Source organism: Pseudomonas oplopanacis, assembly GCF_057128725.1.
On record NZ_JBSKHV010000008.1, the window covers coordinates 1 to 57,671 of the forward strand.

48 protein-coding genes and 4 pseudogenes (1 of these 52 running past the window's edge) are annotated in these 57,671 nt (G+C 53.7%); 20 read left to right on the forward strand and 32 right to left on the reverse strand.

Annotated features, from left to right (window positions below; translation table 11 throughout):
- Positions 1–226: 226 nt before the first annotated feature.
- Entirely contained in the window at positions 227–694 is a 468-nt protein-coding gene (locus tag ACWKV5_RS16810) for a hypothetical protein (RefSeq protein ID WP_483842184.1), read from the reverse strand.
- 489 nt (positions 695–1,183) lie between these two features.
- On the opposite strand from ACWKV5_RS16810, the gene ACWKV5_RS16815 reads away from it, so the two are divergent.
- The gene (locus tag ACWKV5_RS16815) at positions 1,184–1,948 is read left to right on the forward strand and encodes a substrate-binding periplasmic protein (protein ID WP_483842185.1); all 765 of its coding nucleotides are present in this window, start codon (positions 1,184–1,186) and stop codon (positions 1,946–1,948) included.
- 206 nt (positions 1,949–2,154) lie between these two features.
- On the opposite strand, the gene ACWKV5_RS16820 is transcribed toward ACWKV5_RS16815, so the two are convergent.
- Positions 2,155–3,714, reverse strand: coding sequence for a sensor domain-containing diguanylate cyclase (locus tag ACWKV5_RS16820; RefSeq protein WP_483842432.1), 1,560 nt, complete (start codon positions 3,712–3,714; stop codon positions 2,155–2,157).
- 263 nt (positions 3,715–3,977) lie between these two features.
- On the opposite strand from ACWKV5_RS16820, the pseudogene ACWKV5_RS16825 reads away from it, so the two are divergent.
- Positions 3,978–4,186 (forward strand): annotated as a pseudogene (locus ACWKV5_RS16825) (hypothetical protein).
- A gap of 132 nt (positions 4,187–4,318) precedes the next feature.
- On the opposite strand, the gene ACWKV5_RS16830 reads toward ACWKV5_RS16825, so the two are convergent.
- The 4 genes and pseudogenes from ACWKV5_RS16830 to ACWKV5_RS16845 all read right to left on the reverse strand — a co-directional run.
- A complete protein-coding gene (locus ACWKV5_RS16830; protein ID WP_483842186.1) occupies positions 4,319–5,701 on the reverse strand; it encodes an LLM class flavin-dependent oxidoreductase in 1,383 nt (460 codons plus the stop codon).
- Positions 5,702–5,735: 34 nt separating this feature from the next.
- A complete protein-coding gene (locus ACWKV5_RS16835) occupies positions 5,736–6,581 on the reverse strand; it encodes an amino acid ABC transporter permease (protein WP_483842187.1) in 846 nt (281 codons plus the stop codon).
- Positions 6,578–7,282 (reverse strand): ABC transporter substrate-binding protein, encoded by a 705-nt coding sequence (locus ACWKV5_RS16840; protein ID WP_483842433.1) that lies wholly within the window; start codon positions 7,280–7,282, stop codon positions 6,578–6,580. The genes ACWKV5_RS16835 and ACWKV5_RS16840 overlap by 4 nt, the downstream gene beginning before the upstream one ends.
- 352 nt (positions 7,283–7,634) lie before the next feature.
- Positions 7,635–7,697: pseudogene (locus ACWKV5_RS16845) on the reverse strand (transcriptional regulator); the annotation flags it as partial.
- Between the two features lie 414 nt (positions 7,698–8,111).
- Here ACWKV5_RS16845 and ACWKV5_RS16850 point away from each other — a divergent pair.
- Both ACWKV5_RS16850 and ACWKV5_RS16855 read left to right on the forward strand, forming a co-directional pair.
- Complete coding sequence (locus ACWKV5_RS16850; RefSeq protein WP_483842188.1) at positions 8,112–8,351, forward strand: hypothetical protein; 240 nt, start codon at positions 8,112–8,114, stop codon at positions 8,349–8,351.
- 21 nt (positions 8,352–8,372) lie between these two features.
- Positions 8,373–8,789 carry a hypothetical protein gene (locus ACWKV5_RS16855; RefSeq protein ID WP_483842189.1) on the forward strand — a complete coding sequence of 139 codons (417 nt, stop codon included), beginning with the start codon at positions 8,373–8,375 and terminating at the stop codon, positions 8,787–8,789.
- 162 nt (positions 8,790–8,951) lie between these two features.
- Here ACWKV5_RS16855 and ACWKV5_RS16860 read toward each other — a convergent pair whose 3' ends face one another.
- Positions 8,952–10,301: an MFS transporter gene (locus tag ACWKV5_RS16860; RefSeq protein ID WP_483842190.1), complete on the reverse strand. Its 1,350-nt coding sequence runs from the start codon at positions 10,299–10,301 to the stop codon at positions 8,952–8,954.
- 186 nt (positions 10,302–10,487) lie between these two features.
- Positions 10,488–11,639 carry a LacI family DNA-binding transcriptional regulator gene (locus ACWKV5_RS16865; protein WP_483842191.1) on the reverse strand — a complete coding sequence of 384 codons (1,152 nt, stop codon included), beginning with the start codon at positions 11,637–11,639 and terminating at the stop codon, positions 10,488–10,490.
- Between the two features lie 167 nt (positions 11,640–11,806).
- Between ACWKV5_RS16865 and ACWKV5_RS16870 the strand changes: the two genes are divergently transcribed.
- The 3 genes from ACWKV5_RS16870 to ACWKV5_RS16880 are packed head-to-tail and all read left to right on the forward strand — an operon-like array spanning position 11,807 to position 16,438.
- On the forward strand, positions 11,807–13,591 hold the full coding sequence (locus ACWKV5_RS16870; protein WP_483842192.1) for an IlvD/Edd family dehydratase: 1,785 nt from the start codon (positions 11,807–11,809) through the stop codon (positions 13,589–13,591).
- Positions 13,592–13,619: 28 nt separating this feature from the next.
- On the forward strand, positions 13,620–14,837 hold the full coding sequence (locus tag ACWKV5_RS16875; protein WP_483842193.1) for a fumarylacetoacetate hydrolase family protein: 1,218 nt from the start codon (positions 13,620–13,622) through the stop codon (positions 14,835–14,837).
- A gap of 17 nt (positions 14,838–14,854) precedes the next feature.
- Positions 14,855–16,438: an aldehyde dehydrogenase (NADP(+)) gene (locus tag ACWKV5_RS16880; protein WP_483842194.1), complete on the forward strand. Its 1,584-nt coding sequence runs from the start codon at positions 14,855–14,857 to the stop codon at positions 16,436–16,438.
- A gap of 210 nt (positions 16,439–16,648) precedes the next feature.
- Here the strand turns inward: ACWKV5_RS16880 and ACWKV5_RS16885 are convergent, their stop codons facing one another.
- Positions 16,649–17,425: an SDR family NAD(P)-dependent oxidoreductase gene (locus ACWKV5_RS16885; protein ID WP_483842434.1), complete on the reverse strand. Its 777-nt coding sequence runs from the start codon at positions 17,423–17,425 to the stop codon at positions 16,649–16,651.
- A gap of 243 nt (positions 17,426–17,668) precedes the next feature.
- On the opposite strand from ACWKV5_RS16885, the pseudogene ACWKV5_RS16890 reads away from it, so the two are divergent.
- A pseudogene (locus ACWKV5_RS16890) lies at positions 17,669–17,878 on the forward strand (hypothetical protein).
- A gap of 57 nt (positions 17,879–17,935) precedes the next feature.
- Here ACWKV5_RS16890 and ACWKV5_RS16895 read toward each other — a convergent pair.
- From ACWKV5_RS16895 to ACWKV5_RS16920, 6 genes are all read right to left on the reverse strand, one after another.
- Positions 17,936–18,904, reverse strand: coding sequence for an XdhC family protein (locus tag ACWKV5_RS16895; RefSeq protein WP_483842195.1), 969 nt, complete (start codon positions 18,902–18,904; stop codon positions 17,936–17,938).
- Positions 18,905–18,978: 74 nt separating this feature from the next.
- Positions 18,979–20,091 (reverse strand): alkene reductase, encoded by a 1,113-nt coding sequence (locus tag ACWKV5_RS16900; protein WP_483842196.1) that lies wholly within the window; start codon positions 20,089–20,091, stop codon positions 18,979–18,981.
- 30 nt (positions 20,092–20,121) lie between these two features.
- Positions 20,122–21,306, reverse strand: a complete 1,185-nt coding sequence (locus ACWKV5_RS16905; protein ID WP_483842197.1) for an FAD binding domain-containing protein — start codon at positions 21,304–21,306, stop codon at positions 20,122–20,124.
- Between the two features lie 160 nt (positions 21,307–21,466).
- Positions 21,467–23,695, reverse strand: a complete 2,229-nt coding sequence (locus ACWKV5_RS16910) for a xanthine dehydrogenase family protein molybdopterin-binding subunit (protein ID WP_483842198.1) — start codon at positions 23,693–23,695, stop codon at positions 21,467–21,469.
- A complete protein-coding gene (locus ACWKV5_RS16915) occupies positions 23,685–24,161 on the reverse strand; it encodes a (2Fe-2S)-binding protein (protein WP_483842199.1) in 477 nt (158 codons plus the stop codon). The genes ACWKV5_RS16910 and ACWKV5_RS16915 overlap by 11 nt, the downstream gene beginning before the upstream one ends.
- A complete protein-coding gene (locus ACWKV5_RS16920; protein ID WP_483842200.1) occupies positions 24,158–25,429 on the reverse strand; it encodes a c-type cytochrome in 1,272 nt (423 codons plus the stop codon). Before ACWKV5_RS16920 ends, ACWKV5_RS16915 begins: the two co-directional genes overlap by 4 nt.
- A gap of 240 nt (positions 25,430–25,669) precedes the next feature.
- Here ACWKV5_RS16920 and ACWKV5_RS16925 point away from each other — a divergent pair, with 240 nt between their 5' ends.
- From ACWKV5_RS16925 to ACWKV5_RS16945, 5 genes are all read left to right on the forward strand, one after another.
- Positions 25,670–26,887 (forward strand): MFS transporter, encoded by a 1,218-nt coding sequence (locus tag ACWKV5_RS16925; RefSeq protein WP_483842201.1) that lies wholly within the window; start codon positions 25,670–25,672, stop codon positions 26,885–26,887.
- A 115-nt stretch (positions 26,888–27,002) separates the two neighbouring features.
- Complete coding sequence (locus ACWKV5_RS16930) at positions 27,003–27,902, forward strand: LysR family transcriptional regulator (RefSeq protein ID WP_483842202.1); 900 nt, start codon at positions 27,003–27,005, stop codon at positions 27,900–27,902.
- A gap of 104 nt (positions 27,903–28,006) precedes the next feature.
- Positions 28,007–28,633 (forward strand): DsbA family oxidoreductase, encoded by a 627-nt coding sequence (locus ACWKV5_RS16935; RefSeq protein ID WP_483842203.1) that lies wholly within the window; start codon positions 28,007–28,009, stop codon positions 28,631–28,633.
- Positions 28,634–28,794: 161 nt separating this feature from the next.
- Entirely contained in the window at positions 28,795–29,448 is a 654-nt protein-coding gene (locus tag ACWKV5_RS16940; protein ID WP_483842204.1) for a hydrolase, read from the forward strand.
- Between the two features lie 286 nt (positions 29,449–29,734).
- Positions 29,735–30,565, forward strand: coding sequence for an alpha/beta fold hydrolase (locus ACWKV5_RS16945; RefSeq protein WP_483842435.1), 831 nt, complete (start codon positions 29,735–29,737; stop codon positions 30,563–30,565).
- 274 nt (positions 30,566–30,839) lie between these two features.
- Here ACWKV5_RS16945 and ACWKV5_RS16950 read toward each other — a convergent pair whose 3' ends face one another.
- From ACWKV5_RS16950 to ACWKV5_RS17000, 11 genes and pseudogenes are all read right to left on the reverse strand, one after another.
- Positions 30,840–31,370, reverse strand: a complete 531-nt coding sequence (locus tag ACWKV5_RS16950) for a helix-turn-helix domain-containing protein (RefSeq protein ID WP_483842205.1) — start codon at positions 31,368–31,370, stop codon at positions 30,840–30,842.
- 777 nt (positions 31,371–32,147) lie between these two features.
- Positions 32,148–33,050, reverse strand: coding sequence for a LysR family transcriptional regulator (locus ACWKV5_RS16955; protein WP_483842206.1), 903 nt, complete (start codon positions 33,048–33,050; stop codon positions 32,148–32,150).
- Positions 33,051–33,570: 520 nt separating this feature from the next.
- A pseudogene (locus ACWKV5_RS16960) lies at positions 33,571–33,693 on the reverse strand (DNA binding protein); the annotation flags it as partial.
- Positions 33,694–33,764: 71 nt separating this feature from the next.
- On the reverse strand, positions 33,765–35,150 hold the full coding sequence (locus tag ACWKV5_RS16965) for a GntP family permease (RefSeq protein ID WP_483842207.1): 1,386 nt from the start codon (positions 35,148–35,150) through the stop codon (positions 33,765–33,767).
- Between the two features lie 295 nt (positions 35,151–35,445).
- Positions 35,446–36,291 carry an amidohydrolase family protein gene (locus tag ACWKV5_RS16970; RefSeq protein WP_483842208.1) on the reverse strand — a complete coding sequence of 282 codons (846 nt, stop codon included), beginning with the start codon at positions 36,289–36,291 and terminating at the stop codon, positions 35,446–35,448.
- A 28-nt stretch (positions 36,292–36,319) separates the two neighbouring features.
- On the reverse strand, positions 36,320–37,609 hold the full coding sequence (locus ACWKV5_RS16975; RefSeq protein WP_483842209.1) for an MFS transporter: 1,290 nt from the start codon (positions 37,607–37,609) through the stop codon (positions 36,320–36,322).
- Positions 37,610–37,744: 135 nt separating this feature from the next.
- The gene (locus tag ACWKV5_RS16980) at positions 37,745–38,476 is read right to left on the reverse strand and encodes a GntR family transcriptional regulator (RefSeq protein ID WP_483842210.1); all 732 of its coding nucleotides are present in this window, start codon (positions 38,474–38,476) and stop codon (positions 37,745–37,747) included.
- Between the two features lie 269 nt (positions 38,477–38,745).
- Positions 38,746–39,111 carry a histone-like nucleoid-structuring protein, MvaT/MvaU family gene (locus ACWKV5_RS16985; protein WP_483842211.1) on the reverse strand — a complete coding sequence of 122 codons (366 nt, stop codon included), beginning with the start codon at positions 39,109–39,111 and terminating at the stop codon, positions 38,746–38,748.
- 69 nt (positions 39,112–39,180) lie between these two features.
- Positions 39,181–40,470, reverse strand: coding sequence for a hypothetical protein (locus ACWKV5_RS16990; protein ID WP_483842212.1), 1,290 nt, complete (start codon positions 40,468–40,470; stop codon positions 39,181–39,183).
- A gap of 621 nt (positions 40,471–41,091) precedes the next feature.
- Entirely contained in the window at positions 41,092–47,724 is a 6,633-nt protein-coding gene (locus tag ACWKV5_RS16995) for an anti-phage protein ProA (protein ID WP_483842213.1), read from the reverse strand.
- 168 nt (positions 47,725–47,892) lie between these two features.
- Positions 47,893–48,897 carry a hypothetical protein gene (locus ACWKV5_RS17000; RefSeq protein ID WP_483842214.1) on the reverse strand — a complete coding sequence of 335 codons (1,005 nt, stop codon included), beginning with the start codon at positions 48,895–48,897 and terminating at the stop codon, positions 47,893–47,895.
- 245 nt (positions 48,898–49,142) lie between these two features.
- On the opposite strand from ACWKV5_RS17000, the gene ACWKV5_RS17005 reads away from it, so the two are divergent.
- Together ACWKV5_RS17005 and ACWKV5_RS17010 are read left to right on the forward strand one after the other, a co-directional pair.
- Positions 49,143–49,280 (forward strand): DUF4062 domain-containing protein, encoded by a 138-nt coding sequence (locus tag ACWKV5_RS17005; RefSeq protein WP_483842215.1) that lies wholly within the window; start codon positions 49,143–49,145, stop codon positions 49,278–49,280.
- 121 nt (positions 49,281–49,401) lie between these two features.
- Positions 49,402–50,100, forward strand: a complete 699-nt coding sequence (locus ACWKV5_RS17010) for a M15 family metallopeptidase (RefSeq protein WP_483842216.1) — start codon at positions 49,402–49,404, stop codon at positions 50,098–50,100.
- 159 nt (positions 50,101–50,259) lie between these two features.
- Here the strand turns inward: ACWKV5_RS17010 and umuC are convergent, their stop codons facing one another.
- Entirely contained in the window at positions 50,260–51,540 is a 1,281-nt protein-coding gene (gene umuC, locus ACWKV5_RS17015) for a translesion error-prone DNA polymerase V subunit UmuC (protein WP_483842436.1), read from the reverse strand.
- A complete protein-coding gene (locus tag ACWKV5_RS17020) occupies positions 51,527–51,961 on the reverse strand; it encodes a LexA family protein (protein WP_483842217.1) in 435 nt (144 codons plus the stop codon). The genes umuC and ACWKV5_RS17020 overlap by 14 nt, the downstream gene beginning before the upstream one ends.
- Before the next feature lie 405 nt (positions 51,962–52,366).
- On the opposite strand from ACWKV5_RS17020, the gene ACWKV5_RS17025 reads away from it, so the two are divergent.
- The 5 genes from ACWKV5_RS17025 to ACWKV5_RS17045 all read left to right on the forward strand — a co-directional run bounded on the left by ACWKV5_RS17025 (position 52,367) and on the right by ACWKV5_RS17045 (position 54,225).
- Complete coding sequence (locus tag ACWKV5_RS17025) at positions 52,367–52,774, forward strand: hypothetical protein (protein ID WP_483842218.1); 408 nt, start codon at positions 52,367–52,369, stop codon at positions 52,772–52,774.
- The gene (locus ACWKV5_RS17030; RefSeq protein WP_483842219.1) at positions 52,771–52,989 is read left to right on the forward strand and encodes a TA system antitoxin ParD family protein; all 219 of its coding nucleotides are present in this window, start codon (positions 52,771–52,773) and stop codon (positions 52,987–52,989) included. Before ACWKV5_RS17025 ends, ACWKV5_RS17030 begins: the two co-directional genes overlap by 4 nt.
- Before the next feature lie 56 nt (positions 52,990–53,045).
- Positions 53,046–53,429 carry a type II RES/Xre toxin-antitoxin system antitoxin gene (parS, locus tag ACWKV5_RS17035; protein WP_483842437.1) on the forward strand — a complete coding sequence of 128 codons (384 nt, stop codon included), beginning with the start codon at positions 53,046–53,048 and terminating at the stop codon, positions 53,427–53,429.
- Positions 53,430–53,470: 41 nt separating this feature from the next.
- Positions 53,471–53,632, forward strand: a complete 162-nt coding sequence (locus ACWKV5_RS17040) for a type II toxin-antitoxin system CcdA family antitoxin (RefSeq protein ID WP_483842220.1) — start codon at positions 53,471–53,473, stop codon at positions 53,630–53,632.
- Positions 53,633–53,925: 293 nt separating this feature from the next.
- Positions 53,926–54,225, forward strand: coding sequence for a hypothetical protein (locus ACWKV5_RS17045; RefSeq protein ID WP_483842221.1), 300 nt, complete (start codon positions 53,926–53,928; stop codon positions 54,223–54,225).
- A gap of 168 nt (positions 54,226–54,393) precedes the next feature.
- Here ACWKV5_RS17045 and ACWKV5_RS17050 read toward each other — a convergent pair whose 3' ends face one another.
- The 4 genes from ACWKV5_RS17050 to ACWKV5_RS17065 form a co-directional block, all read right to left on the reverse strand.
- Complete coding sequence (locus tag ACWKV5_RS17050) at positions 54,394–55,503, reverse strand: hypothetical protein (RefSeq protein ID WP_483842222.1); 1,110 nt, start codon at positions 55,501–55,503, stop codon at positions 54,394–54,396.
- On the reverse strand, positions 55,475–55,744 hold the full coding sequence (locus ACWKV5_RS17055; RefSeq protein WP_483842223.1) for a hypothetical protein: 270 nt from the start codon (positions 55,742–55,744) through the stop codon (positions 55,475–55,477). The genes ACWKV5_RS17050 and ACWKV5_RS17055 overlap by 29 nt, the downstream gene beginning before the upstream one ends.
- A gap of 109 nt (positions 55,745–55,853) precedes the next feature.
- Positions 55,854–57,524 carry a hypothetical protein gene (locus tag ACWKV5_RS17060; RefSeq protein WP_483842224.1) on the reverse strand — a complete coding sequence of 557 codons (1,671 nt, stop codon included), beginning with the start codon at positions 57,522–57,524 and terminating at the stop codon, positions 55,854–55,856.
- 10 nt (positions 57,525–57,534) lie between these two features.
- Positions 57,535–57,671 carry the 3' end of a hypothetical protein gene (locus ACWKV5_RS17065; RefSeq protein WP_483842225.1) on the reverse strand. Its footprint extends 832 nt past the window's final position, so 137 of the gene's 969 nt are visible here — the last part of the coding sequence; its start codon lies beyond the right edge, outside the window; its stop codon occupies positions 57,535–57,537.

A 57,671-nucleotide genomic window follows, 5' to 3' on the forward strand; every position in this document is an offset into this window, starting at 1 on the left:
CTGAGCTAAATGGATAGAAGCGGATTACGCCTGAATGATAGCGTTCTGCAATTGATCTTATCTGATGCCTGGAGCCAAGGGCGAGTAGCCAAATCTAAAGTGGCAAGCATGTAAGTGTCGACGGCTATGGCTGTAGCTTTAAAAAATAGGCAGAGTCGTCCGTATTTGGGTCGATTTCGGTCAGTCGCGACAGGCCGAAATCGCCCAGATGCGGACGCTCGTTCAGTTAATTCCAAACACCCATCGATAGTGCGCCGCAGTACATAGCGGTGGTACAAACGATAACTTGGGCAATCATGAAACCGAAGCCGGCACCCAGAAACGCAAAGCCCGCGACAATCCATGGCAAGCTCGTATTTACACGGAACCTCAACAACCAAGCCGAAGCACTTGTGCCGACGACCATCCCCGGGACAGAAAATAAATGACCCAACCCAACGAGACCGCCATCACGACCCGAGCTGGATACGATCGCCATGTAGACCAGAAGAGTGACAACCGCTGCGGCTGTTGTTCCAGTTAGAAACAGGGCCCGAGAACGTAGAATCAAGCCTGGAAGCAACATTACCACTGGCACTCCAATGAGATACCAGAAGCCTAAGTAAAGCGTGTTGCCACCACTGGATGCGTAAACGAGGACGAGAGTGATCAAAACCATTGAACAGATTAGATCATCCCTAAATCCCATTTTCATTCCCTTGCCTCGCTTTCAGCGTCGTTATTGTTGAAATAGATTAGCTGACGGCGAGGTCTTCGTTCAGTTGCCCGCTATGGGTCGATGATGCCTGTCGCCACCGGCAGCACTGGGTCGGATAACAGCCCTTCTGGCCGGCAAAAATTAGCCAAAAGCTGCCCGCCTGCATGGGTATTCCCCCGTCCGCCAACAGATAGCGCCGTACAAGTGATTGACGTGCAGCTACGCTGGAAGCATCCGTTCTAATTCGCTGGCTACAACGCCGCCATCGTCCAAGGCTATTATCGCGAAGAAAGTCTGGAGGTGCGCAGACAAGAAAGGCGGCCCCGGCATCACACCGGTCGAAGAGGTACTCTCCGGGCGCGCGCCCATTACACTGAAGCCAACAGCGAATCATCGGTCACGAGGGCAGGAAATAATCGAATGGGAACGTTTCGAACACATTTTCAGTTGCCTGATAGTCTTCAGTAATTCCCAGAAGAGATTCTTATGACGACAGAAGGCTACTTCTCTGCTTCGGTTTGCGTGTGCATACTTTTTTGCATGACGCTGCGCGCTAGCGCCGAGAATTTGGTGATCTATGGCGACAATAGCTACCCGCCGATTATTTACCTGGAACACGATCAGCCCGCTGGAATCCTCCCGGCGATCTTCGCCAGACTGGAAAAAGATACCGGCGATACCTATGAGCTGCGCTTACTGCCATGGAAGCGAGCGTTGAAAAATGCCCAAAATAGCGTCGGTGGTATTACTAATATTTCGCGAAACAAGTCGCGCGAAACGTTTTACGATTTCTCACAACCGATTTACGACGACGACATCAGTTTGGTGGTTTTGAAAGGCCACGAGTTTCACTTCAGTACGATCAAAGACTTGCAGGACAAGAAGCTCGGCGGTCTGTCCGGTGCCAGCTACGGTGAAGACGTTGATCAGGCCATCAGTAACGGCGAGCTGAATGTGGAACGTGATCACGGTGAGCAATCGAGGCTGCTAAAGCTACTGGCCAGCCGTATAGATGTGGCGATTATTGGCAATGGCATTGCCGGGCTTGAATTAATACTGGCCTCTGACCCTAGGCTAGAAGCCAATCGAAGCCAATTTGTGCTGCTACCCAAACCGCTGATACGCGACCCTCTATATTTGGCTTTTAGCAAAGCTATGAATTTGCAGCCGGCACTGGAACGCTTCAATAGGGCACTAGAGGCGTTAAAGCACACAGGTGAATATCAGCAATTGATTGCTAAAAAGCCTTAGAAAACCTCAGAAAAAATAACGTGCGATGCAAGTGTAAGTACGCTCTCAGCGGTTGCGTAAGTCATTGAGGCTCTTGGAACAATCTCCTACGATGTCAGCCTCTGGCATAGATTTTTTACCCATACAACAATTCCTGCCGAATGCAATCAGGGGTTCAACTGGGGCAATCTTGCAGGGTTATCGAACAACCAGGTGATCATATAAATCTAAGGTTCAGGATATTCAGTGATCGCAACTCCTTTGCGCCCTAGCTGTTTGACACCGTACATAGCTTGATCCGCTGCCTTTAGCAATGCGTCGAGACTCTGTCCATGCAACGGGCAAATTGATACACCGATACTGCATGATAGTGAAAGCTCCCCCGCACTGGTCGCCACTATCCCTGAAATGGATTCGAGCACCCTCGCCGCTCTGGCTTCGGCATTTTCTGGGTTGGCTAAATCCTTAATCAGAATCACGAATTCATCTCCTCCGTATCGTGCGACGGTATCAGTCGAGCGAGTGGCCTTAAGCATGCGACTAGCAACCGCTCGAAGAACCTGATCACCAACCTCATGGCCGTGTCTGTCATTTATCTGTTTGAAATGATCCAAGTCGATTAAAAGCACCGCAAACTGTTCCGCCTTCTCTTTCCAATCGGAGAAGGCGTGCTCAAAACGCTCAGCAAATAGATAGCGGTTTGGCAGCTCGGTGAGTACGTCATGGGTCGCAAGATAGGCAGATCGTTGGTGCTCCACCTCAGCTCTTTCTATCGCCTTAAAGTGCCGAATAAGCACACCAGGGATAAGAATGAGAGCCGCTGCGAGAACCGCAAGGATGAACATTGCTTGCGCAGTCAGAACGTCTCCTAAACGCAACTGACGCTCAAACAGCAATGTCATCGGTTGCGAAGTACTTCTGATTTCGACCCGATCAGTCAAGCGCGGCAATAATAGCCGATCAAGAAATCCGGCATTGTCGGCCTCCGTAGAGAACACGTTACTTTCAGACCCTGCACCGGCTTTCATGACTGCGCTGATATGAACCAAGGGATCTATGTTCGCATCATTCACTGCATCAAGTAGCGAGCCGGTCTTTATCAAAAGCAAAGACACCATGGTGCTTCCGAAAAAATTGGGTCGATTATTCTCCCTAGGATTTTCGGGCCGACTCACGGACTGCATGAGAATGTAAGCGCTGCCACCTTCGTACATAGAGAAGACAGGTGTTACGACTGGCTTCGGATTATTGTGGGTGCGGGCCAGTGCGTAAGACAGATGCCCAACGGTCTCTAACCTAACGCCATAGATCGAACTGGATTCGGGAAGCGGTGGATACATGAACAACACGGGCCACGTCTCACTGAGATAGGCCTGATGCTGGGCAGGTTGCTGTGTGAGGCTTGGGAAGTCTTTGAGTTCAAAATTAGGCCGCCAGGTTCGGCGCATCAAAGTCTCAAATGCAGCCTGCTCTACGATGGGAACCGCCCTCGCCGCCTCAAGCATGTAGATGTGGGGGTACGCCGATAAAACGGCTGACGCGTAACGGGCTGCTGCTTCCGTGTCGCTTTGATCGACGGCTTGAAGAAATGCAGAGAAACCCGATAGTACCGCTTCGTTGGTATCAAGCTGATTTCGCACGATGCCAGAAATGTTCTGAACGTACTCCGAGAAGCGCGTTTCTCGGCGTTGAGTTTCGGACTTAAGAAGTAACAAGGCCGAAAAACCAACCAAGCCGATAGCCAAGATGATGAAACCCAATAAAGATCTGCGCCGCTTAGTCAACATCATCCTGATATCCCATGCGCAGCGTATGCGGGGTGCTTCATCCAGCCTAATAAGGCTGCGCTTGCGAAGCGTCGCAGTGTACTCGTGCTCCACTACAGCACGCAGTATCTAACGTCGATTCTAGGGCATATTGCCATTATCCAGAAAGCTGAATCTCGTTCGCACGTAACTTCTTACAAATATCTGCTGGGATAATTTCTATATCACTATCCGATCCCCAGCTTTCTTCCTACTACGCTGAATGCTTTCTCGGAGGAATCACGATGCCAAACTCAGACCTGCTGCCTTCCTACTGTTCAAGATCAATGAAAACCAGCTCGCCTTAGAGGCCGCCATCATGGAACTCACGCTGTGGGTTGAGCAACGCGGCTCAGCAGAAGTCGCTGGGAATGTGCGCGGTGCTTTGGACACCATCAGCAAGAATGAAGAATTCATCAATATGACGCTCGCGGTGCTCATGGCGGCCAAGTGACTGCTATCGAGAGCTGCCCTTCATGACAGGCAGCTATTCGTACACGCCGGGGCCAACTCGCGCCGACCATATACGCATGGCGAGTTGAGCCGCCTCCTCTTGCGCCAACTCAACGAGACAGGCACCTTTACCCTACAAATTTTTATCAAAACGGAACGAGGCTCCATAAGCGGAATCCGGCAAATGGTTAGCGCCATCGGCCCGTAGCCGCGAACGGAACGTACCGCTCTGAGGCTGGGTACGATATAAGCCACGTTTTTGTAATTCAGGAATGACCAACTCAACGAAGTCTTCGAGGCTGCCTGGGCTAATCAGCGGGTTGAGCATATAGCCGCTGGTGCCGGAAATACGGGCGTGCTCCTCAATCCGATCGGCCACTTGTTGCGGTGTCCCCACCAGAATCAGGTCACTGCCCCTGGTGACGTTGGCAAAGCGCTGTTTGACATCGCCGGCGGTCAAAGGCTTGCCACTGCCATCGGGGCGCATCACATAGGAGGTCATGCCTTCGGTGTGAGTCGACAACGCGTCGCCGTCCGCGTAGCGGCTGATGTCGATACCGGTATCGCCGGCATAACTCACCAGTTGCGCCTGCAAGTGATAGTTGCTTTGCAGTTCATCATATTTCCGTTGGGCTTCGATCTCGGTCTTAGCTGTGACGATCCGAAGTACTGTCAGTGATTTAACATCCTCAGCGTGACGACCCCGTGCCCTGGCCTGCGTCCATATATCTTCCAATCCTTGGCGAATCTCCAGGGGGTTGGACTTGGCGATGAAAATCAGTTCGGCGTGCTTCGCCGCAAACTCACGACCACGGCCTGACCAGCCGGCCTGGATCAGCAAGGGTGTGCGTTGCGGTGACGGCGACGTCAAATGCGGCCCGGCCACCCTGTAATGTTCGCCAACATGATTGATCGGTCGCACGCGATCGCCCTTGGCATAGACCTGGCGAGACTTGTCGGCAACTACAGCATCGTTTGCCCAACTGCCTTCCCAAAGTTTGTAAACGACATCGAGAAACTCCTCGGCGCGTTCATAACGATCATCGTGCTTGATCATCTGCTCAAGGCCGAAGTTGCGAGCGGCACTGTTCAGGTAGGAGGTGACGATGTTCCACCCGACCCGGCCCTTGGTCAGGTGATCCAGCGTGCTGAAGCGCCGGGCATGGGTGAAAGGATGCTCATAACTGGTGGTAACAGTGACACCGAAGGCCAGGTTTTCCGTCACGGCGGCCAATGCCGGGATGATCATCAACGGATCGTTGGCAGGTGCTTCCACCGCCCACTTCATGGCCGCGTCGGCATTTCCGCCAAACACATCGTAGAAGCCCAGCACATCACCAAAAAACAACATATCGAGATTAGCCTGATCGGCGATGCGTGCCAGGTTCGACCAATAGCCCAGCGAGTTGATCGACAGTCGCTCATCAGCTGGGTGCGTCCAGAGACTTGGCGCGCCGCCACAGCCAACGCTCGCTTGTTCATACAGCGCAAACAACAGGGGTTTTGGATCGGACATCTTGGTACCTGTACAAATCATTGAATTTGGCGGGTCACCGCTGATTCTTGAAACCTTTGCCGTAGTGGCGTTCAAGACGGTTCTGTATCAACTCCAGTCCAATGGACAGGAGCCAATAGATCACGGCTGCGGTGGTGAGCATTTCGATGTAGCGGTAGGACGAGCGGCCGTACGACTGCGCCAGAAACATCACCTCCCAGACGCCCATCACAGATATCAACGATGAGTCCTTGAGCATTGAAATGAACTGACTGGTTGCCGGGGGAATAATCGTGCGCATGGCTTGCGGCAGGACGATGTGCAGGAACATTGCCGTCGGTCTCAGCCCCAAGGCCATCGCCGCTTCGCGCTGTCCAGGTGCCACAGCCATGATGCCGGCACGGAAAATCTCGCTGAGGTAGGCACCATAATTGAGCGAGAGCGCAATGATCCCGGCGCTAATGGCGCCTGGAACAACACCCAACTGCGGCAACCCCAGGTAGATCAGCAGGATCTGGATCAGCAGCGGAGTACCGCGAAAAAAAGACGCATAGAAACTGGCAATACCGAAAGCCACTGCACTGCGAGACAGGCGAGCCAGCGCCGTCACGAAGCCAAGGAGCAACGAAAGCCAGATCGAGCAGAAGCACAAAAACAGTGTCAGCGCGGCGCCTTGCAAAAAACCGTCAGGCCCCAAATGCAGTCCGACCAAGTTGGGCAATTTCTGCACAATGATCGAGAACTTCAGGTCGAAGCTCATGAAAAACATGACGCACAAGCCGAACAGCGCTGCCCAGGTCAAATACAAGCGAGTGCGAAAACCAAGTAGCTGGCTGAAACGAGGCGTCTCGGTTTCGGAGGCGACAGCTGCCTTGGCCGGGTGTGGATTGAGGGCTGTCATTGGCTGATATCGGCACCGATCCACTTCTGTGAGATCTTGCTTAATGTGCCGTCGGCCTTGAGCTGGGTGACGACCTCAGTGACTTTCGCATTCCATTGCGGATCGCCCTTTTCAATCGCTACCACGTTCGGCTCTGCATACAGTGGGTCGCCAGCAATTTTAAAGCGAGGATCCTGGACGATGCGCTCGCGAGCAGTGATGAGGTTGGTGACCATTGCATCCAGGCGCACGCCCGTGCCCAAGGCCAGATCCTGGAAGGCCACCGTTTCGTTGTCGTATGGCGCGACTTGTACGCTTTCGAATGGATAGCTCAACGGCTTGTCCTCGGCCCCCTCAATCACCAGATCCTTGTTCAAATAGGCTTCATAAGTCGACGCACTGATCACACCGACTTTTTTACCTGACAGATCCTTGCCCGAGACAATGTCCTTATCTTTGGCATTCACCACGATCACGGCCGGTGACTGGTAATACTCCACAGGGAAGTCGAATACTTCGGCCCGTGCCTTGCTCGGGGTCATCGAGCAGACGCAGATGTCATATCGTCCGTTCCAGTGTCCGGCTGCGATGACATCCCAGGACGGTGTTTGCAGCTTCAGCTTCACCCCTAGCCGTTGCGCAACAGCCTTGGCGACATCCACGTCAAAACCGTCCAGCTGGTTCTGTTCATTGAGAAAGGAGAATGGCGGATAGCTTTCCATCAGGACGCCGGTCAGCTCCCCGCTGCTGGTTACGCGATCCAGCGTGGCGCCCGCGAAAGCCGTCGAGCATGTAGCCAGTAACGCAAAGCCAAAAGGTAAAAGCGCCGTAGTTTTCAAAGACAAGTGCTCCAATCAATTCAGAAAATCTGAATAGATTAAAACGCACTATAAAAATGATTTGTACTGCATTTATGGAATAACAGGCTGTGTTCAAGCTATATGGTCTAGCGATTCAAATGCTCGTCGTTTCATACCTCGCGATCTAAGTATGTGATCAAATAAAGATCAGCTCCGAATAAATCCCGGTCAATAAAATGGGCCCTGCAGAGCCCCTTTTGTACTCAAACCAAAATCACTTGGTCAGCCAGGATCCAACGGTCGCGGAGCCATGCAAGGCCTTCCATTCCTTCAGTGTTTCGTGATTGCCGCCGCTGGTTTTGACGACTTCACCAGTGTTCGGTTTTTATTAACCTTCGCCTGACGAGCATTGGGGCTGCCGCTTCAGCCTTAAAGATTCATATAAGAGATGAGGAATTCAGAAGAGTGCTTTCACCGGGGAGACCTCACGAGATGATCTGACTCGGCGCCATCTGGTGATTCAGCAAGCTCAGAGGCCATCTGATCTGAATATGCACCAGGATTGTGTATGTCGTGGAGATACTTGATGAGGCGACATCGTGTCTGCCGACGGTTTGGAACGGCCTAAGAAAAGATCACATACCCCATAAAATATCGAACCTTGGGCTAACCATTCAGTCCGTTATCTCACAAGGCGGTGGAGCTCCTTCTGCCCGCGAAATGCATTATCGGATTGGACGAGAAGTACGTCATGAACGACCAAACAGACGATCTGCCTGAAGCCATTAGACGTCGAGCAGATAGAATCATCCATGATATTGAGCATGCTGGATCGATGATTCTCGCTGTGAAAAATGGAGCGAAAGCTGAGGGTTTCATACTGGGTATTTCATGCTGGACAGGCCTCACACAGGAACGCTGCGACTTGCTTTTAGCGCATTTTGAGGAGGTGCTTGAAAAGAGACTGAGATCGTTCACGTTAGGTCTTTAACACTTCCACGGTCTGACTCTGATGAACAAAAAAACATTGGGGAACGAGATGAGATATTTCATTTTCCTTGTGGCCGTTGCTGCAATGGCAGGCTGCGTGGAGTCGTCTAAATACTCTCTGAATCAAGCTGACTTGGTTCCATCGTCAAGGCTCTACGGCTTCACAAAAAAATCCGATGTCCACTTGGTCGTGGTGCGTGATCAATCCGATAACGCCAGATGCACGATCCGTTTCTCAATCGATGGGAAGCCAGCTGCCGATTTTGAAGCGAGCGAGGTTGCCAATTTTGGACTTACTATGGGCGTGCACTGGCTTTCAGCGCTCCCCGCTCAAGACTGCTCTGACTTATCGATCAAGAACGTCAAAATCGCCGTGAAAACTGGCGACGGTTTGATCATGCGCATTGATCAGGCAGGGTTAAGCTCGGTCGCTATGTGAAAAATCGCGCCCCCCCTCTTCAGTTGTTGATCCTGCTCTCGCAATGGCGCATTGATTTGAGAACGTCACGAGGATTTCCCGTCCTTCCGGATCTTATGCCGATCTACCGGCGAGCCAAGCTCGCCGGCGTGATGGTGCGCACTCAGGCTATTAATAAACGGGTCATGCCTTGTCTGTGGAGAGCATCGTCTTCGGGATCAGCAGAATCAGCACGCAGCTAACGAGCAAGCAACCACCGAGGACATAGGTACCGTTGTTCATATCGCCCGTCAGTGTTTCTGCGGTGGCGGTAATCATGGAGCCGGTGAACCCCGAGAGGTTGCCGATTGCGTTGATCATGCCAATGCCCGCGGCTGCTGCCACACCGGATAACACTGTGCCAGGCAATGTCCAGAAAATCGGCATCAGGCTCAGCAGGCCAGAGGCGGAGACGCTGAGGAAGAAAATGGACACCGGCAGGTTATGGGCAAAGACAGCGCTGCAGATCAACCCGATTCCGCCGATGAACGCTGGAATAGCCGCGTGGAATCGGCGCTCACCGGTTTTATTGGAGTGCCAGGCGTTAAGTGTCATCGCCACAATGGCGGTGGCATAAGGAATCGCCGTCAGCAAACCGATGTGCAGGGTATTGGAGATACCCGTCGCTTTGATGATCGTCGGCATCCAGAACGCCAGTCCGTAAAACCCGGTGTTGAACGTCAGAAGGATCAGCACCAATAACCACACGCGACCATTGAAGATCACATCTCGGATGCTGGACGCCTTTGCCGTGTTATCACGGTCGAGGTTGTTTTTGAGCATGTTTTTTTCTGCAGCTGTCAGCCATTTTGCGTTGTCGATTTTATCGACCAGCAAGGTCACCACCACCACGGCCATGACCAGCGACGGGATGCCCTCGATGATCAGCATCCATTGCCAGCCGGCCATTCCGTGGACACCTTGCATAGCCCCCATCAACCACCCGGAAAGAATCCCGCCCAAGGTGAGGCTGATCGGCATTGCCATCAAAAAGCCCGCCATGACCCGGCTCTGGCGGTGGGTCGGAAACCAATAATTGAGGTAGAGAATCACGCCTGGGAAGAAACCGGCTTCGCATATCCCCAGCAGGAAGCGCAACAGGTAGAACATGGTTTCCGATTCGATATGGAAGAACTTGGCCAGTGGCACGGTAAACGCTACGGCCATGGAGACGATGCTCCAGGTGATCATGATGCGAGCAATCCAAAGACGCGCGCCAAAGCGGTGTAGGAACAGGTTGCTAGGTACTTCGAAGAGGAAATAACCCCAGAAGAAAATACTCGCGCCGAGTGCGTAGACAGTGTTGCTGAATTGCAGATCGTTGAGCATGTCGAGCTTGGCAAAACCGATATTGACCCGATCCAGGTACGCCGCCATGTAGCAAAACAGCAGGATCGGCAGAATACGCAGAACGACCTTACGGTAGGTACGATCCTCGGAGGTAAGCTCCGCCGAGCCCTCTCCTTCGAGAGGACGCTGAGATACTGATTCCATGTGTTGACCTCAAGGCATGTTTGTCATGCCGATTGTTTTTGTTTTGGCTTGCGACCTTGGTTTCCTTGGACTGACCTAGAGCAATCCGTTCGGAGAAAAGGTATCTGCAAGCTGGTCTGTTACCGGTAACATTTTTAATTTAGCAATTAGTTTCGGGGCAACGCAAGCACGCCCGGCTAAAAAGTTTTAGGTGCTTTCACGCGCCAGTATTTTGAATTCGACGACGTCACATTCGCGAGGACGAGGCAGGCCTAGGCGTTGAGCAGCAGCACTGGCTACCAGCAATTGGCCCGCGCGCCAGCCAATGCCATAGGGATCAACCGAAACGGTCGTGATGGTAGGAGTGCAATACCGCGAGACTTCGAAATCACCAAATCCGGCGATAGCAATGTCCCCGGGGACACGTCGACCTTGCCGATGGCACTCCATAATCGCACCGAACGCCGACAAGTCACTCACGCACATCACCGCGTCCGTATCCGGCCACTTTTCCAGCAGGCGCTTCACCGACTCGCCGCCATGACTCATCGTGATCGGCGACTCACCGTATTCCAGCACGCGCGGCTCCCCTGCCCCCAACGCGGCAACGGCCTGAAGGTAACCTTGCTGACGTTGCTGCCCACGGTGGTCAAGAACCGATGCGCCACCGATGTAGCCGATTCGTCGATAGCCTTTCTCGTACAGATGCTCGTACAGCGCAGCAGCGGCTGATGCGTTGCAGAAACCGACCGATTGCTCAATGGGATCGGCTGGAATGTCCCAAGTCTCGACGACGGGTACCTGCGCCTGGCGCAGCAGTTTGCGGGTTTCCTCAAGGTGCGCACTGCCGGTCAACATCACCCCGACCGGGCGATGGCGCAGCAGTGTGCGTACCAGCAAAGCCTCCTGTTCCAAGTGGTAATCCGTGTCACCCAACAGCAGGCACAGGCCTTGTCCGCTGACGGCGTCGTTCAGGCCGCGCACGGTATCGGCAAAGTTTGAGCTAACCAGGGAAGGCACCAGGGCCACGATAAATTCCGAGCGGCCGCTGGACAGGGTTCCGGCAGAGGCATCAGGCAGGTAGCCGAGGCTTTCAATGGCCTCGTGTACCAGCTTTTGAGTGCGTTCTGAAACATCGCGACCGGCCAAGACCCGGGAAACCGTCATCTTCGACACGCCTGCCAGCTTGGCAACGTCGGCCATTCGCGGCGGAGTGGTGATTTTGCCTAAATCCTCGTGACTCATGGACGTCCTGTTTTCCTGAAAAAAGACCGGGCGGTAGGTAAAAAACGCCGCCGTTAACGCTGATTGTTGCTGATTATACATGCGCGCAAATAGGCGTACCGAAGCTCCTTGCATGGATTATCTACGCCCATTCGAACAATGATCCTAGGCCTTTACAAAAAAATTGTTACCGGTAACATCAGATCAGTCGAACGTCGGCAGGTACTTGGCCATTGCTGCTTTGTGGCCTCAGTCGCCCCGTTTAACCTTCCATTGATACCTTCTAACAAGAGTTAAACCCCATGACCGGAACCACTCCTCTGCCCCTGCGAAGTCAACAATGGTTTGACGATCCAAGTCATGCGGACATGACCGCGCTCTATGTCGAACGTTTCATGAACTACGGCATGACGCGAGAGGAGTTGCAATCCGGCCGCCCTATTATCGGAATCGCCCAAACCGGTAGTGACCTCGCCCCGTGCAACCGCCATCACCTCGAACTCTCGCAACGCACCAAAGCAGGTATTCGAGATGCAGGGGGCATTCCCATGGAGTTCCCGGTACACCCGATGGCCGAGCAAACCCGGCGTCCCACTGCCGCGCTGGATCGCAACCTGGCTTACCTGGGGCTGGTCGAAATCCTTCATGGGTACCCGCTGGATGGTGTGGTGCTGACCACCGGTTGCGACAAGACCACCCCCGCCTGCCTCATGGCAGCGGCGACGGTTGATATGCCGGCGATTGTGCTGTCCGGCGGCCCGATGCTCGATGGACACCACAAGGGCAAGTTGATCGGTTCTGGCACGGTGCTGTGGCATGCGCGTAACTTGCTCGCCAGCGGTGAGATCGATTACGAAGGCTTCATGGAGATGACCACGGCTGCCTCCCCTTCGATTGGTCACTGCAATACCATGGGCACCGCGTTGTCGATGAACGCTCTTGCCGAAGCGCTAGGCATGTCCCTGCCCGGCTGCGCGAGCATTCCGGCAGCCTATCGTGAACGCGGCCAGATGGCCTATGCCACTGGCAAACGCATCGTCGACATGGTTCGCCAGGATATTCGTCCATCCCAAATCATGACTCGCGAAGCCTTTGAGAATGCCATTGCCGTTGCGTCGGCTCTAGGCGCCTCCACCAATTGCCCGCCACATCTCATCGCTATCGCGAGACACACCGGAATCGATTTAAGTTTGGAAGACTGGCAGCGCATCGGTGAAGACGTTCCGCTGCTGGTCAACTGCATGCCAGCTGGCAAATATCTCGGTGAAGGTTTTCACCGTGCGGGCGGTGTACCGGCAGTTATGCACGAACTACAGAAAGCCGGACGACTGCATGAAAATTGCGGCACGGTCTCGGGCAAAACCATTGGCGAGATCGTAAGCACTGCGGCGGCGAGCGATTCCGATGTGATCCACGCCTACGAAGATCCGTTGATTCAACGCGCGGGGTTCATCGTGCTGAGCGGGAATTTCTTCGATAGCGCCATCATGAAGATGTCGGTGGTGGGCGAAGCCTTCCGCAAGACCTACCTGTCCGAACCCGGCGCAGAAAACAGTTTCGAAGCCAGAGCCATCGTTTTCGACGGCCCGGAGGACTACCAGGCCCGAATCAACGACCCCGCCCTGGACATCGACGAGCGTTGCATTCTGGTGATCCGAGGCTGCGGCACCGTGGGTTATCCGGGCAGCGCCGAAGTCGTCAACATGGCTCCACCCGCAGCACTGATCAAACGCGGCATCGATTCCCTTCCATGCCTGGGCGATGGGCGCCAAAGCGGGACGTCGGCCAGTCCGTCGATTCTTAACATGTCCCCTGAAGCCGCCGTGGGCGGCGGGATCGGCTTGCTGAAGACCAACGATCGTTTGCGCGTCGACCTCAATGCCCGTCGTGTCGACCTGCTGGTGGATGACAGCGAAATCGCACGTCGCCAGGCGGAGTTCAAGCCCTCCTTCCCGGCCTCGCAAACGCCGTGGCAGGAAATCTACCGGCAGCAGGTTGGCCAACTTTCGACCGGTGGTTGCCTGGAGCCGGCAACCTTGCACCTGCGTGTCATCGCGCGCAGCGGCGATCCACGTCATTCCCACTGATTCAGTCTTTTTGCAAAGGGTATTGTCCATGTCCCAAACATCCGCTGTAACGACATTGTCGGGTTTGAATGTGCTGGCTAACGACCTCGGTCAAGGTACCTGGATCAGTCGTATCTGGATTCCTGGCGCCACCGCAGGGCCTGCCGTTATCCTGCTCAAGGACGGCCAGGTCTATGACATCAGCGCCCGGGTGGCGACTGTTTCGGCCCTGCTTGAACTCGACGATCCCGTGGAGTACCTGCGCGGCTTGCCATTGGAGCAGCCGTTAATCAGTCTGGATGACCTGCTGCTTAATAGTGATGCGACCTTACGCGACGCAACGCAGCCGTGGTTGCTGGCGCCGATCGACCTGCAAGCGGTCAAGGCCGCCGGAGTAACTTTCGCCACCAGCATGCTTGAACGCGTGGTTGAAGAGCAGGCAAAAGGCGACCCCGCCAAGGCCGACAGTATTCGCGCAACCCTGGTGAAAAGTATCGGCACTGACCTCGGAGACATTGTTCCGGGCTCAGCCCAAGCCGCCGCGCTCAAAGAGGTGCTGATCAGCCAAGGCATGTGGTCGCAGTATCTCGAAGTGGGCATTGGCCCGGACGCCGAGATCTTCACTAAAGCTCAGCCACTGTCAGCGGTGGGCTATGGTTCGGACATCGGCATTCACCCCAAGTCCAGCTGGAACAATCCAGAGCCTGAAGTGGTCTTGGCCGTCTCCAGTCGGGGCAAGATTCAGGGCGCTACGCTGGGTAATGATGTCAACCTTCGTGACTTCGAAGGGCGGAGTGCCCTGCTTCTGTCCAAGGCCAAAGACAACAACGCATCGACCGCGCTAGGGCCATTTATCCGGCTGTTCGATGAGACCTTCGGCATCGAGGACGTGCGCTCGGCGGAAGTCGCACTTCGGGTCGAAGGCGAGGATGGTTTCATTATGGATGGTAGCAGTTCCATGAATCAGATCAGCCGCGATCCGCTGGATCTGGTGGCGCAAACGCTCAATGAGAACCATCAATACCCGGACGGCTTCGTGCTGTTTCTCGGCACCCTGTTTGCCCCCAAGCAAGATCGCGATCTACCGGGTGGAGGCTTTACCCACAAAGTGGGTGACATTGTCGCCATCAGCAGCCCCAAGTTCGGCACGCTGGTAAACCGGGTGACGACAAGCGATCGAGCTCCGGCCTGGCAGATGGGATATCGCGCCCTGCTCGACAACTTGCACGGCCGTGGCTTGATTGCCGCCGCGATCAAGCCACGCTAGCCACTACGGAAATTCTTATGAACGCTGACACTGGACACAACTTTATCAATGGCGGACGCAGCGCCATGGGACACACGCGCCTGCAAAGTTTCGACGCCACCACGGGCCAGGAACTGCCGGGCTTCTTTATCGAAGCCACCCACGAGGAAGTGGACGCTGCCGCCCAGGCAGCAGCAACTGCTTACCCGTCTTACCGCACCATGCCTGCAACTCGGCGCGCCGCGTTTCTCGAAGCCATCGCCGATGAACTTGACGCCCTAGGTGATACGTTCATCGCAACGGTCTGCCGCGAAACAGCATTACCGGCTGTACGTATTCAAGGTGAGCGCGCCCGTACCAGCGGCCAAATGAGACTGTTCGCTAAGGTGTTGCGACGCGGTGATTTCTATGGCGCACGCATTGACCGTGCCCTGCCTGAGCGCCAGCCCCTACCCCGCCCCGACCTGCGCCAGTACCACATCGGCATCGGCCCCGTAGCGGTGTTCGGCGCAAGTAATTTCCCTCTGGCCTTCTCCACCGCCGGTGGCGATACCGCTGCTGCGCTCGCGGCGGGCTGCCCGGTTGTGTTCAAAGCGCACCCTGGCCACATGGCTACGGCCGAATGGGTTGCTCTGGCGATCATTCGCGCTGCCGAAAAAACCGATATGCCAAACGGCGTCTTCAACATGATTTACGGCGGTACCGTCGGCGCTTGGCTGGTGCAACACCCCGCCATTAAAGCCGTCGGTTTCACTGGCTCGCTCAAAGGTGGACGAGCGTTATGTGACATGGCGGCAGCACGACCAGAGCCGATTCCGGTGTTCGCAGAGATGTCGAGCGTCAATCCGGTGCTGGTGCTGCCTGAAGCGCTGAAATTTCGCGGTGCTAAAATTGCGGCTGAGCTTAGCGCCTCGGTGGTTCAAGGGGCAGGACAGTTCTGCACCAAACCGGGCATGGTGATCGGAATACGCTCTCCCGAGTACCAGACGTTCCTCGAGGATTTGGCCCAACAGATCAACGCTCATCCTACGCAGACGATGCTCAACGCTGGCGGGTTGTGCCATTACTCCGATGGCTTGATTCGTCTGCATGATCATCCGCAGATCTACCATCGCGCTGGGCATCCTCAAGAGGGTGGTCAGGCTCATCCACAGCTGTTCGAAGCTGACGCCGAGCTCCTGATCAACGGTGAAGAACTGCTTCAGCACGAGGTGTTTGGCCCGGTTATCGTCGTTGTTGTGGTCAATGATTCGCAGCAACTCAATCAGGCATTGCAAGGTTTACAGGGACAACTGACCGCGACCTTGATTGCCGAACCTGAAGACCTTGAAGCGTTCGCCGAGTTGATACCTTTGCTGGAACTGAAGGCCGGTCGTCTGTTGCTCAACGGATACCCAACCGGTGTCGAGGTATGCGACGCGATGGTTCATGGCGGCCCTTACCCGGCCACCTCGGACGCCCGAGGTTCGTCTGTGGGAACGCTCGCGATTAACCGTTTCCTTCGCCCGGTTTGCTTCCAGAACTATCCAGACAGTCTGCTGCCGGAAGCGTTGAAAAACGCCAATCCGCTCGGCATTTTACGTTTGGTAGACGGCGTCAGCACAAACCAGATTTTGGGTTGATGATCTTGGGGGCGGATTGGGTAACTTCAACTATTCCGCCCCGGAAGCAATGGTAACGCAGTGAGAAACAACTCTGCTGCGGCTCGGAGCGTTACCAGCGGCGCTAGTTTGTTTAACAAAAAAATGGGCCCTCTAAGGGCCCTTTTGTATTCAAACCAAAATCACGTGGTCAGCCAGGACTCAACGGTCGCAGAAGGGATTGAAAAAGTCTTAATGACCCTTGTTCTCAATCAGAGAATTGCCACCGTCCACTACAAGCAATTCCCCTGTGATGTAACTCGCTTCAGGAGAAGCTAGGAATGCGACAGCTGCGGCCACTTCTGCTGGCCGGCCCGCTCTTCCAAGAGGTGTAGAGCATGCTGCTCGGATTTCATCAGGAGTGCTCGATCCTGTTGCAATCCAACCGGGCGCGACTGAATTCACCGTGATACCAAATTGAGCAACCTCAAGGGCGAGACTCATGTTCATGCCGACCATTCCGGCTTTTGCTGCACTATAAGCAGCCTCTCCTGGATTACTGGCTCGTGTGCCTGTGGTTGAGCTGATGTTCACTATGCGGCCATATCCTCTAGTCCGCATCCCAGGCAACACCCCTTGAGTTAATAGGAACGCAGTTGTCAGATTTCTAGCGATGGAAAAATTCCAGGTTTCGAGGCTCGTATTCGTGAACTCGGCGAACGGTTCTGGACTCCCTTGCATCGCCATACCGGCATTATTTACAAGAATATCGATGTGGCCCCAAACGGCCTCCGCCCAAGCGACGAACTCTCTAACCTGAGTTTCCTGAGTTAAGTCTACCGGTCGACCCTCTGCTTCGAAGCCGGCGGCGCGTAACTCCGCAACTCGCTCGTAGATGCGTGCGCTGCTTGCCGTGACGATCAGCTTGGCCCCTTGAGCCCCAAGACGATGGGCAATAGCCATACCGATTCCAACCTCACTGCCCGCTCCACTAACAAGCGCCACCTGATCTGCCCAACTTGAATTCATCATCCTTGCCTCTGTTGAAGGTTTGCGAGAAGCGCACGAATGGAGGTGTAGCAGATAGCCGAAAACGCCGGTTGAGGATTTGGTCGCTTGCGTCGATAAACTGCAAATAAAAAGGGCCTTCGAAGAGCCCTTTGTTTGTACTCAGACCGCGATTACTTGGTCAGCCAAGACTCTGAAGCGCAGTAACCCTGTCGGACTGTTTTGGACTTTTACTACGCAGTCCTCTTGCACGGAGGAATAACGATGTCGAATACAGACCTACTCCCTACCCTACTCTTCAAGACCAATTAGAACCAACTCGCTCTCGAAACCGCGATCATGGAGCTGACTTTGTGGGTCGAGCAGCACGGCTCAGCTGACGTTGGAAGGAACGTGCGAGGCGTGCTGGAAACAACCAGCAAGAACGAAGAACTCATCAACATGTCGCTTGCAGTACTCATGACGCCTGAGTGACCTGACAATATGGGTACACGTCTTCACATCACTCACGTAAGGGTGGCAAACGTATTTTTACAACGCGTGACGCTGTACGCCGTTGGACACCCGGAGGATATCGGCCATCACCGCCAGGGCAATTTCTGCCGGTGTCTTGCTGCCTAAGAGCAGGCCGATGGGCGCATGGATCCTTTGAAGGGTCGCTTCATCAATCCCGCCAATCCTCGCCAGGCGTTCAAAACGCTTGCTGCTTGTGCGCTGCGAACCCATGGCGCCAATGTAGAACGCCCGAGTACGTACCGCTTCAAGTAGAGTCAGGTCGTCCATGCGTGGATCATGAGTGAGAGCCACCACTGCTGTTGATGCATGGCATCCGCCGTTGGCAATGTAGACCGCCGGCAGCAACTCATGCACTTCAACGCCCGACAGTGTAAATCCGCTAATCACTTCTTTTCGCGGCTCGCACAGAATCACCTCATAGCCCAGCGCAATGGCAAAGCTTGCGCAAAACTCCGCCACCGGCGAAAGCCCGGCCAGCAGCAAGCGCTGTACCGCGCCAATACGAATTGCCACCTGTTCTGCACCGACTTCGACTCTCGCTGAGTACATACTGCCCGGGTTGATACTTCGGTGCTCGGTGCCCAGCAGAACCCGGCGTGTGATCAAGCCCTCCCCCGCGATCGCAGCCTCAACAGCAACAAGATGCCTATCGGTCTCTTCCGTCGGCGCCAGGTACTCGACAAGCACATCCAGCACGCCACCACATGGCAAGGCCAGAGTGGGTGCCAAACCACCCTCGCCATAGCGAACGATCTGGCTCACCGGCTTGAAAAATTCACCGATGACCCGCTCAATAAAATCATCCTCGACGCACCCGCCAGACAATGACCCCCGATGCTCGCCGGAACCCAGGCAAACCAACATGGCCCCTGGCCCACGCGGCGCCGAACCAAAGGTGGCGAGGACGGTGCAAAGCCAAACTGGTTGGCCTTGAACAATCCAGGCGCGGGCTTTCTGAACGACTTGTAGATCAAGTTGATTCATCACTTCGATCCTTACCAACTTTTCCTTGGTGACCGGCAAGCAGCGTATGCGTTTTCCTGTGGCATGCTGGCAACCTACGGATGAGCGGGATAGTCGATATATCCGTGCGCATCGCCCCCAAAGAAACTGGCAGGATCCGCTGGGTTGAGCGGCAGATCCTCGCGGATACGTCGCGGCAGATCGGGGTTAGCCAAGAAAGGACGACCGAAGGCGATGATATCTGCGCGGCCCTCCGATACTGCCCTGGCGGCGGTGACTGGGTCATAACCACCGGCGAGCATCAGCACACCGTGCCATGCGGTACGCAATTGCTGAATAATGGCGTCCCAGCGGGGATCAAATTGCTCATCTCGTACAGTTCCAACGATGGCCGGCTCAACCAGGTGAAGATAAGCCAGCGACCAGTCGTTAAGCCGGTTAACCAGATAACCAAAGGTGTCTTCAGGCGTGTCGTCACCCATTCCCATGAAGCGCCCCATGGGCGTGAGGCGGACAGCAGTTCGATCTGCTCCGACTTCTGCTGCTACAGCTGCCACGACTTCGAGCAAAAGACGACTGCGATTTTCGATGCTTCCACCGTAAGCGTCATCCCGTTGGTTACTTGCGCTATTGATGAATTGGTCAAGGAGATAACCATTGCCTGCATGGATTTCAACTCCATCCATTCCTGCCTCAATAGCATTACGCGCAGCGCGACGATAGTCGTCTACGATTGCTCTGATGCCATCGATTGTCAGTGCTTGAGGTTCTGGAATCTCTCCCCATACGCCGTTGCCTTGTTCGTCGACAATAAATGTTTTACCAGGAACCGGCATCGTTGTCGGCGCAACTGGAAGCCCGCCATCAGGTTGGAAGCTTGGGTGCGAAACGCGCCCGACATGCCATAGCTGCATAAAAATTTGCCCGCCGGCCTTATGTACTTCATCGGCCACAACATGCCAGCCATCAATCTGTTCTTGGCTATAGATGCCAGGCGTCCAGGCATAGCCTTGCGCTTGGCGAGAGATCTGAGTCGCTTCGGTAATGATCAGAGCAGCGCTGGAGCGCTGACGATAATACTCGGCGTTCATCTGGGTAGGGACGTCGCCAGGCTGGCCCGCTCGAGAGCGTGTGAGTGGTGCCATTGCGATGCGATGCTTGAGCTGCAACGGGCCAACGGCAATTGGTTGGAAAAGTGACTGAGGCATTATCTTTCTCCAGGTTTGAGCGGGCTGGACTCAGCCAGCGTGAATTGTCGAACGGTGAAACATCAAGTGGTCGCCGATGGCTTTGCCCTGGACGAGCAAACGCTGTCCCAAGGCAATCTGTTCGGGTTCCCAGTTCGCTAACGCGCGATCCGTATCCTCTGGGGTTTGGCTCAGGTGCCGGGCGAGTTCGAGTGCGTTGTAGGCTGCCTTGGACGTGCTGGCCGCAGTGTGAGGCCTGGGAATAGCTGCGGCATCGCCGAGTAAAACCACCCGTCCATCAACTAAATGTGGCATCGCCAAATCACGGATGCTTTGGACAAAAGGCTGCTGGGTGGCTCGCACCACATCCCGAAAGGAGGGTGGTAACAGTCTGTCGGCCTCACTCCAAATATGGTCGCGCCACGCAGGTGCGAGGAGCCCCTCTGGTACCGAATACTCACGCCTGTGTCCGGTTGCGTCGGTCATGACATTGCCGATGAGATCCTCTTCGAGAACCCGATACCAAACCCAGTTGTAATAGCGTTGGCCAGGTCGAATATCATTGCTTTCGCCCGGCACCAGGTAACCCAGAATGTGTGAGCCGTGGTTGTTTGCGAAACTGAAGTCACTCGCCAGAATCTGGTGAGATAGTTCGGGCAAACTGCTTTCCGGTAGAAGGCCGCGCCATGCAATATATCCGGCGTAGCTTGGCTCGTATTCTGGCCAAAGCACGTGGCGTACTTGCGAGTTACCGCCGTCAGCTGCGACTAGCAAGCCAGCCTCAACACGCTCGCCATCATCAAAAGATGCCACCACACAGCCGCCCTCGGGCTGAGTAACGCCAATCAGGACTTTTCCCTGGTGGTAGTGCTCATTGCCGAAAGCTTGACGCAATGTTGTGTAAAGCAGCGACCAGGATGTCTGAACTTGCGGAGCGTAGGTTTTGCTTTGGACACGACCGTCCGGATGCAGCACGGTACGGTATTGCGATCGAACGCCCATCTCTAGATTGGCCAATGGAACATTTAGTTGGCGAAACGCATCGACCACCTCTGGCTGCAATACTATGCCGCCGCCTCTGCTGTCGAGGTCGTGGGAAGATCGCTCATAAATGTCGACACTCCAGCCCGCCTGGCGCAAAAGATTACCTGCGAAAAGCCCACCCAATGACCCACCAATTACCATTGCACGGCGCGAAGTCACGGGTAGCTGAGGGACAGTCTTGAATTTGCTCATGGGTGGATCCTCCGTTTCGACCTACTTTAAGGACTCCACGGCAATGTGATAATCAGCGTTCTTCGCTATGCCGTATTGCGTGAGTTGCAACACTGTTCGCGGCGCAGGAAACACTGGCCGCTCTCTCGGAGCGGTCAGGTTCGGTGATCGATTGCTGAGCTTAAAACGATCGTGTCAGAGGGAGTTGCGAAGGCCGATGTCCCGTGGCGTCGGTTACTGCATTTCCAAGGGCGGCAGCCATAGGGCCTTGTACAATCTCCGCAGCCCCCAGAAATGGCTGGCCTGGCTGATCTATCAAATGTACTTCGACATTCGCTGGCAATTGCGAAAACCGCAAAATCGGATAACCGCTCCAGTCATAACTACGTATTCCACCCGCATCAAACTTGATGGCTTCGAATAAAGTCCAACTGGTGGACTGCACTATCCCGCCCTCTATTTGATTACGTAGACCGTCGGGGCTGACGATCTGTCCGACATCCACTGCCGTTACCACCCGATCAACCGCTATGTCGCCAGTTTGAAGATGAACGCGTACCTGCACCGCGATAGCGCAGTACCCCATGATATTTTTGTACCGAGAGAAGGCGAAGCCGACACCTACGCCTGGGTCGTTGGGTCTTGCTGCCCAACCAAAGCTGTCCCGCACTCGCTCTATCACTGCTCGAGCACGAGGATCTTCCAAATGTGCGAGGCGAAAGGCGACTGAGTCCACCCCGGCACGTGTCGCCAACTCATCAATACAGGCTTCAATCGCGAAGACGTTGATGTGTGCACCCAAGGAGCGCATGGCGGACGTGCGAAATGGCATCTGGGTGACAAAGTTCATGTCGATACGGGTCGACGCCACTGTGTACAGAGGTACGGCGTTACGGTCACCGTCCCCTTCCGGCTGCGCGATAGGAACTGATGGGGCTGAGGTGAATGGCTTAGCTAGTAGACGTGCAGGTAACAATCGACCCGCATTGACAATGCGTTCGTTATGCGGGGTCGTCCACAGATCGTATGCCCAATCCTGAAGTCGACCACTATGATCCAGGCTCGCCTGCACCTCAGTGATCATTGCGGAGCTGTAAGGCTCCCAAAGGTTTTCCTGCTCTCGCATCCACTGAACCCGCACGGGACTTCCAGGCATGCGCATGGCAATCAGTGCAGCATCGGCCGCCGCATCATCTGCCCCATTATGGCCATAACAACCCGCCCCCTCGGTATGGATGCACCGAACACGATCCAGCGCTAACCCCAGCATTTCCGCTATACCCGCGCGAAGTGGGTAGACGCCTTGAGTATGAGTCCAGACAGTAAGCAAACCGTCCTTGAGCCAAGCTACTGCGCAGGACGGGCCGATTGAGCCGTGCATGAGATATTGTTTGGTCACCCGTGCCCGGTAACTCGATCCAGCTACCGCAGCTGGGCTGCCGTTGTGACTGATAGGGTAACGCCGCGATGTCAGTTGAGGGAGCAATGCATGGATGTTGCGCATGTCGGGTAACGCATCGCCTTCGCTCCATTTCGCCTGCTCATACCCTGCGCGCATCGCCTTCACTGCTTGCCATTCGTCCTTTGCAACGACGGCTAGAAAGTTGCCGTCACGAACGACCTGCACAACACCCGGGAGGTTCTGCAAGGCGCTGGCATCAAACGACTGCAGCCGGCAACCTGGTCTAGGCGGTCGGATAAGTCGTGCATGGAGCATGCCTGGAAGTCGCATGTCTTGTACGAACGCGGCACCTCCACTGACCTTGGCCGGAATATCCAGGCGAGGCAGCGAATGCCCAATCACACTGAATTTTTCAGCGGGCTTTGTCGAAGTCTTTGGCTCCGCATAGCGATGCAAATCCACTCCGCTGACTGCTTCGAAGTAGGGCATGCGCCGCCCGCTGGGGTCATGAATTATCGCATCGCGCGTCACCAACCGATCAGGCTCAACGCCCCAAATCCTGGATGCAGACTCCACTAGCAGTTGGCGCACTTGGCCAGCGGCGTTGTATAACGCTGTTCCACTGTCAACGATGGTGTGACTACCTGCGGTATACCCTTCATTGGGTGTCAACGCGGTGTCAGCGGTCAGTATGTGGATTGCATTGGGCGCGACTTCCAAACGTTCGGCTGCGATCTGCAACAACGCGGTTTTTACCCCTGTACCCAGCTCGGCCTTGCCGGTGTAAACGGTTATTCCCTGCGCGTCGACGCGGATCCAGGCATCCAGGTAGGGATTGGAGCGCAAACTACCGGGTAGATCTGGAGCCAGAACCTGGGTGCCAAGCGTATCCACCTCAGTATCAGCCAATACATTGCCTACAACCGGCAGCAGCGAGAACGCAACCAGCAAGGAACCGTTGCGCAGGAAGGCGCGCCGCCCAAGATCGACGTTAGCGTTAGTCTTCATGATCTGCTCCAGACGCGGCGACGGCGCGGATGGCGTCGATGATTCGCAGGTGTGTGCCGCAACGGCAGAGGTTCGGCGCCATATGAGTGATAATTGTCTGCCTGTCAGGGTTTCGATTGCGCTCCAGCAGTGCCTGAGCTCGCATCAACATACCGGCTATGCAGTAACCGCATTGTGCGGCTTGCTTCTCAATAAACGCCTTTTGCAGTGCACTGGGTTGATCGGCAGTGCCCAGACCTTCTACGGTACGGACGTCTTTTCCCTGCACGCTTGAGCAAGGTGTTATGCATGAAAATATCGGCTTATCGTCTACGATCACCGTGCAGGCGCCGCACTGGCCTAGCCCACACCCGTACTTTGCCCCATTGAGTTCGAGCTGGTTTCGCAAGGCATAAAGCAGAGGTGTATCGGCGTCGATATCCAGATGATGGAGGGATCCATTGACATTCAAGGTCATGTGGGTCATTTCGCATCCTCACGTAAGTCTTCGATAGTTTCTGAGAGGTCGGCCCAAGGATGATCCGGCTGAGCACTAGCACGCAGATACGTAGCCAGCACAGTGAGTTGGGATGCGTTTAAGGTGGCGGCAAAGGCTGGCATGCCAGGGCCTGAGGTTCCAGGCGGTAGAGCTATGCCATCCAGTACCGTTTTGATGAAATTGCGCGAAGAGGCGGAGCGCATTGCTGAGGTATCCGCAAGATCAGGACGGCTGTCGATCAAACGCATCGGGGCGCCTGAACCATGGCAACCTGCACAGGAAGCCTGGAATAGTTCAGCACCTTCATTTTGCGCAGTCGGATCGACAGTTGTAATGCCTGGAGCAGGCGACCGTGGTTCAACTGGCATGTTTGAACCCAAGCTAAGTAGGTATTCGGCAATGGCTTCCACATCGCTGACAGGTACCTTCGCCAGGCTAAGACTGACCGGCCTCATTGGGCCTGCCGCCGCTCCGTGGCTGGCAGCGACATCACCACGCAGATAGTCCACCAGTTGCTCGCTGTTCCAGGACTTACGCGCATTGGCCAAGCCAATCAGGGACGGGGCCTCCCAGCCATCGACCATGCCCCCTGCAAGTGATTGACCGGACTTTTCAGCGCCCAAAAGGTTGAGTGGCGAATGGCAGCCCGCGCAGTGCCCTGCGCCTTCTACCAGATACCGCCCGCGATTCCATTGGGCAGTTTGCTGGGCCTCCGATTGCTGCTGTTCGCCGTTAAGGAACAGCAGATTCCAGAACGAAACCAGCGGCCGAATGTTCATGGGGAAGTTCATTTGGTTTGACATAGCGGGCGAATCTACTGGTTGCCCGCTCATCAAATAGGCGTAAGCGTCTTTCAGATCGCCTTCGTTCATGCGGCGATAATGTGCGTAGGGAAACGCCGGATAAAGAAAATGCCCGTCGCGGGATATCCCGTGACGCATGGCCCGTTCGAACGCATCCAGAGACCACTCACCGATGCCCGTACGATCGTCGGGTGTAATGTTGGTGCTGTAGAGCGTGCCAAAAGGCGTCACCAGCGGTAGCCCGCCGGCCAAATACGCGCCTCCCGGCCGCGTATGGCAGACGGCACAATCGCCAGTCTCGACAACGAGCGCTCCGCGCTTGATCTGCTCGGATTCCTGTAAAGCGTGTTGTTTTACGGGAGCGAAGGATGGCCGCCACATTAGAGCGACGGCTATAGCGGTGCCACAGACGACGAGCGTAAGTCCTCCTAGCCAGAGACTTTTTTTATTCATGCTTGGTCATCCTTTGCGGCTGCACTAACCACCCCAGCAGCGGTGTGCACGTGATGCAAAGGTTAGGCAGGCATGAAGATGTGGGGTATCGCTTCTCCGCGCAAAAGTGTGTTGCGCCATCTGCTATGTATGCGAGCCATTGCGTTTAGCGCATCGCAGTGTTGCTCCGCAGACTAATTCCTCAGTTGGAAGTAGCAACCTACGCTAGCGACTCAACTCAACCCTTGATGAGGTGTCGCCATGTCCTCTGGCAGCTCCACAACGACCGACCTGAAACAGACCCCAATATCGGCGCCAACCCTGTCCACAGCGATGGTGATTTTGCTCGCTTTCTGTTGTGGCGCCGTTGTCGCAAATCTGTATTACGCCCAGCCAATCGTAGAACTGATAGCGCCTCAAATTAACCTTTCAAGCGAGCATGCCAGCCTGATCGTTTCATTGACTCAGTTCGGATACGCATTGGGACTGTTCTTCTTGGTTCCCCTGGCTGACCTCATGGAAAATCGTCGTTTGGTAGTCGGCTTCACGCTGGCTGCTTCCTTGTGCATGGCCGGTGCAGCCCTGAGTCAAACGCCTTCAATGTTTCTAATCTGTTCGTTGCTGATTGGCCTTACTTCAGTGGCAGTGCAAATCTTGGTTCCGCTGGCGGCGCACATGGCGCCTGAAGAATCCCGAGGCCAAGTGGTTGGCAATATCATGAGCGGTTTGCTGTTGGGGATTCTTCTATCACGCCCGATCGCCAGTACGCTCACCGAGTCATTCGGTTGGCACGGTGTATTTTTCGGTGCATCCGCTCTGATGGCGATCATTGCAGTCCTGATGGGGTTCGCGCTGCCACAGCGTACTCCCGTTCACCGCGCCAGCTACGGAGCGTTAATCAGTTCAATTTTTACCTTGGTGGGTCGCTACGCCGTGCTTCGTGAACGGTCTTTGTATCAAGCCTTGCTTTTTGCCAGTTTCAGCATCTTTTGGACAATCGCGCCTGTCGAACTTATCCGTCATTACCATTTCAGCCAAACACAACTGGCACTGTTTACCCTGGTTGGTGCAGTGGGGGCGATAGCGGCACCAATTGCAGGACGCTTGGCGGATGCCGGGTACTCAAAGCAAGGTACCGCCATCGCTCTGATAGTTGCACCGGCTTCGCTTTTGATTGCAGCGCTACCCTCCTCTGGTTACCTGTGGTTAGTGGTTTGCGCGGTGCTGCTGGACTTTGCTGTTCAGTTGAGCATGGTGCTGGGACAGCGTGAAGTTTATGCGCTTGATCCGCACAGTCGTGCTCGCTTGAATGCGGTTTACATGACCAGTATTTTCCTTGGGGGAGCTTTGGGCTCACTTCTGGCGAGTCCGCTTTACGAACGATTGGGATGGGGTTCGTTTGTTTGCCTGGCAGCGTTGGTACCTGCCGTTGCTGCCGTGCTGTTTTTCACTCGGTTATTCAGTAGTAGAAAAGAGTGACTTATGCCAGCACAAACATCCAAGGCAATAGCGCAAAACGTAGGCAGAATACGACCAAATAGGCATTTGAGCTGAGCTGCTGGATCCAGTCGCTCATAACACCGGGGCCTGGGCCATGGACAAACTGCTTGCGCTAACCATGTTCGTCGAAACTGTGCGCTGCGGTGGATATTCTGCAGCAGCGCGCAAGCTCAGCGTTTCGACCTCATCAGTCACTCGCCAAGTCGCGAGTCTCGAAGCGGAGTTGGGCGTAGCACTGCTCAACCGTACGACCAGGAACACGAATCCCACCGCTGCGGGACAAACATACTTCGATAAAGCTCTATTTATCCTTGATGCCCTCGCCGAGGCTGACACGGCAATTGCCGACCGCAGCTCCGAAGCTCGCGGTCGATTGAGGGTAAGCGTACCGGTCGAGTTTGGTCGCAGAGTCATAGCCCCACACATGGGACGCTTGCTGTCTCAGTATCCCGAGCTTGACGTGAGCCTGTCTCTGAGCGACCAGATGACCGATCTGTTAAAAGAGCGAATCGATTTGTCCGTTCGTTTGGGTTCTACATTAGCCAGCGAAGACATCATCAGTAAACCGCTTGGTCGATTCGAGCGATGGGTAGTAGGAAGCCCTGACTATTTCGCGAGAGCCGGCATTCCCTTGCAACCCCGAGAACTTGTAAATCACGAGTGCCTGCGTTTCGATTACGGGGACATGCATCACGGCTGGGATTTTCGCGGCTCAGAAGACTCCATTCGCATCAATGTTTCTGGGCGTCTTGAAAGCAACAATGCCGATATCCTGCGAGAGGCGGCTTTGAATGGCAGAGGCACTGCGTTGCTGGCGGACTGGCTTGTGGCAGAGGACGTACGCCAAGGGCGCCTGACGCGGGTGCTCGCCAATTACGAAGCCAACCCTAGTGACGCCAATGGCATGATCAACGCGCTCTATTTGCCAAACCATCGAAGATCTAGCCGAGTGAAGGTTTTTATTTCTTTTCTCGAAGAAATTCTGAGCTACTGAAAGCGATAACGAAACAGACGCAATGCAGTGTTGCGTTGAGGATGTGTATTCAGATTGGGTCAACTCACCTAAAGTCTCGCCATTGGACATTTTGGTTGACCAACATGAAAAGCAATTTCATCGCCTTCGCCTTTGATTTCCTCGACCCTTGGTGTTGGATAGGTGAAAAGCGCCTGCGCCAAGCCATGATCAACACTGGGGTAATGCTCCCTATTGACTACCAAGCCTGTAGATCAGCGTATCCGAAAGCTCAGATTGGCATGGACTATCGGACATACCAAGAAAACCGCTTTGGCAGTCACGCAAAAAACCATGAAGAAGCGCTATTCCATGCGGCTGCGGAGTGTGGCATTTCGCTGGACTTAAGCTTGATTACCACGATGCCGAATACAGAATCTGCGCTTCGGCTCATGCAGTGGCAGAAGCATAGAGGCAAATGTGTTGGAACCCTGTTCGAAGGTATTTACCAAGCGCGTTTTTGTGAGGCAAAAGACATAAGCGATCCAGTGTCGCTTCTAGCATTACTCGAGCAAGATCCCGAAGAACGACAGTTGACATTGAATTTCCTCCGTAGCGAAGACGGCATTAGTGAGCTCTTGAAGGCCGAGCGTGAAACGATCGAGTGGTGCGGACGCCTTACACCTACCATAAAGATAGGTGAAACACTTATAAGCGGCGCACAGCCTTCAGAAATACTCGCAACGTTTCTAAAGCAAGCGAAAACTCGATAGTGTTTAAACGTCAGGTATTCCACCTGAGCCAACGCGGTTTTAATATCGGAAAAACAGATGTTTTTCACAGCACAAACTTTCCATATGCGCACAGGACTACAAGCACCACGCGACGATTGAGCATGAGAATGACCGTTCCGAAACGAAGCTGGAGTTGTGTCATGCCAACCGCTAAAGCAGCACCGGGTAAAGGTCTCATCGATCCGTCCAATCACGTTTTGGTACTGATCGATTTTCAGTCCCAAATGTCTTTTGCGACCAAATCAATTGACGCTGTCACCCTGCGCAATAACGCTGCGCTGATTTCGAAGGCAGCGAAGGAATTTAGTGTTCCTGTGATTCTTACTACAGTGGCGGAAAAAAGTTTCTCCGGCCCCATGTTCGAAGAAATCACTTCGACCTTCCCTGATCAGCAACTCATCGATCGAACGAGCATGAATACCTGGGAGGATGAAAGGATCGCTGTCGAGGTCAATAGGATTGGCCGAAGCCGAATTGTGCTTGCGGGTCTATGGACTTCAGTTTGCATAGTTGGGCCTGCGATATCTGCTCTGGAACAAGGGTTCGAGGTATATGTCATCTGTGATGCATGTGGCGACGTTTCAGATGAAGCTCATGAACGCGCCATTATCCGTATGGTGCAGGCAGGTGCGCGACCAATGACTTCTCTTCAGTACCTTCTTGAGTTGCAGCGTGACTGGGCTCGTAGTGATACCTATAACGAGACAGTAAAAACCTCCATAGCCCACGGTGGCGCATATGGCCTAGGTCTGATTTACGCTAAATCAATGTTCAATGCCTCAGAAAGTCACTGATTGGATTTACGCCTCATTTGAAGGAGTGAGGCGTAATCCCGCGAGTCTCACGGACAGAAAAGGCAGTTTCAGCCTTTTCTTGCGTGATAAGGGCGACTCTTATGAGGAAAACACGATGCAGCAAAATTCAGATTACATAGCGTTGACGGATAGCGATAGCTTTGCATTCCCGAGGCGAAACTTTCTCGTGGGTATTGCCGCACTAACCCTGCTGGCGAGTGTGCCCTTGAAAGTGATGGCAGCGACGCATGAGAAAGTTCAACCACCCAAAGCCCGGAGTGATTCCATGACCACAATCAAAACAGCAGACGGCACTGAGATTTTCTACAAAGACTGGGGCCCGAAAGACGCGACGCCCATCATGTTTCACCATGGCTGGCCATTGAGCTCCGATGATTGGGACAATCAGCTCATGTTCTTCTTGGAGAAAGGCTACCGTGTTATTGCCCACGACCGTCGCGGTCACGGTCGCTCAACCCAGACGTGGACAGGGAACGACATGGACACTTACGCCGCAGATGTGATTGCACTGACAGATGCGCTTAATCTGAAAGGTGCAATTCATGTCGGCCATTCAACGGGGGGCGGTGAAGTCGCTCGTTATGTAGCCCGCGCCAAGCCCGAACGAGTCGCAAAGGCTGTGCTAATCAGCGCCGTGCCCCCAATCATGGTCAAATCGGATAAAAATCCTGGTGGCCTAGGTATTGAAGTGTTTGATGGCCTTCGTAAGGCGCTCCTCGAAAACCGTGCGCAGTTCTACATGGACGTTCCTTCGGGGCCGTTCTACGGGTTCAACCGTCCAGGCGCAAAGGTCTCGCAAGGCACCATTGAGAATTGGTGGCGTCAAGGCATGATGGGTGGTGCCAAAGCTCAATACGACTGCATCAAGGTTTTTTCTGAAACGGACTTCACTGAAGATCTAAAAAAGATCCCAATTCCTACTCTCGTAATGCATGGAGACGACGACCAGATAGTGCCATATGACGATTCCGCACCTCTCTCAGTCAAGCTTTTGAAGAATGGCACCCTCAAAAAATATCCTGGTTTTCCACATGGTATGCCGACTACAAACGCAGCAGAGATTAATGCTGATATTTTGGCATTCATTCGCAGCTGAGCGATCTGATCGTAGATATGAAACCCTCTGTATTAACGTTACCGCCTCCGAGCGATGGATCGCCGAAGGTTCCGGCAGTCAAATTCATTCTTGCCGGATCCCGAATTGCTTACCATCGCTCGGAGACTCATGTAGGGCAAACTAATATACCTGTCATCCTGGAGCACAATTCCATAAATTGAATATCATGACCTTCGCTCAATTAACACGTTGGCAGACAGGGTTTAAATTTTAGCCTCTGTCGCCTGCTGGTGTTTATTGGGTCTTCCAGAGGTCATACTGATAAAAGTTTATTTTTACGCCATCTCCCAGGAGTCATACCCACAAACTTACTAAATGTACGAGTGAAATGTGATTGATCCGAAAAGCCACATTCAACCCCTATCTGGGCGAGCGGTAGAAAACCGCCCAGCAACAGTTCTTGTGATTTCTGTATTCTTGAATTTATTAACCACTCTTTAGGCGACAGTCCCGTGCTGTGTTTGAACGCCCTGGAAAAGTGACTTCTAGATAGAAAGCACTCTTTGGCAACTTCTGCAACCGACATAGGCCCTGATAGGTTTGAAGCAATTATTTCTTTTGCTTTTTTCTCTCTCCATATTGCTAGTGTTTTTGATGGCCCTGCATTTGAGGATTCTATGTTGCATAGCGTCAATAGCAATGAGTAGAGTTGCAAACTGTTTTCGATGACGACATGTAAATCAGCTTGTTCTTTAGCCGCAAGAGCTTGGCCTAACAGCTTAAGGAGGTGACATGCTTCAGCATCAAGTACAATTTGACTTCTTTCACTGTTCAGGCTATTCATGACGGCCGCCTCCATCGATTAGTTTAATTTTTGTATTATAAAAACACCTTCTATAAGTTAAAATTTTATTGCAAGACACCAACCTTCAGCTCTAGCGAGCTTTAGAGAAATGCTTTATTTGGTTCCGAACTAAACAGTCCGAATAAACCGTTTTGCTATTGATCGCACCACGGAGGGTCAAGACCCTTGATAGGTGTATCGTCGAAAACTGTATTGGAAATCGGCCGCCGGTCGCAGATACTCAGCAGGTAACGACTCCGACTGGATCGATCGCCATTGGATTCTGAAAAATCAAAATAGCGTGAGCCCGTAGTACGAATTCGCATCCAAACTTCGTCGACGTCGGCGCCCGCGTTAGCCAACTCACCCTTCACGATTGCAACTCACTCTGAGCATACCTCGGGGGATCGGTCATATGTCTTATTACAGCAGCTCTGACTTGCATCTTCTGTCTCCGATGCAGCTGAAAGCAATAATAGGTGTTGGTTACTATGCAGCACTCCTCCCGTGGCATAAATGCATCATTAGGCACAGCTCTTGGGAATTGAATTCACAAAACCGATTTCGACGTGGGAAGCTTCCACAAAACGAGTACTCGCTCCCCATGGCCGCGCTGTCGATCATTCCAGGTCAGAAGTCATGGGTGTTGTTGCAGGGGGTTAATCTGATGACTGCTAGGATGGCCGGACGGCATCGTCATCAATGCGCAAAGAGAAATGGCTATACATCCTTGCTAAAGAGCATTATCGAGCCCTTGGAAAGACTACGGTACCTGGATCACCTCCGATCCATAAATGTTTGCAGGCACGGCACCATAAAATCGAGAAACGTCCGGATACGCTGTGGCACATGTTGCCCGCCCTGATACAGCGCATGGACTTCCTCGGAGTCATGCCCCGCCTGCGCGAGCACTTCGACTAGGCGGCCTGCAGCGATGTCTTCATCAATATGAAAATCAGCTAATCGGGCAATTCCAACTCCTGCAATCGCCATACGTCGAACGGTTTCACCGTTGTTGGCCTGCAGACTACCTTGGACGATTCGGTCGATAATCCTACCATTTTGATGCATAGGCCAGACTGGATTCGATCGCTGAAAATTGAAACTGAGACAGTTGTGCTGGGTGAGTGATTCAATGGTTTCAGGCATTCCGTATTTTGAAAGATACGACGGGGATGCAACCATTTTGCGTTGGGCAACACCAATCCGCCTTGCGCGCAATGTTGAGTCACTCAATGCACCCACCCTGAAAGCAATATCCGTTCGATCAAGGTACAAATCGACGAGGTCATCGGACAAGGACAGGTTAATCTGAATGTTTGGGTGCGCGTCCCAAAATGCAGGCAAATTGGGTTCAATGCCCAGTGTACCGAACGCTACCGATGAATTGATCCGTACAACGCCGCGTGCTTTCTGTGCCCCTTGTGCCAAGGCACGTTCGGTATCATCCAGTTCAGCCAACAACGCGTTACTACGCTCGTAGTAAATGCGCCCTTCATCAGTCAATGACAACTTGCGGGTTGAGCGCTCAAGCAGTCGAATGCCGAGTCGGGTTTCCAATCTAACCATCAGTTTGCTGACCGTTGACGGAGTCATCATCATTTGGCGCGCCGCTTGCGAAAAGCTACCGGCATCGACGACCCGTACAAAGACCTGCATCTCCCCCGCTCGATTATCCATATCTATGCCCTTTCATTGATAAGCAAAAAATATCACAAGCGGCATTCTTCTATACTCTGTGATTATCTGGTTTCCATTCTTTGTACTTATGAATCCATGTCACAAGCGGCCGGGTATTCACCATATTGTTAACTTTCTGGCAAGGGCAATGATGAAAAGGAAAAATTTCATACCTGACTACCCCTCTGCCCTCCTTCCAAGCAGCAAGCACGGCATGCAGCACGCGCCTCATTTGCCTTCGTCCTGTAGTCGGCGCGCAGTCCGGGTAGCAGCCATTTCGTAGCGGGTCGCCCATAGTAAGTTGGACGATATTAATGCTTTCTGGCCCGTTTGACGTGACAGCAGTCCCTAAAAGGGAGAGGGAGGATTAACCCCCAGTTTGATCTTCCCGATAGCCAGGCAAGCAGGAAGGTATGAGGACGAAACGCAGAGGGAGCCGAGGTAAATCGAAGTCCATCACGACCTTGTCGCAACAAAATAAAAAAGGCCCTCTCGGGCCCTTTTTGTACTCAAACCAAGATCACTTGGTCAGCCAAGACTCAACGGTGTCGGAGCCGTACTCAGCTTTCCATTCTTTCAGTTGATTGTGGTTGCCACCTTTGGTTTCGACGACTTCACCAGTGTGAGGGTTTTTATAGACCTTAAACGTAACTCTATCCCCCACCCTCGGCTAACTCGCTCGGGCCGAGTAACTACCTGCGAACAGATCCTGACTCAAATCACCGTGACAGCCGCATTCAACATCAACACCACAATCAAACCGACCACGGCTACGATGGATTGAACCACCGAAATGGTCTTGGTGGCTTCGCCCATGGTCATGCCGAAGGATTCCTTCACCATCCAGAAGCCCGCATGGTTCGCATAGTTGAAGAACAGCGAGCCGCAGCCTATCGACAAGGCAAGCAGAGGCAGGTTGAGGCTGGGATCAGCACCGGCAAGCGGCGCCAGCAAGCCAGCAGCACCAACGATACCTACAGTGGCGGAACCGGTAGATACCGAAAGCAACATCGCGATCAACCAACCCAAGATCAGCGGAGGGAACGCAGACTGTTGAGTCAGGTGCACAATGGCATCGCCCACCTTGGCGCTGGTTAGCAGCTCCTGAAAGGCACCACCGCCGGCGATGATCATGATGATTGAGGCGATTGGCTTGAGGCTCTTGCCCAAGGATTCGCGCAATTGCCCCGCATCGCCGCCCCGCGCGAGTACCAGACTTGCCCCCGCAAACAGCACGCCTAGGAGCATGGCTATCAGGGGATTGCCCAAGAAACTAGCCATTTTCAGGATCGCATTGTCCTTGGGTAATACCATCTCAGCGACGGCATGAATCAGCATCAGGATTGCCGGTAGCAAGGCTGCCAGTACGCCAAGCCATATGCTGGTGCTTGGTTGATCGTCGGCTTTTTCAGCTAGGGTAAACTGATCTAGCAAAACCTGATCGGGCCGAGTGCTCATGCGCGGCGAAATGAATGCGCCATAAAGCGGGCCGCCTAAAATCATTGCAGGAATAGCCGCAATGAAGCCATAGAGCATTGTGGGCCCAACCGAGGTTTTGAGCGCGGCGATGGCCGTCAAGGGGCCAGGGTGCGGCGGTACCATCCCGTGCATGGCTGCAAGTGCCGCAATCACCGGAACACCCACATACACATACGCTGAACCTTTGAAGCGAGCCTGGCTTTCCAGCTTTCGCGCCACGCTGAATATCAGCGGCAGCATGATCACCAAGCCCACCTCGAAAAACATGGGAATGCCAATTACAAAGGCAACCATCATCATGGCCCAAGGAATCATCCGATCCGATGTTCGCTTGAGGATGACCTCGGCGATCTGCTCTGTGACGCCTGCGTCAGCAAGAATTTTGCCTAGCATCGCTCCAAGCGCGATTACGATCCCCACTGCCCCCAGTGTCTTTCCGGCGCCGGTGATCAAGTGGGAGACAATGTTTTCTGGCTCCATACTGGTTGCAAAGCCAACGCCAACGGAAACTACTAGCAAGGCCAGAAGCGGGTGCATTTTGATACGCGACACGATGAGCGCCACCAGCACCAGGACGCTCACCAATGCGGTCAGTAAGAGGTCTATATCTAAAGGAGTCATGAAAGGATCTCGGTTGGGCTGGCGCCCAAACTGCACTCAGATTTGAAAGAGAAGTTTGAAACCGTAACGCCTGTCGGCGCACGCGATAAACCAAACATCGTTTGGGTGCTTTCGACTTCGGCATTGGATGACGTGTTCATGGAATCCACTCTCTTGTAATTGGAATAGCTGCTATTACGCAGAACTTCTCGATGCAGCACGAGAGGTTTGACTGCAACGTCGCACTTCGAACGTTCTGTATGTATTCGTTTAAATGGGTGAGATGAATGGTCATCTGCAAATTCAGGCGTAAATTTCAGCTTTCGCCTTTTGCAAAACCGAATAACCTTCGGGGGGCTTGCACCAGCAACGAATAGCTAACCTGCGTCAAACACTCCAGTGCTTGCAACTGATCAACTACGGTGCTGAAACCGATGCTTTGCTCATGCTGCGTGTGCGGCCAGTCGCTACCCCACACCAACTGGCGAAGGCCGAAACTTTGTTCCAGCAGCGGTAATGCCATGCGAGCGAAATTGATGTTCTGTTGCGGCGTACCTCCTAAACGATAGATTCCCGATACCTTCATCCAGATCGAACCTTTCGATCCCAACTCCAGTAACTCGCCAAACCCGGGTTGATCGACGCCCGAATTCGCATCCGGCCGACCAAAGTGATCAATCACCAACTTCAAACCGAACGGCGTCAGTTGATGGATCAGTCCCGGCAGATCCTTTACCTCCCGATGCAACTCGACATGCCAGTCAAGATCAGCAATGTGGCTGAAAAACTCTCTCCAGGCACTGTTACGGAAATCAGGTAACGCCTTACCCATCAGGTTCAAGCGAACGCCGACCACGCCCAGATGATCCATGTCATTCAACATGGCCCGACTGACGCCTGGCTCCACCACAACCACGCCTCGCAACTGATCCGGCGCTTGCCTCAACGCCGCAAGCAAGTAGCTATTGTCGGTGCCGAGAAAGCTCGGTTGCACCAATACGCCATGACTCAGACCATGAGCGTGCAAGTGCGTCAGATACTGCTCAAGCGTGGCGTCGTAATCAGGGGTATAGCGCCGTGAACCGACCAGATTTAGATCACGGCTAAACACATGAGCATGGGAGTCGATGCCGGTGATCGGCGTAGAACAAGTGTCAGTCATAGCGTTCATCTATAGAAGGTAAAGGGCATCAGGCCCGGGCACTCTCGTTGCCGTTGACCGTTGCTGGCACCGATGCACTCGAAGCTTCGAGGCTGCGTCCACGCGTTTCCGGCAGACAAAGTGCCGCGATCACCGCCACGCCATAGGCAATCCCGGCGTCGATACCAATCGCAGACCCAAGGGACATGGAGTCGCTCATGTGACCGACCAGGAACGGGAACACCGCTGAAAGCACTCGGCCAAAGTTGTAGCAGAAGCCCACACCGGCACCGCGTACATCCGCCGGGTACAGCTCGTTGAACAGTGCGCCAAGGCTCGCGGGAATACCGGCCGCGAAAAAGCCGAGCGGGAACCCCAGGAACAGCATCTGGGTATTGGTCAGCGGCAGGAATACATAGCACTGCACCGTGACGACGCAGCAAAGCGCGAACAGCACGATGTTTTTGCGCCGACCTATACGGTCGATCAAAAAGCCGCTGACTACGCACCCACACCAGAACGCGAAGATGATAACCGCCAGGTAGCCGCCAGAGTTCAGTACGGACAGATTGCGCTCAGTCTTGAGGAACGTTGGCAGCCAGGTCATCACCGCGTGGTAACCACCGTGCGCACCCAGCCCCAACAGACCACCGAACAGCGTTACGCGGATCAAATCGGGGCGGAAGATGCCGGCCAAGGATTTGAAGAAACTTTGCGGGATTGCGTTTTCTTTTTGCCGACGCTGGAAGCTGTCGGGCTCCTCGATATTACGACGCACCCAGATAATCAGGAACGACGGAAGCAGCCCGACCAGGAACATCACGCGCCACGCCATGTCCTGAGGTACAAAGGAGTAAATCAGCGTGAATACTCCCACCGCCAGCCCCCAACCCACGGCCCAGGCGCTTTGCACAGTGCCCATGACCTTGCCGCGATATTGAGGGTTAATGGTCTCAGCCATCAGCACTGCGCCGGCAGCCCATTCGCCACCAATGCCGAAGCCCTGGAGTGCTTTGACGATCAAGAGCTGATTGAATCCCGTCACAAACGCGGAAAGAAAGGTGAAGACCGAGAACCACAAAATCATCCACTGAAGCGTGCGTACCCGGCCATAGCGGTCGGACAACGTCCCCCCTACCCAACCGCCGATGGCCGAAGTGACCAGGGTCACACCGCTGATCAGCCCCGCGTCACCCTTGGTCAGGGCAAAGGCGGCGATCAAAGCCGGAATCGCCAAGCCAAACATTTGTACTTCCAGTGCGTCGAGCGACCATCCGCCGAAGCAGGCCCAAAACGTTTTGCGCTCCCTAGGAGTGACTTGGCGATACCAGCTAAACATGATTCTTATCCTTATAGGTGGAACGTGAGGCAGCCGAGAGCGAACCGCACCGCTACAGGGCCAGTTTTGGCAAACAAAACGATCAAACCAGCGGCGACCGACTCCCCGCTGAACGATCCGCTACGCAGGCATGCGTTAGCGAATATCCACGCTGTATCGGAAGTGCTCCGCGTGCCCGCGAGAGCGGCGCCATTCCAGTGGTGTTCCGGCGTAATCCCGGGCCAGACGCTCAATCACTACCACCGGACTGTTTACTGGTACCTGCAGCAATCGAGCATGCAGGTCATTCACCGATTCAGCGGTCAGCGTTTCTTCGGCCGATGCGACAACCTGTCCGCACAGCTCTTCGTAGATCGGATAAAGCAGCGGCCCTTTGCGACTCAGATCGATCTCCAGAAGCGGCTGAAAGCGGTTGCGGGGCAACCAGATTTCTTCGGCAAGCACTGGCTTAACATTGAGCAGACGCACACGGACAATACGAATTACCGGCGCATCGACGGGCAACCCTAGCGCTTGCGATACGGCCGAGGGTGCGGCAACTGGCTCGATCGAGAGGATGCGGCTCTCCGGTATCTGACGCTCACCGGAAGCAGTTTGGAATCGAAAGAAGCGGAACAAAGAGGATTGAAACTGCGGTCGGCGAATGAAAGTCCCTCGCCCCTGCTGACGCTCCAGGATGCCCTCACTGACCAACGCATCAATCGCTTTGCGCACCGTTCCGGTAGACAGTTGGTACTCCGCTGAAAGCGCAGCTTCCGTAGGAATCGCCTCACCAGGACGCCAACGATTTTTGGCGATCTGCTCAGCTAATTGGTCACGTAGGCGTTGATAAAGCGGCAAGCGGACATCACTGGACAGAGAATTCATCGACTTTATTCACCTTGTTATCTAGTCATCTATATGAATCTTGTGACGAGTATTTCCTCAGACAACTCGCCTGTCAAGGAGGGTCGCGACGCGTTGCTGACGAATGGTGACTCCTTGCCCAGGGATCCCCATGCCAAGCCAATTCTTTGATTCTCAGTAACGGGCTTTCCAAAACCACTCAAAAAGCCGAAGCAGATTTCGCGTTTTAACTGTCTTTACACAGGCAATAAAAAAGGCCCTTTCAGAGCCCTTTTATACTCAATCCGAAATCACTTGCTCAGCCAGGATTCAACCTTGTCTGCACCGTATTTCGCTTTCCATTCTTTCAGGATTTTGTGGTTGCCACCTTTGGTTTCCACGACTTCACCAGATTCAGGATTCTTGTAAATCTTCATTTGGCGAGGCTTGCGGCTGCCCGCTTTAGATTCGGTGGCTGGAGCGCGGCGACTAGCTTGAGGATCAAGCAAATTGACCACGTCTTTCAAGCTGTAACCATACTTGGCAAGGAGCGCGCGGAGTTTGGTCTCGAATTCAATTTCCTGCTTAAGCCCAGCATCACCCTTCAGCGCTTCCAGGGCTTGCAACTGCTCAGCGAGATGTTTTTCGAGTTGACGGAATTCGGCGAGTTTGGACATGGGAAGTCTCTATGTGATTAGTCCCCTAACACTACACCAAAAACAGAGATTTTGAATGAGACAGGTAGCCTAAAACGCTGGAGGCTCCCAGCCATTGAAGCGTTTCAACGCGTCCAAGTCCCCGATCAGTTCTTTCGCTTTAGCTAACCGCTCCATGACGACTTTCCGTTCCTCATTGCCTAACTTATGCGCGGATCTTTCAATATCGTCAAAGAAAGCCTGAATGCTGTTTACCTTTGCCCAAGTCTGGATCACAACCTCGAGCCGGTCGCGGCTATCTTGGACAATCTTGAGTTGACGCTTTTCCTCTTCTTTTCTTCGCCACTCAGCTACCTCCAATTGGTACTTCTGCCTTTCGAGTTCCCTCCTCTCTCGCTCAACTTCGACTTTTTTGGCAAGTTCTGGGGCTTCGGCAATCAAGAGTTTTACGATGTTGGGTATTTTGCTGAACAAATCGCCAGGCTTGTCCTCGCTCCAGTGATGAATCCAATCTGCTCGGTAGTAAGGGGAATAAACTTGGAGACATAGGCGACCGCTGGGCATGTCGGCACTCATTACCCACCCATCATGGTAGGGAGAGCGACGCTGGCTGGCTGGAAGCGAACTCAGCCGAAAGTACTCCTTGTCTACGTGCTTGACCTCTACGTATTCACTGATCTCGTAGATGGTCAAACCAAAAACTATGGTACCGATGTAAACCACGGTAGGACGTTGCGGCTGCCATAATGATGGGTATATGTACCTCGTTGAGGCCTCCTGCCGATGATCAACAGACGCACGACTCATATGTGTGGCGGGATCACTGAGCGCTACAGCGAGGCCTTTTTTCATCAACGCCAAATACAATTGATTGGCAAAGTCGACAGCGTGGGCAATACCGGTGCGACTCACAATCAAATCCGCCATGGCGCGTTTTGTGGGCCGCAAATATCCGTTCTCGCTTTCTCGAACCTTCTTAAAGTGCTCTTCAATACCAAGTAAAAGTGGGTGCCTTCGAGGCAGTGCAGCCGGAGCTACAGCCGCCCTTCGGCTCGTTTTCTGACGTTCTTTAGGAATAGATCGGGAAACCTGAAGAGGCGCTCCATTTCGACTCCATGCAGTCAGATCGCCTAGCCGAGATTCCGGCAACGCTGGACGAACCTTACCTTTTCCCGCTGCGACTTGAGCCCAATACCCCACCGGGGGACGAGGAATATTTAAGCTGGTGAATACTCGAGCCAGATAGCTAGAAGACACCCCATATCGTTCGCCGATTTTGGTCATGGGTGTCGACCAAGCCTGTTCGTAAAGCGATTCTCTTGTCACAACTTCTTCGGACAAGTCATCGGCTGGAATGTGTGCGTCGGGGGTATTTTCCATAGCAGGGAGCTTTGGTCATTTGGTTAGTGTCGACTCGATCATCATAGCCGACGCGTTGTGACGGTTCTGGGCAGTAGCTTGTTCACCAACCGAAAGCCATCTGCATCACGTGTTGATGCGGAAATCCTCTACTTTGAGTCCCCGGGTGGGAGCTGCCGAAGCGATCGAGGTAAAGCAGTACCAAGCATCTGCCGCTTTGCGCAGACACGAGAGCAGACCTCCAACTCTGTCGCCTCCCCCCAGTGAATATCAGCGGAGATCCGAAAAGCCCGCAAACCGAAAAAATCCAACAGACAAGTAATGACGACAATCTGTTAGCCCGTTCACTGGGCTGCATACGGCCGAATGAGTAAGATGAATCATCGATGATTTCAAAAGGTCACCTGCTAGGGAAGCAGGAAGACAACATCGCAAGAGATGATTTTTCTATGAACCTTACAATTACTATCATCAGCATCTTCGCCGCTTGGATGGCGGTCGCCATAGCCATGTTGTGGGGATTGCTGAGAGTTGCGCGTCGGCATCAACCTGTTGCACCAGGCAGAGATGCTTATGGAGATCCACTCGATCGAGAGGCCGCAGAGTCAACACCATTGTGTTAACCCTGGGCTTGCTGAGAGTCTATTTTTCCTGCTCTATTTGGCTCGCTTTTTCGAGTCTCCGCCGGCTGGACGCGGTCAGTTTCTGAAGTCCCAGCTCTCTGGCCATGGCGTGCAGTAATGCCTCCCCTGCTTTACCTTTGGCACGAAGCTCCCGAGCGAGTGATGCCAGCTCATCGCCACAGATCTCATCAACCGGTCGGATACTCGCCTCATCTTCTGGACGCCGACAGACAACGGCAGATGCATCAGTTATCTGGCTCGGCCAGTAGAACTCCCCGACATCATCAATCGTCATACGATGAGTGCTCTGCGCCATCGCCGACACTCTTTCTCGAATCTTCGAACCCGTACGCACCCAACCATGAGCCCTGGCAATTCGCCTAGCAAGAATTACATCGAGAATAGGCCCTTCTTCGCTAATCACGTGCTCGATCAGCGCGCTTAAAACGGCTGAGTAACTCGTCTCAAAAAACGCATCCGGATCCACCCCCAAGACAGCGGAAGCAGGATCGGACTCTCGGTAGTAAACAACCTCCACCGGAGAGTAATGCGATTGGGGGCTGCTCAAAGGCTGAGGTGCCGAAGCAATTGCTGCGTATTGCAGGTTCTGAGGAGCATCTGCCTCGTCATTGGCACTGGTCAGCGGCTCAGTGATTGAACCTGTGACCTCCTCGACCAACTCGATGACCTCCACTACTGCAGTTTCGGCCAGCAAGCGGGCGGCCTCTTCCCGGGCTTCATGATCGGCGCGTTGAGCTCGACTCAACACGAGCAAAGCGGTCAGACGTTCATGGATAAGATCAGCGGTGCCAACGGCGTTAATCCACCAGTCAGTTGACCAGATACGCAGAATTTCCCAGCCAAGCCCACGCAATACATGCTCACGCAGCTTATCTCTATCCCGCGCCGTAGCGCTGCGATGGTAGGTCGCCCCGTCACACTCCACACCAGCCAGGTAGCGACCAGGTGCATCAGGATCGACCACCCCTAAATCGATTCTGAATGCAGATACACCGACTTGAGTATGCACCTGCCATCCACGACTGATCAGTGCTACGGATACCGCCTCTTCGAAAGGACTGTCAAAGCCTCCGACACTTCCAGTGACTGCTTCAGCGAGTGCTCGAGGCCCTCGCTGTGCAAACTCGAGAAAATGCTTCAGGTCACGCACACCAATCGATTGGGTTCGCGATAGATCTATTTGTTCAGGTTGCAAACTAGCGAAGACGCATAGCTCGTGCCGAGCCCTCGTAATTGCCACGTTCAATCGACGCTCGCCACCAGGGCGATTGATAGGGCCAAAATTCATGGACAGAGTACCCGCTGCATCGCGGCCGTAGGTAATCGAGAAGTAGATGATGTCTCGCTCATCGCCTTGAACACTCTCAAGGTTTTTAACAAACAGAGGCTCAAGCTCGGTGTCGGCAAAGTACGCTTCAAGCGAAGGGTCGTTACGACGAGCTTCGTCCAACAAATCCTCGATGAGCTTCTGCTGCTCACCGTTGAACGTCACCACGCCAATGGTCAGCTTGCTTTCCCGGAAACCTGGTGAGCGCAGACGACCAACTACATCAGCGACGATAGCACGTGCTTCAATCAGGTTCGTTCTTGATCCACCTTTGGAATAGACACCCGAAATCTCGTGCAGTTTGACGGCACGGTCGTTTGTCACGGGGGATGGGAACGTCACGAGCTTGGACTCGTAATAGCGTTGGTTCGAGAAAGCAATCAAGCTTTCATGACGACTACGGTAGTGCCAATTCAAATGACGAACCGGAAGGTTCGCGCTGATGCACTCATCCAGAATGCTCTCAAGATCGGCTTCAACATCTTCATCGTCCGCCGTTGATTCTGCGCGATCAAAGAATGACGTTGGAGGTAGCTGTTTGGGGTCACCGACCATCACGACTTGTTTGCCACGCGCCATGGCCCCAACTGCGTCCCACACGGGGATTTGCGAGGCCTCGTCGAAAATGACCAGATCAAATGCACTCGCTCCAGGTGTGAGGTATTGGGCGATGGACAGCGGGCTCATCAGCATGCACGGCGTCAGTTTCGTCAACGCATCCGGAATCTTGGACATCAACTCGCGAAGCGGCAGATGACGAGTCTTCTTACCCATCTCGTACCTAAGCACACCCCACTCCGAGGAACGGGTCACGCTCTCGGGATTAGGAAGATCAGCACAAAGACGTGCCCGCAGCCAATCACGGGTCAATGCAGTGAAGCGATCGTCCAAGGCTCTGAAATCTCGAATTCGCTGCTCATGTTCAACACTCACAAAACCACGAATGACAGGTTCGTTGTCTACGACCGCGTTCAGCCACCACCGAGCGTAGTTGGTTTCAAATGAGTGGCGGACTTCGCCGACTTTGACGAGGTTGCCCTCCATAGCCTGAACCAGACTCGAGAGCCCAGCGCCAACCGCCTCTTCACGCACCTTGCGCCATGCGCACCAGGCACGAACACCGGGTTCAGATCGAACCATGTACTCGCAATGCTGCAGTAGCGCATCCAGAGTAAATTGCTGGATGTCGGCTAGCCCTGATTTTGTAAAACGTCCCGATGTTGCAAGAACATCCACACGCTGACGGAGTAACTCAAAGCACTGACGCAATTCAGCACCTGATTGGCAAACCATGCCCTCGGGTTCAAGCAGTGCATTCGCGTCGCCGAGCAGTACCTGTATTGCACTGCGATATGCAGATACAAGTTCAGGGGTAGTACCTAGCTGAGCGAGTGCAGATGCTAGCTTGCCTTGGAACGCTACCGCCTCCGTGACCTTGTCTACTTTGGTTTTAAGACCAGCCCACAATCCGGAGCTAACCGCACTCAGATCATCGAACTCCAATAGGGCTTTTTCAACGAGATGTCGCTGTTGAACCACGGCCAAATCCGACTGCATGGTCTTGCCGCATCGGCCAACTGCGACTGGGTCGTGATCACCCTCGAGCTCACCCTGCTCGACTACTGAACGACGCGAAGTTTGAAAAGCAATTGCAGCGAACAGCGATTCCGCGTCGGTGTTAAGCCCAGACCATAATCCTTCTGTGAGGTCGCCAAAATGCAGATATGGAGCCAGCTCTTGGTCAAGCAGGACAATAGAGCGCATATGGGCGAGGTCTGATTTCAGCTGCTCACCGCAATGACCTTCAGCGATAACATCGAACCCGACATCACTCCAAGGCTCCTCCGCTGTCACGCACAGCGTTGCCTGGCGCAACTGAATGACAGCCTTAAGATGTAGCGCTACCGAGAGTGAGCCGTCCCAGATTTGAGTGCAGTGTTCACCCAACTCCATCGTGTCGAGCTTCTCGCGCAAGTCACGGATCTGAATCCAGACACGTAGGTCTTTCGCTACTTCGGGTTCTGCACCACCGGAGACGGCTGTTGAGAGAGACTTTGTGACTTTGCGCGTCCCCATCAGTGACTTGGGCCAGAACGACTGCTCTGCGCTTTGCCAATCTCCAAGTAATTCGCGTACATCAAGTGTTTCGATGATGTCGGTGTAAGTCACGGAGAGCTCTTGTTTGAGTTCCGCGATACCGTCGAGCATTTCTACTGCTTGGCTCAGTGTCTCAAACGTCTGCACTGGCCAGGCTGGGCTGAGCTGCGAAAGCAAAGCCCTACGTCTCGCCAAAAGGCTGAGACCTTTCTCAGCAGCATTAACCGTCGTGACAGGCCATACCGGTGAAAGTTGCTGGCAGAGCAAGCGATGCTTTCCTACAAGCTCGCTACCTTCAGACAGTCGTTGCGCAATCATGCGGCCGTCTGGCCGCAACACGAATCGCCAATCATGGCCCGCCGCAAGCGGCAGCGTTGACGACAGAAGTAAAAGACCGTTGCAAACAGAAGGCACAAGAGAGGCGATCGGCAAGCTTGTGGCGGCGCTGAATTTTTCCGCGGCCCGGATAGCGGCTTGCGCGGCAGGGAGTACCTCACGCGCAGCTTGAATCAGCTGTTGTTGCCAGGAAGGTGACCACTCTCCCTGACCAACCAGACTGAGTGGATGATTTGACAACACTCCATATCCAATTGCCTGGGCGTTCACTTCCAGGCGATCAGACAACTCCCGTAGCGCAGCCATATCTTCACGGGCGTGAGCATGGGGTGATGACCAGGACATATCCATTGGTGTAATAGATGCGCCGCCACATACGACACCTATCGCGTGGTAAATGCTGTATCCATTCGTGTAACGCTGGTGCAGTCGCTCAACGTAAGTGTTCAAGCCTTCACGTAACGACTGCAGGCGATCAGCTTCAGCATGCCACGTTGCAGAATCCACGATCCCCTTCGCATCCCAGGCCGACTGCAGTTGAGCCAAGACGTCGGTTTTGCGCGCCTTGCTCGAATGGACTTCCAGGCAAAATTCGCCCAAGCCAACTTCACGCAGGCGTCGGTAAACGACATCCAGCGCAGCGATTTTTTCAGAGACGAAAAGTACACGTCGGCCCTGCGCCACCGATTGCGCAATGAGGTTGGCAATGGTCTGACTTTTACCGGTTCCGGGCGGGCCAATCAGGACGAAGTCTTTTCCTTTCGATGCCGCCATCACAGCAGATAGCTGCGAAGAGTCAGATGGCAGTGGGCAGAACACTTCTCGGGGGTTGAAGTCGATATCCAGGCGTCGATCTTCAGGGAACGTAATTTCGGACGGGAAGGCGTCTCGCGGAGTATCCAACAGGTGCCGCACGACCGGACTTTCGCGAAGCGCTTCGGCATTCTCAGCGAGGTCTTTCCACATCAAGTATTTTGCAAAGGAGAACATGGACAAGACGACGTCTTCCACGACCTCCCAGCCTGCGATGTCTTTGACCGCGCGCCCCACCGCTTTCCAGATAGCATCAATATCCAGTCCCGAATCGTCCCTAGGGAGCTCGGTCTCAAGCGACCCTAGATTCAATTCGAAATCTTGGCGAAGCATTTCGATTAGTGTCGGGTTGAACCTAGGTTCGTCGTCGTGCAGCACCATCGAAAATCCGGAACGTGCACTTTTGCGCTCAAGCGTCACAGGGATCAGGACAAGCGGTGCCCGGTACTTCTGCCCGCCTTTATCTGCTCGTTCCCAGCTGAGAAAACCCAGCGCAAGGTAAAGAGTGTTGGAGCCCCCTTCTTGTAGGGCTGTTCGTGCGCCACGATAGAGTTCGATCAACCGCGCTTCCATTTCAGTGCTGGAAAGCCCGACAAATACTTCATACCGTTTCAAGGCATCCAAGGCATGGAGGCGACGAACATCTTCTCGCTCACGTAATTCGTACAGCGCCTGGTCACGTGGATCAGCCCCATCCATCAGGTCGGGACGTGTCAGCAATTTCAGTCTTTTGCCGCTAGCCAGGATATCTTCCAGCGCCGCAGGATCGGGCGACTCAAGCTTCAGCGACTTTTTCCCGGCCTTGAAGTTGAGCAAGTTATTACGAAGCGACAAGTCCAGTAGCTTGCGCTGCCACCGCCCCAGACGATCTTTCGGATCAAGCAGGCGCTCATCCATCTCGACAGTAACCGCCTCGTCAGGCAGGGCTGGCGCAACACCGACTAATAGCTCCGACCCACCAGCGAGATCATCATCCATCGGCAACTTAGAAACCTGTGCATCAGCACTGGCCAATGGCTTAATTCGCTGCAGGCGCGCTCTGCGCACATCCAGCAGGAGTTCGAAGTTTTCATCCTGCCCTTCTGCTAGCAACTGCTCACCACGATCGGTGGCATACGTAAAAGGTGGAACTGGGTGTTGAGTTGCGAACGTCGTCTCGAACAGCATCAGCTCTTTGAGCTTTAAACGCTTGCGTACAGCTGTGATGTCATCGATCACGGTCGTAGAAAATTCTTCAGCTTTGAGCCATACGCCGGCAAACGCGTGCCCCTTTGTGAACACCAGAACAGGGTTGAGACCCGCCTGCTCGATCGCAGCACAGAAGAACAAAGCGAGATCAAAGCACGTCGCTAAGCCATGTTCCGTAACGTGACTAGGGCTTCGTACTTTTTGCCCAGTTTGCTCAAAGCTGGCCGGAGGGAGCGCGTAATCCAGCTTCATACGTGCCACAGCAGCCCATATGGCCGATGTCAGTTCCCAAGCTCGCTTCGCACCGCCGGCATACCCATCAAGCGCAGAATTTTTATCGCTCTGACGCAACACTTCCGCCGCCTGCTTCAGCAATCGCTCGACAGCAAGGTCATTCGGCTGAACAAACGCTGCGGTCATATCAGGGAGATGGGAAAGGCCACCCCAGTGATTGCGTGGCAAAAGCTCCAATGCCAATTCCAGCTGAGCAACTTCCGATCGACCAGATTCAGCTGACGTGTCTGCCGCAGTCAGCGTATAGGTAAGCGTGGCGTTTTCAGCTTCGGTCAACCGTCCTAGTAGGGCACCATCCAAAGCGAGGTCATGACCAGGGATAGGCATGAACGCGTTCGGAGTTAGAGCATCAATGCGCCAGATCTTGGGCTTGAAGACTTCGGGATAGGCGGTCAACGTCAGTACTAAATCGTTGTACTTGATCGCTGTTTCATTGATGACTCGCAGCTCCCTAATAACAGGGACGGCGTTCTGATAATCCGCGAGGTTTAGTTTAGCGACGACGGTACTTTGGATGCTTACAACTTTGACTGGCTCTACTTCAGGCTCAACCGTGATTTCTGCGGCCTCGTCCATGTGCTTCCCCTATCCTGCTAATGGTGGCGCACATGAACGCGGAGCGAGGTAAGTGGGCTCAACGCGACAATGTAGACGCCAGAAATGACCACCATCTTATAACGGGATCCAAAGGCGAGTCCGCTGTATTCACCTCTGCAAAAGCGGTTCACCAATACCGTCTATCTGTTAGGCGCTCGTGACGAACTGTCGAGCATCCAGAGCTTTAACAGGCTGGAAGCCGGCTGTCTTTTTAAAGGACGTGTTGTGCACAAAATTTTTCATGGAGTCGGAAGGATCTATCGAGTCCATGTTCATTGACTCCAATGTGCGCCGGGACACCGCAACACTCAGGATCGGTAGCTCTTCGATATGTCCGGTCGCCGAATTGAGGACATCGTCGACCGCCGTCACGATCACCAGGTCATCAGGGAGCATCGACAAAAGCTCGCGCCCTACCCTCAAAACGCAGCTGCATACATAGTCTTGCAAAAGCTCGTTGTATTTCCCTGCCGGCATCTTCTTCGTTGAAAGCTTCCCGCTCTGCAGCAAAGATTTGACCTCTGCAGGAATAACTCGACTGCCATGGACGCTAAGGTTCGCTTCCACGAGCCCCGTGTCACCTATCGTAAATTTGATGGAAGTGCCGAGATGGGAGATGTCTGTAAAAGGGTCGACTAGCTTGATCGCTTCAAGCTTCGCTTTGCCTGCACCATCCAGAACGCCCTTCGCGATCGTGAATTCCTGTTGCCAAGAGTCATGCTCGACTCGCCACTTCGCGACAGCGGCTTCATGCTCTTTGCTATCGTGAAGCCGACCCGCCTCAATGGCGATGGACAAGTTCTTACGTTGGCGTGTTTCTAGCTTGAACAGTCGTGCGAAAAAACCAGGTGCGTAGCTTTGCTCTCGAGATTTCGCATTCGCTTCACGCGTACCCGCGAAGGAAGGTTTTGCTGGCTCAGCCCTCTCAACGAATGACTGCCAGTCAATCTCCACTCCACATTCTTTATGTACCGAAAGCAGGACATCGATCTTATTGTCGTAGACCTCGACTTCGTAAGCCGCCTGCTCCAGCGCCTCCATCTTGGCGTATTCTTTCTGGCGAGACTGAAGCTCACGCTGCCTACGCTGGGCATTACGATCAGCTTTACGTGAAGCAGCCTGCATCGAACGCAATGTTCCTTTCCAGCCCATTTCTCACTCCTTCGATTGGTTGGCTGAGCAGAACCAGACATCCGTCAGCTATTAAAGTGATGGCATATTAGCACTGGGATTCGACTTAAGTAGGTGCGGAACCAGATAAATCAGATCCACTAGCAACTTTGCGCGGCGTGCAGATTATGCAGGCGAGCTAGAAAGGTAATTCAATTACCCAAAGGCAAATCGTACCAGCTAAATTAATAGCCCAAAGAAGCGAACAAGCACTGGGGAAGTGTTGGATGAAGGTGTTCATAAGCTCAGTTGTTCGGGGGTTTGAAGATTTCAGATCTGCAGCGAAAAACGTAGTCGGAACGTTGGATCTACACCCGATCATGAGCGAGCACTCGGTGCCCGCCCCTAGGCGTCAGCAGTGCTAATTTCCAACTCGTTGATAGTCTTGGACAGAGCAAGCTTCAGCCTCTACGCTCAGCCTTTGTTTGGGCCCGTTTGACAGCGTGTTCGGTGTCCCACTCTCCACACCAATGAGCGTGCAAACTTATGCTTAACGATCTGGAACTGACAGGCCGATCCAGGACTCATATCGCGCAATATTCCGAACCGCGTTTTGCCGCACAGCCGGAGGCCGCGGCTGCATTTCTGGACATGCGATCCGATGCGCTTCGAGCAGGGATTGATTTACTGCCTTACAGCAGCTTCCGTGACTTTCGCACACAACTGCGCATCTGGAACTCTAAATACAGCGGAGCAAAACCGCTGTTTGATATCAACGGAAAGGCGCGTGATTTCACTCTTCTTTCTGCCTTGGAAGTCATCGGCTGCATACTCAATTGGTCTGCGCTCCCGGGAGGCAGTCGTCACCATTGGGGCACAGAAATTGATGTCATCGACGGTGTAGTGATGCCTCCTGGTTATCTGCCGAAATTACTTCCGGAAGAGGTAACTCCCGATGGACTGTTTTGGCCACTGCACCAGTGGCTGGATCACCACATGGCTGAATACGGCTTCTTCAGGCCTTACCTTCGTGATAACGGGGGAATGTATCCGGAGCCTTGGCACCTTAGCTACGCCCCGCTCTCCATCAAAGCGCTGGATCAGGTAACTGTTGAGCTGCTCACAGATGCCGTTCAAAACGCGGATATCCTTGAGAAAGACCTGGTGCTGGAGAAAATTCCGGATATCTATCGGGGTCACGTCCTTAACGTCTCACTGCCTGAAGAGTCGCGCCTGTGTAACTGAGTGAGCCCCCTCCACCAGTGTTGCAAGCGACTCAGTCGGGCTCGGCTGGCCATAATGGCTTTTGAAAGTGAGAAATTATGACGTGGCAATAATTATGCCTGAGTCATAATTTGGAATAATCCATTGTTGCGGCCTCCCCCCCCGTTGGTGAAACTCGAATCACCTGCAGTACACCGTCCAAAGCTGATCAACCCGAGTCGTAAAGCTCTGACTCATCATCTCCCGGCGCATCCCCCAGTCAGGATTAGTTGGCACGCTCGCCAAGCGAAGTGTTCCCCTACCCCATCGCTCATTGATGGAATCCAGCACGCTCATGACTTTCTCAGTGGCGACTGGCTGGGAAGTTGAAAACAGATCATCGGTGTACTCACCTTTTTGGCAAAGGTTGAGAAGGAGTACCTCAGCCTTGCTGTACTTGAATCCAGGTCGGAATACCCGGCCCAGCGCATCCACCGCAGCTTTTGTCATCAACCGAACGTCGTCTGTTGGATAGGGCAATTCCACCAACACACCGTTGGCGTACTTGGCTTCCTCCGGATTGAACATGCCGGTACGAATGCTGACTCGAATTTTCTTACAAAGCGACTGTTGAGCTCGGAGCTTTTCGGTAGCGCGCTGCATATAGGTGGCCACCGCCTCTTTGATCGGCCCGATATCGGTGAGACGCTTGCCGAACATCCGACTGCAGCAGATCTCTTGCTTAGGTGGATCCGGCTCATCAAGCTCAAGGCACGGTGTGCCGGCTAACTCACGTGCCGTCTTCTCTATCACCACGCTGAATTTTTTGCGGAGTGTCCAGGGATCGGTTTTGGAGAGATCCCAAGCTGTCTTGATACCCATGCCTTCGAGGTGAAGCGTCATCTTGCGTCCAACACCCCACACGTCCGAGACCGAGGACTTCTTCAGCACCCACTCGCGCTTGGTTTGATCTCGAAGATCAACGACGCCTCCGCTCTGTACTTGCCACTTTTTGGCGGCGTGGTTGGCGAGCTTGCTGAGTGTTTTCGTACCAGCAATTCCTACCCCGACCGGGATGCCGGTGCTTTGATACACCTGAGCCCGAATTCGTCGACCGAGTGCCTCGAGATCACCTGGTACACCTGCCAAATCTGCGAAAGCTTCATCGATGCTGTAAACCTCAACGGCGGGTACCAGGGACTCGATCACGCTCATAACACGCTCGCTCATGTCGCCGTACAACGCATAGTTCGACGAGAAGGCAACGATCCCGTGCTGCTTGAGTTTGTACTTTATCTGAAAGTAGGGCTCGCCCATCTTTATGAAAGGCTTGCTGTCCGCGCTGCGGGCAATCACGCAGCCGTCATTGTTCGACAACACCACGATGGGGATCTTGGCCAGGTCAGGTCGGAACACCCGCTCACAGCTCGCGTAGAAACTGTTGCAGTCGATCAGCGCGAAGACGGGTTCAGGCTTTAGAATCATGGGCACGCACACTGAAAGTCACCACGCCCCAGATGATTAACTCATCGCCTTCAAGAATGTAACGCGGCGGATAGCCAGGATTTTCGGACATCAAGATTATGTTTGGCCCACGCTTGCAGAGGCGCTTGCAGACCGGCTCGCAATTCACAGCCGCAATGACGATGTGCCCATGCTCGGCGGTGATTGAGCGATCCACCACTGCCATATCCCCATCAAAGATGCCCGCACCTTCCATGCTGCGCCCTTCAATGCGCACCAGATAGATATGCGGGGCTCGAATGTCGAGCAACTCGTCGATGGAGATGTGTTGTTCAAGGTGATCGGCCGCTGGCGACGGAAACCCGGCCGGGACTTTGAACGAGTAAAAGGGAAGCTGAACTCCCCCCTCTGCTAACGGGCCGATGACGGTGACGCTCATGAGCAATGCCTTAACCTAAGCTGTATATGCATACAGTTAACGACTAAGCATGCTTGTGGTCAATCTCAAGCGAGGAAAATTACGACCGAAGGGATTCACTGGGAGAAAAATCTGCAGGTTGGCCACGAGGCATGGGGATTAAACCCTGTCCGCTTTTCACTAGGCCGCCGGCATTGCAGCAAGTCGCTTCTTCGCATTAGCGACTAGACGTGTGGGCCGGAATTCGAATCAGGAAGGGAGTTTTGCAATACACCTACTAGCATCAGGCGGTTTAATAAGCGCGATAGCCTCAGTCAGTCCTAAATAATCATTGTAGAACTCACCGAGTCGGTAAGTGGGGTAGGATAAATCTAATCTGTCGTGATGCTCAGCATGCTTAAAACAAGACGGTTCAGGGAAAAACTGATGACTGAATTAGAAGCCCGCGAACGCAACCGGCGTTATGCGTTGTGGGAGTTGGTGAGGCTGCATCCTGGATCTGATCAAGCTAAACCGCACCTGGCGATTCTTAAAGACATTGAGCGCCGTGATCGTGAGGAGCCCATTGGCGAGGCTTGGGCGATGTCGATTGACGAGTTGCGAGAACATGTCCCGGAGACCGAGATATTGGGGCGGGAAGGATTTCATTACGTAGTCGTGCTTGACCAAGACATTCCAGAGCCTTGGAAGTCTCGATTTGTAGAGGCCAGCTCCGGTTCTACCCGGCTGAGACAAGGCTCTTATGCACGGGATTGGCGCAAATTTTTACATCTGTGGGAATTTGAAATGAAGCACATCGAAGCTCACCGATCGATAACACAGGATAACTCATGAGAACCACCATCAGGCTCGACAGCGCCTTGGTTGAAAGTGCTCGCAATTATGCTTCTGCCGCACATCGCTCAACCTCGAAGCAGATCGAACACTGGGCGACCATAGGCCGTATTTCTGAGCAGAACCCTGAGCTGCCATACGAATTTATTGTTGGCCTTTTGCGGGCCAGAGCCCAGTGGAAGGCTGGCGACGCGAGCGAGTACAGCTTCGGATGAATGTCATACGAACTAATCAAACCGGCTCGCCAACCATTGTAGATATTTGGGCAGTCATGAAATTGCCGGCACGGAGTACCGCGCTCCACGAGCTCGTCCGCACTGGACTGCCTTTTGAGTTACTCGACCGGATATCAAGCATTCTTCAAGTGGAACCGCAGGTCATCGCTACGGCCATTTGTATATCACCTTCAACCTTGGCACACAGGGCGAAAGCAGGTCGCTTTAACACCGCTGAAAGCGACCGCCTGATTGCGCTGGTAGATGTCATTCAAGAAGCCATTGTCCTGTTCGAAGGCGACGTCAGGGCTGCGACTGGGTGGATGAGATCACCTGTCCGTGGGCTAGGTAAATGTCCTTTAGAGATGTTAGAAACGCGGGTAGAAACTCAGGCCGTCATGGATCTGATTAGCCGTCTGCGACATGGGGTTTTAGCTTAAGCGTTGGCCTGCTGATCGCGACTGAACAAGGGGGCAATACGATGCATACTCAAGAGAAAATTTCATTGGGGCAGGCTCTGGCCTGGGCATTGAGGAAGAATCAGTGCGAGCAATGTCTGGCAGAGATAAGCGAGGCAATAAATGCCTACAACGAATACGTTGATGTACACGGCGTGTTCAGCGACAACATACGGAGCTTCTGATGCCTCGGTTAGCGCGGGTAGGGATAACGAGATTGCGACAGCAGCCATGCAGGAAAATCGAATGCGGAGCAAAATCTGCAGGCTGGTTAAGAGGTCATGAGAACTGAACCTTGACCGCTTTTCGCCGTGCGCTGGCATTGCTGAAAGTCGAAACTTCGCGTAAGCGGCTAGCCGCGCGTGGTGGAATGACCCAATCAGGAATGGGGGGGGTTAGGAGCACACCGACTAGTGACAGTCGATTTAGTAAGCGCATGATAGCCTCCGCTCAGTTATCACTGTCGTGAGACCCTGTCTTGAGCACACCCAACGTACCTAACGATTTCAATGCACTGATCAACGCACCAAAATTTTCGGATGACCCTGCTGGACGCCGTCAGAAGCAGCGGTGGCAGCTAATCGCTGGCGACATCTACAAAAGCACTTCCATTGAAGCGTTGCTCGAAGCCAGGGGCAAAGCTGAAGGCTACATCCATGGCCTGATGGACGCTGGGCATCTTTCGACGAGAGACACTGACCGGGACTATCTGATTCTGTGCATCGTTCAAAGGAGGCGCGAGTTTTTGCAGAAGTTGCTGAGCGAATACGGTTACTGAAACGAAGGTTCGGCGGCGACGCTGAATTGATCAAGTTGCCTAGATGTCACTGACCCAGCCTGTTCCTCGCGAACCTCTGCCTTCGCAGGGGTTGTGCAGATTTGGAGGTGGGTCACACTTGCTTCTGCACGTGGCGTCAATTCCGCGGAGGCGTCAACACGATAGCGATCATGAAACCATCGCCAGAAAAAAAAGAACGATCACTATGACGACAAAAACAATGAGGCTAACGCCAACGAAACTGCCAAAGGACTGGTCTTCACGCCTCATGTTGAGTGTCGACTGAAGCTCAACCAGCCGGGCCTGAACCGCGTCGCAATGGGCCTTGTTGGCTTCATCCATTTGCTCCGACTCTTCCGGGGCATATGCCTGCGTACGACCACCCCATACACCGGCATAACCAACCCAGGAACACATGGTGTACTTGTAGTTGCCTTTGGAAAACGTCTGTTCGATCCGCGTCAATTCGGTGATGCAATTAGCGCCAGCAGCCTGCGCTTGCTGCACCAGCTCGTGCTTGCCGGCGTTGTAGTCGCGGTACCATGGAGAGGTCAGCTGCACCCCGCACAGTAGCGTCTTGTCCTGATACAACGATTCGCCCTGCCTGAGGGTGAGAAACGAATTGCCGATGAAAAATGGAATACGGATCTGAAAATCCAGATTCTCAGCCTTAAGCTGCGCTTGCAGTTCAAATATTTGGGGATGGATCTCATCGCAAAGCAGGTAGAACTCGTCGACCAGCTGATTGTACTCGTCGTCTGACTGTACTTCGACACTGGTACGGTAGGAGGCGATACGACCGGTGATAACCTCGCACACACCCTTAGCGTCCCCGTCCCGAAACATGCGATTTTCGAACTTCACCATGTCAATGGCATTCGCGCCGCACGCTTTCACCCGCTCGATCAAGTGGTTTAATGCTTGATCACGATCCCCCTTGGTTGGCACGGTAAAATCAGAATAAAAACTCAGGTACCGTTCGCTCGCGCCGCTCGGAGGAATAAGGACTTCAACCTCTTGAATCGGGATTGCGTTATCGCCTTTGAGGACGATGAACTCCCCCGCTGTCCAGCCGTACTGCACGTGGCGCTGACTGACCTGCTTTGCTCGCATGCCTTTCGGCCCAGCAACAGGCTCAAAGTGTACAGGGGTGCCAATCTCAAGGGTCTCAAAGCTGACCCCCTCCCCTAGCATTTTGTTGGAGAAGAAATGCGCCACGCCTTTGGCGCAGTGAATGAAACCGTAGTTCTCAGCTTTGGAGATGATTTTTCCGTGCATTGTCAGCTTTCCCGATCCCAGTGGGGATATACGCTTGTTTGGTTTTAAATCCGGAGTCGAGGCCGCAGCGTGCCCGCTCACACAACTTTGCAGCAATTTGCTCAAGGGACTCGCTGAAACCAACGGTCTCAGCGCCCATGCCATCCGGGAACTTGCGTTTATGCTCAAGGTTGTCGACCGCTTGCCACGGATTCACAATGCTTACATCGGAGAAAGGATAAAGCTCTGGATACTGAACCATGCTCTACTCCTGTAAAGCGCTCGATGGCAGATGTGAATTACGGAACAGAGCTGGATATTGCTGTGAAGTTTGAGGCTTAGCTGCTGGGGACGGGGATTTGGATTAGATCCTAGCATTCCAGCGACGACTCGAGGGTGAGTAGCAAGCTGTCATTGCGGCCCATAACCGCTTCCAATTCAACATCCAAATGCCTATGTAGAGCTTTCAATTCGTGACTGCGATTTACGCCTAGAGGATCCAGCCGGTCGATCATGTACACGACAAAGACGCTCGTGATGCCAGTCAACGCGCCAATGATGACCGCAGAAACGACAGAGCCGATAAGCCCTAGCCCTGGGATGGTCAATATGAACTTCTCAATGAATTCCTCCAGTGCAACGCCACCAATGACCACTGCACCGGCGCAGATAACCTTTAACGCTTCATGAGCGCCTTCTCTAAAGGTCATTCCTTTCGGCGGCATCGCAAGTGTTTTGAGTGCACGCAGCAGTGACATGAAACCTTCACGGAACATGCGAATGACCCGCTTACTGGTTGTCATGAGGGTATTCAGAAAAACGGTGATCAGATTCGATAGGACGCCGGCGACGAATCCAGCCCCTCCGGCCGCTAAAGCTTCCGTCCATTTGCTACCCACTCGCGACGCCACACGCTCCATTCGGGAACGCAGTTCTGGCCACCAGCGATCATGGGCAGCACCATTGCGATAGAAATCCTGAAGCTCGTCAAAGGTGGTTGCGAAAAACTCAACTAGCATGAGACCGAACGCTTGCTGGAAGGCCATTTTTCCACCCTCTTTCACGCTGGTATCAATCACGTTTTTTTTGAATTTTTCACTCTTGTAATAGGCGTCGTGCAGCTTCGCTTCGTACTCGGCACGAGCGGCTTTGTCCTTGGCCAGAATCAGCTTTGGATTATCAGCAATGGTTTGCTTCTCCAGACTGAGTTTGAGCTCGTTACGCTCTTTGATAGTCAGTTCTGAAGCAGATTTGGATTGCAGCTCGGCTATCCGCTCTCGCCGAGCAGGGCTTTCTTTCTGCAGGCGCTTAACCAGAACTTCTACCTTCTGGTCGCCTTTTGATTGGTTGAAGCGCTCCTTCGTAGGGTTCAAATTAGAGGCGCTGTTCGCTAGAGGTATGGCTTCAAGGCCTGCGAGATCTCGACCTCGATCCCGGTGAATCTCAGCCGCCGAAATCGTATGATCAAGGTTGCGTTTGTCGAGTTGTTTTGGCCCAAAGGTCTCACCTGTGTAGGTGTCTTTCAGAACCCCCGCTGCCTGATCGGTAGTGTCCGCACTGTTCTTGTCGATGTAGCGCGAGTCACGATCAAATGTTTTCCGAAGCGCCTTGTCCATCGGTGGAACCTTCGCGTAGTTGTTTCGCGCCTCGTCAGTTGCATAAACCTCTTTGCGGGCATTGTGGATGGTATCTACGTTGCCACCCACCTTGTCATAAGCAGACAGAACCTTACCTAGGCCAAACGGAACCACTACCGCCTGGAGCACCTCGCGGCGACTGTCCCGCATCAACTGGTCAAAGCGCTCTGTGTTGAGCGCCTTGGTAAAATCCTGCAGTGCTGCATCAACCTGCGCATCACTAACCTTCGTATCCAGATCTACTGAAAGCGCACTGAATGCCAAGTCGACTCGCTGGGTGTCGATTGGTTGTTGCAGCATTGCTAAAGCTTCAGCAGGTGTTGGAAGGGCAACAAGTACAGCCTGGTCACGTAGCTGCGCCTGCAATTGGCGTCGGGCCTTAAAACGATCAATTCGATCCGTCACGTCACTCTCCTTAAGCGCTGGCGCGAAGTTGAACCCAATGGGACAAAAATTGCGTCTCCGCATCGGTAACTACATCATCCAGGTGAATCACAAAACGAACGATTTCCTGAAACAGGTCTTGAGCATCGGCGCCGATCGCCTGAGCAA

Bases quoted from the DNA above. Each gene is read 5' to 3' on its own strand.
- ACWKV5_RS16885 (WP_483842434.1), bottom strand. From the start codon at position 17,425: ATGAATTCAAGTTGGGCAGATCAGGTGGCGCTTGTTAGTGGAGCGGGC.
- ACWKV5_RS16965 (WP_483842207.1), bottom strand. From the start codon at position 35,150: ATGACTCCTTTAGATATAGACCTCTTACTGACCGCATTGGTGAGCGTC.
- ACWKV5_RS16815 (WP_483842185.1), top strand. From the start codon at position 1,184: ATGACGACAGAAGGCTACTTCTCTGCTTCGGTTTGCGTGTGCATACTT.
- ACWKV5_RS16940 (WP_483842204.1), top strand. From the start codon at position 28,795: ATGCCAACCGCTAAAGCAGCACCGGGTAAAGGTCTCATCGATCCGTCC.
- ACWKV5_RS16850 (WP_483842188.1), top strand. From the start codon at position 8,112: ATGAACGACCAAACAGACGATCTGCCTGAAGCCATTAGACGTCGAGCA.
- ACWKV5_RS16830 (WP_483842186.1), bottom strand. From the start codon at position 5,701: ATGTCCGATCCAAAACCCCTGTTGTTTGCGCTGTATGAACAAGCGAGC.
- ACWKV5_RS16930 (WP_483842202.1), top strand. From the start codon at position 27,003: ATGGACAAACTGCTTGCGCTAACCATGTTCGTCGAAACTGTGCGCTGC.
- ACWKV5_RS16820 (WP_483842432.1), bottom strand. From the start codon at position 3,714: ATGTTGACTAAGCGGCGCAGATCTTTATTGGGTTTCATCATCTTGGCT.
- ACWKV5_RS16910 (WP_483842198.1), bottom strand. From the start codon at position 23,695: ATGAAGACTAACGCTAACGTCGATCTTGGGCGGCGCGCCTTCCTGCGC.
- ACWKV5_RS16950 (WP_483842205.1), bottom strand. From the start codon at position 31,370: ATGAATAGCCTGAACAGTGAAAGAAGTCAAATTGTACTTGATGCTGAA.
- ACWKV5_RS16990 (WP_483842212.1), bottom strand. From the start codon at position 40,470: ATGGAAAATACCCCCGACGCACACATTCCAGCCGATGACTTGTCCGAA.
- ACWKV5_RS16925 (WP_483842201.1), top strand. From the start codon at position 25,670: ATGTCCTCTGGCAGCTCCACAACGACCGACCTGAAACAGACCCCAATA.
- ACWKV5_RS16840 (WP_483842433.1), bottom strand. From the start codon at position 7,282: ATGGAAAGCTATCCGCCATTCTCCTTTCTCAATGAACAGAACCAGCTG.
- ACWKV5_RS16945 (WP_483842435.1), top strand. From the start codon at position 29,735: ATGACCACAATCAAAACAGCAGACGGCACTGAGATTTTCTACAAAGAC.
- ACWKV5_RS16900 (WP_483842196.1), bottom strand. From the start codon at position 20,091: ATGCCTCAGTCACTTTTCCAACCAATTGCCGTTGGCCCGTTGCAGCTC.
- ACWKV5_RS16835 (WP_483842187.1), bottom strand. From the start codon at position 6,581: ATGACAGCCCTCAATCCACACCCGGCCAAGGCAGCTGTCGCCTCCGAA.
- ACWKV5_RS16875 (WP_483842193.1), top strand. From the start codon at position 13,620: ATGTCCCAAACATCCGCTGTAACGACATTGTCGGGTTTGAATGTGCTG.
- ACWKV5_RS16985 (WP_483842211.1), bottom strand. From the start codon at position 39,111: ATGTCCAAACTCGCCGAATTCCGTCAACTCGAAAAACATCTCGCTGAG.
- ACWKV5_RS16860 (WP_483842190.1), bottom strand. From the start codon at position 10,301: ATGGAATCAGTATCTCAGCGTCCTCTCGAAGGAGAGGGCTCGGCGGAG.
- ACWKV5_RS16880 (WP_483842194.1), top strand. From the start codon at position 14,855: ATGAACGCTGACACTGGACACAACTTTATCAATGGCGGACGCAGCGCC.
- ACWKV5_RS17000 (WP_483842214.1), bottom strand. From the start codon at position 48,897: ATGGGCTGGAAAGGAACATTGCGTTCGATGCAGGCTGCTTCACGTAAA.
- ACWKV5_RS16915 (WP_483842199.1), bottom strand. From the start codon at position 24,161: ATGACCCACATGACCTTGAATGTCAATGGATCCCTCCATCATCTGGAT.
- ACWKV5_RS17030 (WP_483842219.1), top strand. From the start codon at position 52,771: ATGAGAACCACCATCAGGCTCGACAGCGCCTTGGTTGAAAGTGCTCGC.
- ACWKV5_RS16810 (WP_483842184.1), bottom strand. From the start codon at position 694: ATGAAAATGGGATTTAGGGATGATCTAATCTGTTCAATGGTTTTGATC.
- ACWKV5_RS16980 (WP_483842210.1), bottom strand. From the start codon at position 38,476: ATGAATTCTCTGTCCAGTGATGTCCGCTTGCCGCTTTATCAACGCCTA.
- ACWKV5_RS16905 (WP_483842197.1), bottom strand. From the start codon at position 21,306: ATGAGCAAATTCAAGACTGTCCCTCAGCTACCCGTGACTTCGCGCCGT.
- ACWKV5_RS16895 (WP_483842195.1), bottom strand. From the start codon at position 18,904: ATGAATCAACTTGATCTACAAGTCGTTCAGAAAGCCCGCGCCTGGATT.
- ACWKV5_RS17010 (WP_483842216.1), top strand. From the start codon at position 49,402: ATGCTTAACGATCTGGAACTGACAGGCCGATCCAGGACTCATATCGCG.
- ACWKV5_RS17020 (WP_483842217.1), bottom strand. From the start codon at position 51,961: ATGAGCGTCACCGTCATCGGCCCGTTAGCAGAGGGGGGAGTTCAGCTT.
- ACWKV5_RS17040 (WP_483842220.1), top strand. From the start codon at position 53,471: ATGCATACTCAAGAGAAAATTTCATTGGGGCAGGCTCTGGCCTGGGCA.
- ACWKV5_RS16920 (WP_483842200.1), bottom strand. From the start codon at position 25,429: ATGAATAAAAAAAGTCTCTGGCTAGGAGGACTTACGCTCGTCGTCTGT.
- ACWKV5_RS17005 (WP_483842215.1), top strand. From the start codon at position 49,143: ATGAAGGTGTTCATAAGCTCAGTTGTTCGGGGGTTTGAAGATTTCAGA.
- parS (WP_483842437.1), top strand. From the start codon at position 53,046: ATGAAATTGCCGGCACGGAGTACCGCGCTCCACGAGCTCGTCCGCACT.
- ACWKV5_RS16935 (WP_483842203.1), top strand. From the start codon at position 28,007: ATGAAAAGCAATTTCATCGCCTTCGCCTTTGATTTCCTCGACCCTTGG.
- ACWKV5_RS16955 (WP_483842206.1), bottom strand. From the start codon at position 33,050: ATGGATAATCGAGCGGGGGAGATGCAGGTCTTTGTACGGGTCGTCGAT.
- ACWKV5_RS16865 (WP_483842191.1), bottom strand. From the start codon at position 11,639: ATGCAAGGAGCTTCGGTACGCCTATTTGCGCGCATGTATAATCAGCAA.
- ACWKV5_RS16855 (WP_483842189.1), top strand. From the start codon at position 8,373: ATGAACAAAAAAACATTGGGGAACGAGATGAGATATTTCATTTTCCTT.
- ACWKV5_RS16970 (WP_483842208.1), bottom strand. From the start codon at position 36,291: ATGACTGACACTTGTTCTACGCCGATCACCGGCATCGACTCCCATGCT.
- ACWKV5_RS17055 (WP_483842223.1), bottom strand. From the start codon at position 55,744: ATGGTTCAGTATCCAGAGCTTTATCCTTTCTCCGATGTAAGCATTGTG.
- ACWKV5_RS17025 (WP_483842218.1), top strand. From the start codon at position 52,367: ATGACTGAATTAGAAGCCCGCGAACGCAACCGGCGTTATGCGTTGTGG.
- ACWKV5_RS17050 (WP_483842222.1), bottom strand. From the start codon at position 55,503: ATGCACGGAAAAATCATCTCCAAAGCTGAGAACTACGGTTTCATTCAC.
- ACWKV5_RS16995 (WP_483842213.1), bottom strand. From the start codon at position 47,724: ATGGACGAGGCCGCAGAAATCACGGTTGAGCCTGAAGTAGAGCCAGTC.
- ACWKV5_RS16975 (WP_483842209.1), bottom strand. From the start codon at position 37,609: ATGTTTAGCTGGTATCGCCAAGTCACTCCTAGGGAGCGCAAAACGTTT.
- ACWKV5_RS16870 (WP_483842192.1), top strand. From the start codon at position 11,807: ATGACCGGAACCACTCCTCTGCCCCTGCGAAGTCAACAATGGTTTGAC.